This window comes from Microvirga sp. P4_G7 (genome assembly GCF_056401005.1).
Genome location: NZ_JBFUKD010000003.1, coordinates 1 through 42795, shown reverse-complemented (window position 1 = coordinate 42795; position 42795 = coordinate 1). Strand labels below are relative to the sequence as shown.

The 42795-nt window shown below is 61.5% G+C and carries 42 protein-coding genes; 7 read left to right on the top strand and 35 right to left on the bottom strand.

Annotation, left to right across the window (positions count from 1 at the left end):
- From AC1DT3_RS00845 to pobA, 5 genes are all read right to left on the bottom strand, one after another.
- Positions 1-439 (bottom strand): ABC transporter permease (locus tag AC1DT3_RS00845; protein WP_477463325.1); only part of this gene is annotated, 439 nt, incomplete at its 3' end.
- Between the two features lie 33 nt (positions 440-472).
- Positions 473-1531 (bottom strand): sulfate ABC transporter substrate-binding protein, encoded by a 1059-nt coding sequence (locus tag AC1DT3_RS00840; protein ID WP_477463324.1) that lies wholly within the window; start codon positions 1529-1531, stop codon positions 473-475.
- Positions 1532-1572: 41 nt separating this feature from the next.
- A complete protein-coding gene (locus AC1DT3_RS00835) occupies positions 1573-2892 on the bottom strand; it encodes an MFS transporter (RefSeq protein ID WP_477463323.1) in 1320 nt (439 codons plus the stop codon).
- Positions 2893-3090: 198 nt separating this feature from the next.
- The gene (locus tag AC1DT3_RS00830; RefSeq protein WP_477463322.1) at positions 3091-4116 is read right to left on the bottom strand and encodes a DmpA family aminopeptidase; all 1026 of its coding nucleotides are present in this window, start codon (positions 4114-4116) and stop codon (positions 3091-3093) included.
- 85 nt (positions 4117-4201) lie between these two features.
- Positions 4202-5371 (bottom strand): 4-hydroxybenzoate 3-monooxygenase, encoded by a 1170-nt coding sequence (gene pobA, locus AC1DT3_RS00825; protein ID WP_477463321.1) that lies wholly within the window; start codon positions 5369-5371, stop codon positions 4202-4204.
- A gap of 129 nt (positions 5372-5500) precedes the next feature.
- Here pobA and AC1DT3_RS00820 point away from each other — a divergent pair, with 129 nt between their 5' ends.
- Positions 5501-6385 carry a helix-turn-helix domain-containing protein gene (locus tag AC1DT3_RS00820; RefSeq protein WP_477463320.1) on the top strand — a complete coding sequence of 295 codons (885 nt, stop codon included), beginning with the start codon at positions 5501-5503 and terminating at the stop codon, positions 6383-6385.
- Here the strand turns inward: AC1DT3_RS00820 and AC1DT3_RS00815 are convergent.
- From AC1DT3_RS00815 to AC1DT3_RS00755, 13 genes are all read right to left on the bottom strand, one after another.
- Entirely contained in the window at positions 6382-7449 is a 1068-nt protein-coding gene (locus tag AC1DT3_RS00815) for a 3-carboxy-cis,cis-muconate cycloisomerase (RefSeq protein WP_477463319.1), read from the bottom strand. The genes AC1DT3_RS00820 and AC1DT3_RS00815 overlap by 4 nt on opposite strands.
- A gap of 8 nt (positions 7450-7457) precedes the next feature.
- Positions 7458-8663 carry a 3-oxoadipyl-CoA thiolase gene (gene pcaF / locus AC1DT3_RS00810; RefSeq protein ID WP_477463318.1) on the bottom strand — a complete coding sequence of 402 codons (1206 nt, stop codon included), beginning with the start codon at positions 8661-8663 and terminating at the stop codon, positions 7458-7460.
- A 1-nt stretch (position 8664) separates the two neighbouring features.
- Complete coding sequence (locus tag AC1DT3_RS00805) at positions 8665-9444, bottom strand: CoA-transferase subunit beta (protein WP_477463317.1); 780 nt, start codon at positions 9442-9444, stop codon at positions 8665-8667.
- A 6-nt stretch (positions 9445-9450) separates the two neighbouring features.
- Positions 9451-10296, bottom strand: coding sequence for a CoA transferase subunit A (locus AC1DT3_RS00800; RefSeq protein ID WP_477463316.1), 846 nt, complete (start codon positions 10294-10296; stop codon positions 9451-9453).
- 20 nt (positions 10297-10316) lie between these two features.
- Positions 10317-10943 carry a protocatechuate 3,4-dioxygenase subunit alpha gene (gene pcaG / locus AC1DT3_RS00795; protein WP_477463315.1) on the bottom strand — a complete coding sequence of 209 codons (627 nt, stop codon included), beginning with the start codon at positions 10941-10943 and terminating at the stop codon, positions 10317-10319.
- The gene (pcaH, locus tag AC1DT3_RS00790; protein ID WP_477463314.1) at positions 10943-11668 is read right to left on the bottom strand and encodes a protocatechuate 3,4-dioxygenase subunit beta; all 726 of its coding nucleotides are present in this window, start codon (positions 11666-11668) and stop codon (positions 10943-10945) included. The genes pcaG and pcaH overlap by 1 nt, the downstream gene beginning before the upstream one ends.
- Before the next feature lie 58 nt (positions 11669-11726).
- Positions 11727-12134, bottom strand: a complete 408-nt coding sequence (gene pcaC / locus AC1DT3_RS00785; protein WP_477463313.1) for a 4-carboxymuconolactone decarboxylase — start codon at positions 12132-12134, stop codon at positions 11727-11729.
- A complete protein-coding gene (pcaD, locus tag AC1DT3_RS00780; protein ID WP_477463312.1) occupies positions 12127-12921 on the bottom strand; it encodes a 3-oxoadipate enol-lactonase in 795 nt (264 codons plus the stop codon). The genes pcaC and pcaD overlap by 8 nt, the downstream gene beginning before the upstream one ends.
- Before the next feature lie 8 nt (positions 12922-12929).
- The gene (locus AC1DT3_RS00775; protein ID WP_477463311.1) at positions 12930-13646 is read right to left on the bottom strand and encodes an ABC transporter ATP-binding protein; all 717 of its coding nucleotides are present in this window, start codon (positions 13644-13646) and stop codon (positions 12930-12932) included.
- Positions 13627-14391, bottom strand: a complete 765-nt coding sequence (locus AC1DT3_RS00770) for an ABC transporter ATP-binding protein (protein WP_477463310.1) — start codon at positions 14389-14391, stop codon at positions 13627-13629. Before AC1DT3_RS00770 ends, AC1DT3_RS00775 begins: the two co-directional genes overlap by 20 nt.
- On the bottom strand, positions 14388-15365 hold the full coding sequence (locus tag AC1DT3_RS00765; protein ID WP_477463309.1) for a branched-chain amino acid ABC transporter permease: 978 nt from the start codon (positions 15363-15365) through the stop codon (positions 14388-14390). Before AC1DT3_RS00765 ends, AC1DT3_RS00770 begins: the two co-directional genes overlap by 4 nt.
- A 27-nt stretch (positions 15366-15392) precedes the next feature.
- Complete coding sequence (locus AC1DT3_RS00760; protein ID WP_477463308.1) at positions 15393-16256, bottom strand: branched-chain amino acid ABC transporter permease; 864 nt, start codon at positions 16254-16256, stop codon at positions 15393-15395.
- Positions 16257-16368: 112 nt separating this feature from the next.
- Positions 16369-17553 carry an ABC transporter substrate-binding protein gene (locus AC1DT3_RS00755; RefSeq protein ID WP_477463307.1) on the bottom strand — a complete coding sequence of 395 codons (1185 nt, stop codon included), beginning with the start codon at positions 17551-17553 and terminating at the stop codon, positions 16369-16371.
- Between the two features lie 180 nt (positions 17554-17733).
- Between AC1DT3_RS00755 and AC1DT3_RS00750 the strand changes: the two genes are divergently transcribed.
- Positions 17734-18525, top strand: coding sequence for an IclR family transcriptional regulator (locus tag AC1DT3_RS00750; protein WP_477463306.1), 792 nt, complete (start codon positions 17734-17736; stop codon positions 18523-18525).
- Positions 18526-18533: 8 nt separating this feature from the next.
- Here the strand turns inward: AC1DT3_RS00750 and cls are convergent, their stop codons facing one another.
- Together cls and AC1DT3_RS00740 are read right to left on the bottom strand one after the other, a co-directional pair.
- On the bottom strand, positions 18534-19967 hold the full coding sequence (gene cls / locus AC1DT3_RS00745; protein WP_477463305.1) for a cardiolipin synthase: 1434 nt from the start codon (positions 19965-19967) through the stop codon (positions 18534-18536).
- 75 nt (positions 19968-20042) lie between these two features.
- Positions 20043-22436: a transketolase gene (locus AC1DT3_RS00740; RefSeq protein ID WP_477463304.1), complete on the bottom strand. Its 2394-nt coding sequence runs from the start codon at positions 22434-22436 to the stop codon at positions 20043-20045.
- A 168-nt stretch (positions 22437-22604) separates the two neighbouring features.
- Here AC1DT3_RS00740 and AC1DT3_RS00735 point away from each other — a divergent pair, with 168 nt between their 5' ends.
- From AC1DT3_RS00735 to AC1DT3_RS00720, 4 genes are all read left to right on the top strand, one after another.
- Positions 22605-23282 (top strand): tetratricopeptide repeat protein, encoded by a 678-nt coding sequence (locus AC1DT3_RS00735; RefSeq protein WP_477463303.1) that lies wholly within the window; start codon positions 22605-22607, stop codon positions 23280-23282.
- A 54-nt stretch (positions 23283-23336) separates the two neighbouring features.
- Complete coding sequence (locus tag AC1DT3_RS00730) at positions 23337-23768, top strand: DoxX family protein (protein ID WP_477463302.1); 432 nt, start codon at positions 23337-23339, stop codon at positions 23766-23768.
- A gap of 98 nt (positions 23769-23866) precedes the next feature.
- Positions 23867-24403: an RNA polymerase sigma factor gene (locus AC1DT3_RS00725; protein WP_477463326.1), complete on the top strand. Its 537-nt coding sequence runs from the start codon at positions 23867-23869 to the stop codon at positions 24401-24403.
- Positions 24400-25227, top strand: a complete 828-nt coding sequence (locus tag AC1DT3_RS00720; RefSeq protein WP_477463301.1) for an anti-sigma factor family protein — start codon at positions 24400-24402, stop codon at positions 25225-25227. The genes AC1DT3_RS00725 and AC1DT3_RS00720 overlap by 4 nt, the downstream gene beginning before the upstream one ends.
- Before the next feature lie 9 nt (positions 25228-25236).
- On the opposite strand, the gene AC1DT3_RS00715 is transcribed toward AC1DT3_RS00720, so the two are convergent.
- From AC1DT3_RS00715 to AC1DT3_RS00705, 3 genes are all read right to left on the bottom strand, one after another.
- Positions 25237-25725: an isoprenylcysteine carboxyl methyltransferase family protein gene (locus AC1DT3_RS00715; RefSeq protein WP_477463300.1), complete on the bottom strand. Its 489-nt coding sequence runs from the start codon at positions 25723-25725 to the stop codon at positions 25237-25239.
- Positions 25722-26774 carry a type III polyketide synthase gene (locus AC1DT3_RS00710; RefSeq protein WP_477463299.1) on the bottom strand — a complete coding sequence of 351 codons (1053 nt, stop codon included), beginning with the start codon at positions 26772-26774 and terminating at the stop codon, positions 25722-25724. The genes AC1DT3_RS00715 and AC1DT3_RS00710 overlap by 4 nt, the downstream gene beginning before the upstream one ends.
- Before the next feature lie 95 nt (positions 26775-26869).
- On the bottom strand, positions 26870-28570 hold the full coding sequence (locus AC1DT3_RS00705) for an adenylate/guanylate cyclase domain-containing protein (RefSeq protein ID WP_477463298.1): 1701 nt from the start codon (positions 28568-28570) through the stop codon (positions 26870-26872).
- A 225-nt stretch (positions 28571-28795) separates the two neighbouring features.
- On the opposite strand from AC1DT3_RS00705, the gene AC1DT3_RS00700 reads away from it, so the two are divergent.
- Positions 28796-29110: a YciI family protein gene (locus tag AC1DT3_RS00700; protein ID WP_477463297.1), complete on the top strand. Its 315-nt coding sequence runs from the start codon at positions 28796-28798 to the stop codon at positions 29108-29110.
- A gap of 13 nt (positions 29111-29123) precedes the next feature.
- Here AC1DT3_RS00700 and AC1DT3_RS00695 read toward each other — a convergent pair whose 3' ends face one another.
- The 12 genes from AC1DT3_RS00695 to AC1DT3_RS00640 form a co-directional block, all read right to left on the bottom strand.
- On the bottom strand, positions 29124-29801 hold the full coding sequence (locus AC1DT3_RS00695; protein WP_477463296.1) for a nucleotide-binding protein: 678 nt from the start codon (positions 29799-29801) through the stop codon (positions 29124-29126).
- Positions 29802-29904: 103 nt separating this feature from the next.
- Positions 29905-30645: an SDR family NAD(P)-dependent oxidoreductase gene (locus AC1DT3_RS00690; RefSeq protein WP_477463295.1), complete on the bottom strand. Its 741-nt coding sequence runs from the start codon at positions 30643-30645 to the stop codon at positions 29905-29907.
- 28 nt (positions 30646-30673) lie between these two features.
- Positions 30674-32119 (bottom strand): aldehyde dehydrogenase family protein, encoded by a 1446-nt coding sequence (locus AC1DT3_RS00685; protein WP_477463294.1) that lies wholly within the window; start codon positions 32117-32119, stop codon positions 30674-30676.
- The gene (locus AC1DT3_RS00680; protein ID WP_477463293.1) at positions 32116-33315 is read right to left on the bottom strand and encodes a fumarylacetoacetate hydrolase family protein; all 1200 of its coding nucleotides are present in this window, start codon (positions 33313-33315) and stop codon (positions 32116-32118) included. Before AC1DT3_RS00680 ends, AC1DT3_RS00685 begins: the two co-directional genes overlap by 4 nt.
- A gap of 114 nt (positions 33316-33429) precedes the next feature.
- Positions 33430-34044, bottom strand: coding sequence for a nucleotidyltransferase family protein (locus tag AC1DT3_RS00675; protein ID WP_477463292.1), 615 nt, complete (start codon positions 34042-34044; stop codon positions 33430-33432).
- 9 nt (positions 34045-34053) lie between these two features.
- Positions 34054-35064, bottom strand: coding sequence for an XdhC family protein (locus tag AC1DT3_RS00670; protein ID WP_477463291.1), 1011 nt, complete (start codon positions 35062-35064; stop codon positions 34054-34056).
- Between the two features lie 11 nt (positions 35065-35075).
- Complete coding sequence (locus AC1DT3_RS00665; RefSeq protein WP_477463290.1) at positions 35076-37364, bottom strand: xanthine dehydrogenase family protein molybdopterin-binding subunit; 2289 nt, start codon at positions 37362-37364, stop codon at positions 35076-35078.
- A gap of 2 nt (positions 37365-37366) precedes the next feature.
- Positions 37367-38380 (bottom strand): FAD binding domain-containing protein, encoded by a 1014-nt coding sequence (locus AC1DT3_RS00660; protein WP_477463289.1) that lies wholly within the window; start codon positions 38378-38380, stop codon positions 37367-37369.
- The gene (locus tag AC1DT3_RS00655) at positions 38377-38925 is read right to left on the bottom strand and encodes a (2Fe-2S)-binding protein (RefSeq protein ID WP_477463288.1); all 549 of its coding nucleotides are present in this window, start codon (positions 38923-38925) and stop codon (positions 38377-38379) included. The genes AC1DT3_RS00660 and AC1DT3_RS00655 overlap by 4 nt, the downstream gene beginning before the upstream one ends.
- Positions 38926-39077: 152 nt before the next feature.
- Positions 39078-39380 (bottom strand): plasmid stabilization protein, encoded by a 303-nt coding sequence (locus AC1DT3_RS00650; protein ID WP_477463287.1) that lies wholly within the window; start codon positions 39378-39380, stop codon positions 39078-39080.
- Positions 39381-39469: 89 nt separating this feature from the next.
- Complete coding sequence (ppc, locus tag AC1DT3_RS00645) at positions 39470-42238, bottom strand: phosphoenolpyruvate carboxylase (protein ID WP_477463286.1); 2769 nt, start codon at positions 42236-42238, stop codon at positions 39470-39472.
- Between the two features lie 117 nt (positions 42239-42355).
- The coding region (locus tag AC1DT3_RS00640) for an Hsp70 family protein (RefSeq protein WP_477463285.1) at positions 42356-42795 on the bottom strand (440 nt) is incomplete at its 5' end.

The window sequence follows — 42795 nt, the reverse complement described above, 5'->3', positions numbered from 1 at the left end:
GTGTATAGGCGACCTTGATGCCAAACGGCGCAAGGAGCGCCCCAAGCCATCCATTCGGTGCATAAAGCGCGACAAGGGCAATGCCGGCGACGGCCGTCGGCAACGCGAAAGGCAGATCCACCATCGCATCCATGAGGCCACGTCCGACGAAGTCGTAACGCGTCAGCACCCACGCCACCAGAAGACCGAAGAACGCCGCGACGAGCGCCGCGACGAACGAGACGCCGAAACTGATTTTAAGGGCGGCGATGACACGCGGTTCCGTTGCCGTCGCGATCACTCCGTCCATCCCGACGCTCGACGCGCGCAAGATTAGGGCGCCAAGTGGCAAAAGCACAATCAATGCCAGATAGAGCAGCGTGTAGCCGAAGGTGATCCCGAAGCCCGGGATCACGCTCTGTCGTCGGAAGCGAAACTTTGATTCCAGAGCGTGCGCCATGAGTTACCGCTTACAAGATGTCACCACTGACCGTTATCGCCTGCTGATCTGATCGAAGATCCCACCACTATCGAAATTTTTCTTCTGGATGTCATCCCAATTTCCCTGAAGGGATTCGATCGTGAAAAGCTTCAATTGGGGCAGAAGCGCAAGATCCTCCTTCGCTACCGCATCGGCCTTGCTCGGACGATAGCGGTGCTTCGCGAAGATGGACTGTGCCTTGTCAGTGTAGAGAAACTGAAGATACGCCTCAGCCGCTTTGCGTGTTCCCTTCTTGTCGACGTTCCCTGCGACGAGAGCAACCGGGGGCTCCGCCAAGATCGACATGCTGGGCACGATGATCTCGAACTTGTCACGGCCGAACTCCTCGAGAATGAGAAACGCTTCATTTTCCCAGGCAGGAAGAACGTCACCGAGACCCCGCTGTGCGAAGGTGACGGTCGACCCGCGCGCGCCTGTGTCGAGCACGGGGACCTTCTTGTAGATGGCGGTGACGAATTCCCTCGCCTTCTCGGCACTGCCTTCCTTCTCCTGTGCGTAGCCCCAGGCGGCGAGGAAATTCCAGCGACCGCCGGCGGATGTCTTTGGATTGGGAGTGATGACCTGAACATCGGGTTTTGCGAGATCGTCCCAGTCCTTGATCCCCTTAGGGTTTCCCTTTCGGACGATGAAGACGACAGTCGAGGTGTAGGGCATCGCATTGTTCGGCAAGCGACTGCGCCAATCGGCAGGTATCTTGCCTGTCAGCTTCGCGATGGCATCGATATCGGACGGAATGCCGAGTGTCACCACATCGGCGTCAATGCCGTCGATCACCGTACGAGCCTGAGCTCCGGAGCCACCATGAGAGGCACGGACCACGATCGATTCGCCGGTCTGCTTTTTCCATTCGTCCGAGAACGCTTGGTTGATTTCCCGGTAGAGCTCCCGCGTGGGGTCGTAAGACACGTTGAGCAGGGCCGTCTGAGCCGATCCCGCTCCGGGACCGCCCAGAATGGCCGCCAGCGCCAGAAGGGCGATGGCGCAAATGCGCCAAACGCCGTTGAGAGGCCGTTCGGTCGATGAAACCAGATTGAAGACTCGATGCAACATACGAAATCCTCCTTCTTGCGTGATCGACCGGTCAGCCAGCCTCAATCCTCCTCGATGAGGCTGTGCTGTCTCGTATCGCGCATACGAATGTACACGATGAGCGACAGACCGATCATGATCGTGACGTACCAGAAGAACCCGCTCTCCATGCCTTGCTGTTTGAACCAAAGCGCCACGTACTCTGCGGTTCCACCGAAGATCGTGTTGGCGAGCGCATAGGGTAGAGCCACACCTAGGGCGCGAATGTGCGCCGGGAAGAGCTCGGCCTTCACCACCGCATTGATCGACGTGTAGCCGGTCACGATCAAAAGGGCCGCCATCACCAGCGCGAAGGCCACATAGGGATCCTGCGCCCCGGAGAGCGCAGTGAAGATCGGATAGGTGAAAATGACGCCGAGAACGCCGAAACCGACCATCAGGGGCTTGCGTCCAACACGGTCGGACAGGCCACCCGCCACAGGCTGGATGATCATGAAAATGAACAACGCCGCCGTCATGATCTGGCTTGCCGTTTCGCGGCTGAAGCCCGACGTGTTGACGAGGAACTTCTGGAGGTAGGTGCTATAGGCGTAGAAGGCCAGTGTGCCCCCCGCCGTCAGGGCGAGCACGGTAAAGGCTTCGCGGGGATACTTGACGAACAGCGTCCAACCGCTCGAACGCTGCTTGGCTTGCGCCGATTGCGCATTCTTGAAGGATTGGGTCTCCGCCAACCCTCGCCGGATGTAATACACCACGATCGCGAGAACGCCGCCGATGGCGAAGGGAATACGCCAACCCCATTGCTCGAGATCCTGGGGTGACAGCGTCGCCTGAAGAATGAGCAGGACCGCGAGGGCGAGGAGCTGCCCGGAAATCAGGGTGACGTACTGAAAACTCGAAAAGAAGCCACGCCTATTTTTTCCGGCCATCTCACTCAGATACGTTGCACTGGCACCATATTCGCCACCGACGCTAATTCCCTGAAGCAATCGTGCAAAGACGAGAACCATGGGGGCGAAATACCCAATCTTGTCGTACCCGGGTGTCACCGCGATCATCATGGATCCAAGACACATGAGGGTCACGGAAAGCGTCAGGCCCGCTTTGCGACCTTTCCGGTCGGCATAGATTCCCATGATCCACGCCCCGATAGGCCGCATGACGAAGCCGACTGCAAAAATCGCTGCCGCATCAAGAAGTTGCGCCGTCTGATCGGCTTTCGGGAAAAAGATGGGCGCGAAGTAGAGCGTGAAGGCCGAATAGACATACCAATCATACCATTCGACCATATTGCCGGCCGATCCACCGAGGATCGATTTCAATCGATTTGTCGGAACATCGGCGCTTTGACTCATGGTCGGCACAGCGGCGCTTGTATTCATTGGTGCGTGTCCTCTCGCGTCTGAACGATCCGCAACGCAAATCCCCGCATGATCCGGATGATTGCGGCCATTGCGCACCGATGTTTGCAATTCAAGGGATCGAAATAGCACCTTCTGGGAGGGATACAGTGCAGCTATGGCAATGGCTGGGTTGCGTCATATGCAACCTTTGGGAGCGCAGACAAGGATCGCGGCGCACTAGCCGACGGCCAGCCAATCCCCTAGGGACGGCCGGCCATGCCCCGATCGTCCCACCATTGCAGCAGCCGCGCACATGGCGTTGAGAACGGCCTCCTGCGTCGCGTCGGTCGTGGCGCGAAACAGATCGTCGATCCGGTCCTCGTTCAGGCTCTGCATCGCGACGATATCGCGCCCCGCATCGTGATCGATCGGCGAGGCGGTGGAAAACGCGAGCCCGATGTCACCACTGCCGTGGCCCCAGAACGCCCCAAGGCGAGCGAATCCAGCGCCGCAACGTCTGGCGACGCGTCGGAGCTGCCGGTACTCCAATGGAATATCCGTCGCGATGATGGCGATCACCGAGCCCTTCTCCGTCTGCGGTGGTGCGACCGGAACCGGTCTGCGGCCATCGGGAAGAATGAGATCGCCCGCTTTGCCGAAATTCGCCAGCACGAGAACACCAAGATGATGGTCTCGCTCATCGAGCACCAGGCGGCGCGACGCCGTCCCGATGCCGCCCTTGAAACCGAAACAGCTCATTCCAGTGCCGGCCCCAACGGCGCCTTGGCCGACCGGTCCGCCAGCGGCGCAATCCAGCGCGGCAAACGCCGCTTCCTCCGTTACGGCCATCGCTTGAATATCATTCAGCCAGCCGTCGTTGCATTCGCACACGACGGGATTGACCGTCGCGGTCGTACGCCCAATGTCGGGATTGGCCGCTATGGCACGGCGGATCAGAGCGTTCGCACACGTTCCGACGCTCAACGTGTTGGTGAGCAGGAGAGGCGTTTCGAGCGCACCGAGTTCGTCGACTTGAACCAATCCGACGCTCTTTCCAAATCCGTTAATGACGTCGGCCGCAGCGCGAACTTTCGCACGATAGAGATTGCTCTCTGACGGGACGATGGCTGTCACGCCGGTTCGCAGCTCACCCTCGATGATCGTCGCGTGACCGACTCGAACGCCAGGTACGTCGGTAATGCCGTTGTTGGGGCCTGTGGGCAGGTCTCCAAATGTCAAACCAAAATCACGCGCCAATTTCATCAGGAATCACTCGTCGGAGAGGCAAGTCTCAGGTCTAGGTCTCCCGGCGGGTGATCGCAAGCGGAGGCTGGCATGCCGTGTTCGACTAGATCGGGAGCCCAGTATAATTCTCAGCCAGCGCGCGCGCCGCGGCTTGCGAAGCGACCAGGTAGTCAAATTCGGCCCTCTGAATCCGTCGACCAAACGAATCGGTGTCGGGAAAGGTATGCAGGATCGAGGTCATCCACCAGGAGAAGCGCTCCGCTTTCCAAACGCGCCCGAGGACGCGCGCCGAGTAATGCTCGATTCCGGCGGACGAGCGCTCGGCATAGAACTCTGTCAGGGCCTGGGCGAGGCACCACACGTCGCTCGCTGCAAGGTTGAGGCCTTTGGCCCCTGTCGGTGGGACGATGTGGGCCGCATCGCCCGCCAAGAACAATGAGCCGAAGCGGAGTGGCTCGGCAACGAAACTTCGCAACGGCGCAATCGATTTTTCAATCGACGGGCCGGCCTTGATACCGGCCGCAGTCTCCTCGTCGAGCCTTCGACGCAACTCATCCCAGAACCGTTGATCGGACCACGCCTCGATCTTCTCATCCGAGGCGACCTGCAGGTAGTACCGGCTGCGCGTCGCCGATCGCATCGAACAGAGCGCGAAGCCGCGCTGGTGATGGGCGTAGATCAACTCGTCTGCGACCGGGGGCTGGTCCACGAGCACGCCAAGCCAGCCGAAAGGATAAACCCGCTCGAACATCCGCAGGGCCTCTTGTGGGACGCTCGCGCGCGAGACACCGTGAAAGCCGTCACATCCAGCGATGAAGTCGCATGCGATCTCGACGGAGGCGCCGTCTTTGACGTATCGAACCGTAGGCCTGTCGGTGTCGAAATCGTGAAGCGAGACGTCCTGGGCCTCGTAGACAGTCACGGCACCCGATGCGGCGCGCGCATGCATCAAGTCGCGCGTCACCTCGGTCTGTCCGTAGACCGTGACAGTACGATCGATCAATTCGCGAAAATCGAAGCGATGGCGATCGCCATCGAAGCAGAATTCGACACCGTCGTGGACAAGACCCTCGGCATGCATGCGCTCGCTGACGCCCGCATGCTCAAGGATCTCCACCGTGCCCTGTTCCAGAACTCCCGCACGAATGCGGCCTAAGACATAAGCTTCGCTTCGTCTTTCGAGAATGATCGTCTCGATGCCCTGGTTCTCCAGCAAGCGGCCCAACAGAAGTCCGGCGGGACCCGCGCCGATGATCGCGACCTTCGTCCTCATGCCGGCCTCCTCCACGGCGGCTCCAGGCCGCTTCTGGATTGAAAATGCGCTCGACACCGCCGATCGCCAATGGACAAAGCGGGCATAGAATAGGACAATTCGAACATCACCGGCAGCTGGCACACATCCATGTCGCGCATTCCGACCTATGCCCTTTACGGCGAATTTAATGACGATCTGAGCGCTGATTGGATTCACTGCGAGACGATCCAGTCGCGAAGCCGCTTGCACAATTACCGGATCGAGCCCCATCGCCACGAGCGGCTGTTCCAAATCCTTCACATCACATCCGGCGCTGCGGATATTCTCGTCGACAACAGGGCTGTGACGCTGGTCGCGCCGTGCATCGTCACCCTGCCCCCAATGGTGGTGCACGGCTACACGTTCTCGCGCGACATCGTCGGATCGGTCCTGACATTATTTGAAAATCGCCTGGACCCAATCCTGCGCGGTATGATCGGCGACATGCAGACGCGGTTTCAAGAAGCGCAATTGGTCTCCCTCGCCCCGCATCCTGCAATCGCGCGTACAATCGCGATGGACCTCGGTATCGTTGGAGCCGAGTTCGAAGGTCGCGCTCCTGGTCGACTCGGCGCCATCGAAGCACGGCTCGCCTTGGTGATGATCGCTCTCGATCGCATCCAAGGCTCGGCGGTTCACCCACGCGGGCCCCATGCACGGGCGCTCGACCACGCGATGCGCTTTCGCCAGATGGTCGATCACGACTATCGCGACCACGTTTCAATTGCGACTTACGCTCAACGCCTCGGGCTCACACCGACACACCTGAACCGCATCTGCAACGAACATCTGGGCGCTTCGGCGCTTGGGATCGTCCACAAACGCCTTGTCCTCGAAGCGAAGCGCTACCTTACGTTCACATCGCTGAGTGCGAAAGAGATCGCTCTGTCACTCTCCTTCGAGGATCCGGCCTACTTCACACGGTTCTTCAAGCGCGAGACTGGTATGTCACCGATTGCGTTTCGAACGCGGCAGAGAAGTACGGTCCTTTAGCGGTTTTCATCCACTGGCGAAAACCGCATCGAATCCACGAGCGTCTGAGCATGAGCCAGACCAGATGCTGCGGTGACGACCACCTGTGGAAGCGTCATCCATTCGAGCGTCCAGGCTGCTCCAGAACGCTCGTTCTCGTGAACGAGAGCCTGGTGCAGCGTGCCGAGCAGACCCGCGTTGAAACGTGCCAACGCGACTAAAATCTCTGCGGCCACCGGGTTCGATTTGTGCGGCATCGCAGATGAGCCGCCACCACGCGACAGCTGCAGCGCACCAACCTCGTTCTGTGCCAACAGAGCGATGTCTTGTCCGATCTTGCCGAGCGTGCCTGATAGGTTAGCGAACCACGCGGCGATTTCACCGATCCGATCGCGTTGCGAATGCCAAGGAGCCGCGTCGACCAAACCAAGGCGCTTGGCCATACTCGCTGCAACGGCATCTCCTCTCCCCTCGAACTCACGGCGCGTCCCGATCGGTCCGCCGAGTTGCACGGCCATCAGTTCCGGCAAGCGCGTGCGAAGGATGTGGTGGTGGCGTCGTAAAGGCGCGATCCAGGTGGCAATTTTGTCGTTCACGGTGAAGGGAAGCGCCACCTGCATGCGTGTGTGAGCCGCTATGACTACGGCACCGTCGCGCGCGCGAACCGCCTCAAGGTTGTCGATGTGTGCTTCGAGCCGTCGCGAGAAAATCGCCGTCGCCGCGTTCAGCCTGATCATGAGGGCGGTGTCGATGATGTCCTGACTCGTCGCCCCCTTGTGGACGGCAGTCGTATAAGGCTCCCCGACCTCGCTCCGCAATTGCTTGATGAGTTCGGGGACGACCACCCCGTCCTGGGCAAGCCCGCGACGAAGACTGTCCCAGTCCGGCTGAAAATTTCCACATACATCGACAATCCGCCTGGCAGCGGCATTCTCGATCAGACCGGCTTCGGCCCCCGCCTCGGCAAGGGCCGCCTCGGCTTCCAGAAGGGAATTTAACTCGCACCGATCGGAGAAAAGCGTCTCTACCTCCTGGTCGCCGACAAGAGCTTGCAGCAATGAGGTGTTGAGGCTTTTCGATGTCATGCTTGAGCTTAAACCGCCTCGAGCGCGATTGAAATGCCCTGCCCGACGCCGATGCACATCGTCGCGAGCGCCCTCTTCTTGCCGCGGAGGTGGAGTTCGAGCGCCGCCGTCCCCGTGATCCGCGCACCGGACATGCCGAGCGGATGGCCGAGCGCAATCGCGCCACCATTCGGATTCACGTGCTCCGCATCTTCGGCGATACCAAGTTCACGCAGGACGGCAATGCCTTGGCTCGCGAAGGCTTCATTGAGTTCGACAACATCGAAATCCGTGGGCTTCAGACCGAGGCGCGCGCAGAGCTTGCGCGTCGCATGGGTCGGTCCGATACCCATGATGCGAGGCGGAACGCCTGCAGTCGCGCCACCGACAATGCGGGCGATGGGCTCGAGACCATACTTCTTCATTGCGGCTTCGGATGCGATGATCACCGCAGCCGCACCGTCATTGACGCCGGATGCGTTGCCCGCGGTCACGGTGCCGTTCTTGCGAAACGGGGTCGTGAGCTTCGCCAGCGCCTCGAGTGTCGTATCGGCGCGCGGGTGCTCGTCCTTGTCGACGACGACGGGATCTCCCTTCCGCTGCGGGAGCGAAATGGGGACGATTTCCCGAGCCAAGCGGCCGTTGTCCTGGGCCGCCACTGCCTTCTGTTGCGAACGAAGCGCGAAAGCGTCCTGATCGGCGCGGGAGACCTTGAAGTCTTCGGCGACGTTCTCGCCGGTCTCCGGCATGGAATCGACACCGTACTGCGCCTTCATCAGCGGATTGATGAAGCGCCAACCAATCGTCGTGTCGTGGATCTCGTTGCTGCGCGCGAACGCTGTCTGCGCTTTCGGAAGGACGAACGGAGCCCGCGACATGGATTCGACACCGCCCGCGATCATCAACTCTGCCTCGCCGGCCTTCACGGCGCGCGCTGCGGTGATGATCGCGTCCATGCCGGAGCCGCACAGACGGTTGATGGTCGTTCCTGAAACGGTGTCCGGCAAGCCCGCGAGCAAGAGCGCCATGCGCGCGACGTTGCGATTATCCTCACCCGCCTGGTTGGCGCAACCGTAAATCACATCGTCGACCGCCGCGAAATCGACCTTGGGATTTCGATCCATGAGAGCTTTCAATGGAATGGCGCCAAGGTCGTCGGTGCGCACACCAGACAAAACGCCGCCGTAGCGACCGATCGGTGTTCGTACATAAGCGCAAAGGTAAGCGTCCCGCATCCTAAAGCCCTTTCTTTCCGCCGTGGGCACGTTCCGTCCGTGCTTGTAGATCGCGCAGCGTCGACAATTCAAGCGCGTTCGGAGAGGGTGTTTCGGCAATGTCTTCCGCGAAACGCACTTTCCACCCGCATGTTTCCTGCACCTGATCGCGCGTGACTCCGGGATGGATGGAAACGACTGTGAATTCCTTTGTCTCCGGATCCGGTCGCCACAGAGCGAGATCGGTAATGAGAAGGGACGGCCCCTTCGTCTCGATGCCAATTCGCCGGCGATGATCGCCGCCGTCGCCATGCCCGAACGAGGTGAAGAAGTCAATTTTCTCCACCATTCCGCGCGTCGTCTGCTTCATGGTGATATACACCTCTTTGCAGGACGTGGCGATCTCCGGTGCGCCGCCACCTCCGGGTAGGCGCACTTTGGGGTGGTGGTAGTTGCCGATCACAGTGGTGTTGATATTGCCGAACCGGTCGAGCTGAGCGGCGCCCAGAAAGCCGATCGAAATGCGGCCGCCTTGCAGCCAATAGCGGAACATCTCAGGCACCGACACTGTCGTCAGCGCCGTCTCGCACAACTCGCCGTCCCCGATCGACAGTGGCAGAACATTCGGCGCAGTTCCAATGGTTCCGCTCTCGTAGATGAGAGTAATGTCGGGCGCGTGCGTCAACCGGGCGACGTTGCAGGCTGCCGAAGGGGCGCCGATACCGACAAAACAGACATCGTCGTTGGACAACGCACGCGCGGCGGCGATGGTCATCATTTCCGTGGGAGTGAAATCGGACATCGTTCCTCACAAGCCCCGCACGCGGTCGGCAAACACTTCCGGACCGACGTCAAACACGTTCGCCTTCATCCATTGAGTAAAGAGGTCGCGATCGGCGGAAATCTTATCCCAAGCGAGGTAGGCGGCGTTGTCGCGGTCATAATAGCCGTGCGTATAGGAAGGGTGGGCGCCTCCAGGAACATGCACGACGGAGGCGATCGTCCAATGTGGAAGGACGCACAGATTGGGGTGCAGGTCTTCGAAATCATCGACAATTTCTTCGACCGTTACGACAGCGCGCTTGGCAGCCAGAACAGCTTCCTTCTGCACGCCGATAATCCCCTCGACGAGAATGTCGCCGCGCTTGTTGGCGCGCTGCGCGTGTACGAAGGACACATCCGGCCGATGAGCGGGAACGGCAGCGAGCTCTTCGCCCGTGAAGGGGCACGTAACGCTTTTGATCGCGGGGTTGACGTCCTTCAGGCCAGCTCCCCGATAGCCGCGGAAGATTGCACAAGGCAGACCTGATGCACCCGCCTCGTAGGCGTTTGCCATCGCCGCATGGCTGTGCTCGACAGTTTCGATGCCCCGTGGCCAGCTGTTCTCGATGGCGTCGCGCATGCGCCGCAGCAGCCCCACACCCGGATTTCCCGCGTACGAGAAGATCACTTTTTTCGCCAGCCCCATACCGATCATCTGGTCGTAGACGATATCGGGCGTCATGCGGATCAAGGTGAGGTCCTTGATACCTTGACGGATCACTTCATGAGCGGCCGCGTGCGGGATCAGATGCGTGAAACCCTCGAAGGCGACTGTGTCGCCGTCGCGCAGGTTGTCCGCGACGGCCTCTTTGAGGCTCTGAAATTTAGCCATGGATACGCTTTCGAATAACGTCAGATGTCGAAGAACACAGTCTCGTGTTCGCCCTGCAAGTGAATATCGAAGGTGTAGGTCGGCAAATCGCCTCCCTGAGACCGGACTGCAACCAGCGTCGATACACGGTCTCGATGCTCGATCCGCGCAAGTACCGGACATGCGGCATTGGCCGCGTCTTCGTCGCCGAAATACAAGCGCGTGTGGAGACCCATATTGATACCGCGCGCGACAATCCAGAACGTGATGTGCGGTGCCATCGGTCGCCCGTCGATGTAGGGCACGGACCCGGGCTTGATCGTCTCGAACCGATACTCACCCGTTGCGCCGTTGAGCGGCTGCCGCCCCCATCCGATAAAGTTCGGATCGGCCCGTCCGCGTTTCTCCTGGGGTGAGTTGTAAAGTCCCTCTGCATCGGCCTGCCAGATTTCGATCAGCGCGTCCTTTATGGGCGCGCCGCTCCCATCATAGACGTGGCCTCTTATGATGATGCGCTCACCCTTCGTTTCCGAATTGATCAGAACGAGACCGAGATCCTGATCCCATACCCCAGTGATCTCCACCCAGTTGGGAGTCGTGCCGATATGCACGTACGGCCCCGCCGTCTGGGACGGCGATTCTTTCAGATACTCGAGCTTCTGAGCCATCAGTTGCCCTCCATCCGGTTTTCAAACATCGTGGAACGTCGGCCGCGCAGCACGATATCGAACTTGTAGGCAAGCGCGTCCATCGGCAGCGTGTTGTTGCGATCGAGCGCAGCGACGAGCTGTTCGACCGCTGCCTTGTCGGGAATCGTCGCGACGATCGGGCATTGCCAAATCATCGGATCGCCTTCGAAATACATCTGTGTGACCAGGCGCTGTGCAAAGGCGTGTCCGAAGACCGAGAAGTGGATATGCGCTGGCCGCCAATCGTTGACCCCATTCGGCCAAGGATAGGCGCCGGGCTTGATCGTGCGAAACCAATAGCGCCCTTCTTCGTCTGTTAGCGTACGACCGCAGCCACCGAAATTGGGGTCAATCGCCGCGAGATAACCTTCCTTCTTGTGACGGTATCGACCGCCCGCATTGGCTTGCCAGAATTCGAGCAGGGCGTTCGGTACCGGTCGCGCATTCTCATCGAGAACGCGGCCGTGAACGATGATCCGCTGCCCGATCGGCTCGCCGGTCTTCACGTAGTTGAGAATGAGATCGTTGTCGCGCTCGCCGAGGATCGAATGCCCGAAGACGGGACCGGTCATTTCCGAAATCGTATTGCCGACGGAAAGCAGAGCGCGTTGCGGCGCACGCAGTACCGATGTCTTGTACGTGGGCGTGTAAGCCGGCGGGTGCCAGTTCCGGTCACGCTGAAAATAGGATCCAGGCTCCGACATATTTGCTCTCCTCTCGCGCACCACACTAGCGGTGAGGCGGCGCATGATCCCAGGCGCTTTAGGTTTGCGACTCCGTTGCCATTTCCGCCAAAGTCTTCTTCGCGATCTTGATGGCGTGATTTGCAGCCGGCACGCCCGCATAGACTGCGACGTGCAGAAGCGCCTCCCGAATGTCGTCTGCAGTTGCGCCGGTGTTGCGGGTCGCGCGCACATGCATCGCCACTTCGTCGTCTTGCCCCAAGGCGGCGAGGAGCGCGATGGTCACGATCGAGCGCTCACGCTTCGTGAAATGCGGACGCGACCACACCGAACCCCAGGCGCCCTCGGTGATGAATGTCTGAAAATCCGCATCGAATGGCGTGATCTGTGCGGTGGCCCGATCGACGTGAGCATCGCCGAGCACCTGGCGACGGGTTGCCAGACCGCGCTCGTAGAGCTCGCTCAGCTTCTTTGTTTCGTCAGCCATGGCCCACCTCTCTCAAATGCGTGTCGATCATTACGCTCAGGACGGCTGGTTGCTCGATGCACGGCAAATGCCCAGCGGAAGCGACGACCTTGAAGCGCGCGTCGGGAATTCTATTGGCCGTTTCGCGGACGAGATCGGGTGGTGTCGAACCATCCTGGTCGCCGACGAGGCACAACGTTGGAGCGGAAATCCTTGCCGCATCTGCCGTCAGATCCGCGTCTCTCACGGTAGCGCAAGTTCCGACGTACCCGGGCGTGGGCGTGCGAATGAGCATGTTACGCCAGCCGCGGTATTCGGCAACGCGTGTCTCGCGGAAAGCGGGTGTAAACCAACGCTCCAGAATAGCATCGGCGATCGAGGCAATGCCGTCCGCCTTAATTGCGGCGATGCGTTGATTCCACATATCGAGGTTTCCGATCTTCGCCGCCGTATCGCAAAGGACGAGCGCGCGAACGCGCGCCGGCGCACGCACGGCAAGGCGCTGAGCGATCATCCCGCCGACCGACAACCCGACAATCGCCGCTTGCGCAATTCTGAGCAGGTCGAGGAGACCGATCAGATCATCGGCATGGTCGTCGATCGAGTACGGGCCGTCGGGCGCATCGGAGAGGCCGTGGCCGCGCTTGTCATAAAGGATGACACGGTAGCGATCGAGAAAGGAGGGGATCACCTCCTGCCAGATCCGCTGGTCGCTGCCCAACGAATTTGAGAAGACGAGCACGGGCGCGTCGGCGCGTCCGAGGACGGTGTAGTGCAGAACGATGTCGCCGATGCGTGCAAAAGCCATGCTATGTCTCAATGAAGGGAGCCGACGCCGATATAGTGCTCGACGAGCGCCTGATCGGCCCGCAGCGCCTCGCTCGTCCCCCGCCAGACGATCTTCCCGCGTTCCAGGATCATCACGCCGTCGGCAAAGTCGAGTGCGCTTTCGAGACGTTGCTCGACAAGAAGTACGGTCATCTCGCCCGTCGCGGCGAGGCGCGTCAGGGCAGCCATCAGCTCGTCGCAGATCACGGGTGCCAGCCCTTCGAGCGGCTCGTCGAGCAAAAGAATTGAGGGTTTGCCGAGGATCGTGCGCGCAGTCGACAGCATTTGCTGCTCACCGCCGGACAGTTGCCAGCCAAGATTGCGGCGCCGTTCGAGAAGGCGAGGAAACATGTCGTATGCTTCCTGGATTGCTTCTTTGGGGCGATCTTTAAGTCCGACGAGGAGGTTCTCCTCGACCGTCAGCGACCGGAAGATGTCGCGCGTCTGCGGTACCAAGCCGATGCCGCGCCGGGAGCGCTCCGAGCTTTTGAGGCTTGCGACGTCGGACCCGTCGACAAGGATCTCACCGCCATAGCGACGATTCAATCCCATCAGACTTGAGAGCAGCGTCGTCTTTCCCATACCGTTGCGGCCGAGAATGGTCAGCCGCGCACCGGCCGGTACGGCGAAGGAGAGGTTCTCCAACACCAATGTCGGGCCGTAGCCCGCGCTCAGTCCTCTGACTTCAAGCAACGCTGCGGGCATGTGCATAGCTTCCCAGATAGGCTTCGCGCACTTTGTCGTTCGCGGCGACTTCGGAGGGCAACCCTTCGAAAATAATCTCGCCTGCAGAGAGCACGACCACCCGTTTGGCAAAACGAAAAACGAGGTCCATGTCGTGTTCGATCATCAGCACGGCGAGGCTCGGGGGCAGGCGCTCTAGCGCCTGCTCGATCCGCGGCGTTTCACTCGAGGGAACACCGGCGGCCGGTTCGTCGAGAAGGAGAACCTTGGGCTTCAGCGCGAGCGCGATGGCGATCTCGAGCAAGCGTTGCTGGCCATAAGCAATCTCAGCCACCGGCCGGCGTGCGATCTCCAAGAGTCCAAGCGTCGACAAAATCCCGGCAACCTCGCCAGCGACCTCGGAACTTCCGGTGAACCGACCGAGAATGCGCGAAGCGCGGCCCTCGCGCTGCAAGATCGTGAGTGTGACATGCTCTTCGGGCGTCATCTCGGAGAAAAGACGCGTGACCTGAAAGGTACGCACCAGTCCTTTACGGACGCGGCTCACCGAGCCGAGCCGGGTGGCGTCCTCGCCCGCGAGAAACACGCGGCCGGCACTCGGTGCAATCAGTCCCGTGACGAGATTGACGAAGGTGGTCTTGCCGGCACCGTTGGGGCCGATCAGCGCCATTCGCTCTCCGGCGGCCATGCTGAGTGAGATATTTCGGCTGACGGCCAAGCCGCCAAACGACTTGATGAGGCCCTCGACCCGAAGAAGCTCGGTCATGGCCGTTCCTCCCGACCCTTGAGGAGCGTCTTGAACACGCCGGAAAGGCCACGAGGTGCCGCGATTACCACCGCGATTAAGAGCGCACCGACAAGCGTCATCCAATGGAACGGATTGATGGCGGAGACGATGTGCTCGAAGCCCATGAAGATCACCGTGCCGACCAGCGCGCCGTAGAGCGTCCCGATGCCGCCGAGAACCAGCATCACGAGCGTGTTCGCAGACAATTCGAAGCTCAGGCTGTCCAATCCGACAACCTGCGTCGAGATCGCGCCGAGGGCACCGCCGACACCGGCAACCGCGCCAGAGATGACGAACATTTTAAGGAGCACTGGGAAAACGAAGGCTCCCATGGCCCGAATGCGGATGGGATCTTCCTTGATCCCTCGGCACAGCATGCCGAAGGGCGACGACACCACGATTTTCAGGAGAACGAAGATGACGACCAGTAGAGCGAGGCCGAATAGATATGCGGTGCGCCCCCACAGATCGAAAGCAAAGAGGCCGAACAAGGGACTGGGATTTAAACCCGCCAAGCCGTCGCTACCGCCAGTATAGGCCGACGCCTTGTTGGCGCCCTCGTGGAACAGCTGAACGATGGCAATGGAGAGAACGAGCTGGGCGAGGCCATGTGCGCGAAGCATGATCGCGCCCATCACGAGCCCGGAAATCGCGCCGGCCACGGCGCCGATGGCGATCAGCGCGAACGGATCGGTCCATCCGTTGACGCAGGCAATGCCCGCGCTGTACGCCCCGGCCCCGTACATCGCGGCCTGGCCGAGAGACGCGACGCCGCAATATCCGACGATCAGATCGAGCGACAGGGCCAGCAACGCAATCGAGACTACGCGCGTGAGCAAGGCGAGATTGTCGGGAAACAGCCAATATCCCGCAAGACCGACGACGATGATCGCGACCAATCCGACCGCGTCGCGCGCGATCCGGCCGCGCGCATAGGGCGCTGCTGTTGCCATGGCCTGAGATCCGGCGACGCTGTGCACCTATTGGGCCCTTCCGAAAAAGCCGCGCGGAAACACGCAGACGATGGCGATCACGGCAGCGTAGAAAAAGAAGTTTCCGAAATCCGGCATCAGGTAGCGCCCCGTGGTGTCGACAGCGCCGAGCACGAGGCAAGCGACCACAGCGCCGGGAATTGAGCCGGCACCGCCGACGGAGACGACGACCAGGAAGGTCACCATGTAGCGCAGGGCGTAATAGGGCTCTATCGGAAGAAACTCGGCACCCACCACTCCGCCGAAGGCCGCGAGACCCATGGCGATGGCGAAGCTCACCGCATAGACGACTTCCGTCCGCACGCCGAGTGCGCTCGCCATGGCGGCGTTGTCGACGGCAGCGCGCAGCCGGATGCCGAACGATGTCCTCTCGATGAGAAACCACAATCCGCCGGCGACGACCACGCCGCACGCCATGACGAACAGGCGCTGCGCCGCGACAGTGCGGAATCCGATGTCGACCGGTTTGGCGAGTTCCGGTGGCAGCGGGATCGTCTTGAGCGTCGGGCCGAAGAAATAGTTCGTGATGCCGATGACGCAGAAGGTGATGCCGATGGTCATCAACACCTGCGTCAGCTGCGGACTTCCGTAGATGCGACGAAAAAGGAGCCGTTCGATCGGGATCGAGATCGCGATCGTACCGATAATCGCCAACAGGATCGCGGCGACATAGCCGACGCCGAGATCACGGGCCGCATAGGAGGCGATGTAGCCACCGATCATGGCGAACGCGCCGTGGGCAAGGTTCACCACCCGCATGAGACCCATGGTGAGCGACAGGCCGATGCAGATGATGAACAGCGCCATGCCGTAAGCAAAGGCATCGACGGCGATACTGATGATGGTCTGCATACGAGGTCTCGATCGGCTTTCGTTCGAAATCCCAGCGGAAAGGCATTCATTTGGCGGAGGAGCGCGATTGCAAACCATCGCGCTCCGTTAAGTCATCACATTCGGAACAGCGTTATTGGGACGCTGGAGCGAGTCCAGGATCCTTCTGGTTCGGGAAGGTCTGGATTTCCTTGTTGTAGGTCTTTCCGTCGGCGCCCTTCGTCACTTCACGCAGGTAGATGTTTTCCGTGATGTGACGGGTGTCCTTGTCGATGCTGACCGGTCCCCGTGGGCTCGTCCAGGCGAGGCCCTTCACCGCGTCGACCGCCTTCTGCGCATCCTGCTTGCCGTCGGTCGCATCGATCATCTTGTAGATGACGTGCATGCCGTCATAGGCGCCGACCGACGGGAAGGAGAGCTGGTCGGCCGAGCCGATCGCCTTCGTCGCCGCTTCGACGAACTTCTTGTTTTCTGGCGAGTCGTGAGCGACGGCATAGTGGAACGTCGTCAACAATCCCAATGCACCGTCACCCAGCGCAGGAAGATCGGATTCCTGCGTCAGGTCGCCCGGAGCGAAGAACTTGATGCCCGCTTGTTTCAATCCGGTGTCGTTGTACGCCTTCACAAAGCCGAGCGTCGTGGGTCCGGATGGGAGAAAGGCGAAGACGGCATCGGCGCCGGAATCACGCACGCGCTGCATGATCGGACTGAAATCGTTGGTGTTGAGCGGCATACGAACCGATTCGACGACCTTTCCGCCCGCACCCTCGAAAGCCTTCTTGAAGGCCACTTCGGCATCGACGCCGGGACCGTAATCACTGACGGCGGTGATGACCTTCTTGACCCCACGATCAACGGCGATCTTGCCGAGCGGCGTCGTGGTCTGGGCCGTCGTGAAGGACGTGCGCACGACGAGAGGCGACTGCGTCATGATCGCTGAAGTCGCGGCGTTGAAGATCACCAGCGGCGTATTCGCTTGCGCAAGGAGTGGTGTGATCGCCAGCGCATCGGGCGTGAAGTAGACGCCACCGAGGTATTGCACCTTGTCCTTGACGATCAGCTCCTGCGCCAAGGCGCGCGATTGCTGCGGGTTTGCAGCCGGAAGGTCGCGGTAGATCACTTCGATCGTGTGGCCATCCACGGTCTTGCCGTTCGTCGCCATGTAGGCCTCGACGCCGGCCTGGAAATTCTTGCCCTGTAGAGCAAAGGGGCCAGAGAAGGGACCGATGATGCCGACTTTGATCGTGTCGGCTGACGCGGCTACGGTTCCAGCGAGCACAGCGCCGAGGGCCGTGAGTAACAGCTTCTTCCCAAGCATGACGTTTCCTCCCTGCCGTTTCGACGGCAGCGTGTCCTTTTATGACGAAACGGCTTCCGAGGGTACCGTGTCCGCCTTTCGGTTTTATGTTCGCATTGCGCACATTGAAAACCTTAGCGAACATGAGTACAAAGAGGGAGGATCATGTCAAGGCTACAAAAGTCAGTTCGGGGAACGCTCATGGACGCCGCAACCGAGAATACCGAACCCGCTGCTCGTGATGATTCGCGCGATTTCGTAGCGAGCTTGGAGAAGGGCTTGGCGGTCATCGAAGCCTTTGGTGCCGACCGGCCACGGTTGACGTTGTCGGACGTCGCGAAGGCAACGGGCATCACGCGCGCAGCAGCTCGCCGCTATCTGAAAACACTGACGAAGCTGCATTACGCAGATTTCGACGGCCGGTTCTTCAACCTGAGCCCGCGCATCCTGCGGCTCGGTTACGCCTACCTGTCCTCGACTCCGCTCGCCGCCCGGATGCAGCCGGTTCTTGAACGGATTTCGGAGGAGACGGGGGAATCGAGTTCGGCCGCGGTTCTCGACGGCGACGAGATCGTCTATATCGCGCGCTCAGCAACCCGCCGCATCATGTCGATTGGGCTTGGTGTCGGCAGCCGCCTTCCCGCGCATTGCACCTCGCTCGGACGCGCCATTCTCGCCTATCAGCCGCCGGACGAAATCGACGCCTTCGTGCGACGCGTGCGTCTGGAGCCGCGAACGCCCAAGACCATCACGAAGAAACCGGATCTGCGCACGGCGCTCGATGCGGTTCGCGCGAAAGGCTTTGCGATGATCGACGAAGAACTGGAATTCGGTCTCCGCTCGATCGCCGTTCCGCTCGTCCAGAAGAACGGTCAGGTCTCGATCGCAATCAACATCAGCGCACAGACGGCTCGAGTCCCATTGACCGAAATGGAAGCTCGCTTCCTCCCTGCGCTCAAATCGGCCGCAGAGGCACTTCGGTACACATTCTGATCGGAAGGCTACAGAAGCGGACTGATCAGACGAGCGATGTTCTCGACGAGCTTGATTGGAGCCGGCCGCCGACGCCAATCCGACAGCGTCAACGCGTCACTCTGTGTAAAGTAACGCTGCTCCTCCGCAAACAGGGCTAAGGTCGTGTTCCGATCGTAGGCGATCAGGCTCACTTCGGAGTTCAACACGAAGGAACGGATATCGATGTTGCTCGAACCGACGACCCCGATGTCTTCGTCGAAGGTGAAATGCTTGGCGTGCAGAAGCTTGTCGCGGAACAGATGAATGTGGACCCCGGCGCGCAGCAGCTCATCGTAATAGGAGCGCTGCGCCAAGTTCACGAGCCGGTGGTCGGGGATACGCGAGACGATGATGTGCACATCGACTCCGCGCTGCGCCGCTGTCTCCAACGCCTTGAGAAGTGATGCGTCCGGGATGAAATACGGTGTCGTCATCACGATGCGCTTGCGTGCGCCGTAGATGAGCGTGACGATGAGGCTCTCGATGCCGGATTCCGAATAGTCCGGGCCGCTCGGCAGCACCTGCGCGTCGACGGAACCGACGCTTGTCTCGTCCACGAGAATCGCGGCGTCAAGAATTTCCTGCGTCTCCAGGAACCAATCAGCCGCAAATACGGTCTGCAACTGCATCACGATTGGACCGCGAACGCGCGCGACAAGTTCCTGATTGACGATTCCGGGCTTGAAGTTCGAATCGACGATGTTCTGGGAACCGACATAGCCTACACGGCCGTCGATCACCGCGATCTTGCGATGGTTGCGGAGATCGGCGCGCGCCGGATGCCACCTGAGCTTGATCGGCAGAACCAACCGTGCCGCAACGCCGGCTTCGGACATTTGATCGATGACGTTGCGCGCCCACGGGCGCGACCCGACCGCGTCGATCATCACGCGACAGGCCACGCCTCGTTTCACGGCTCGCGCCAGTGCCGCCATCACCTTCTGGCCGGTGCGATCATCGGAAAATATGAAATAGAGGAGGTGAACATGGTGCTGTGCACCGTCGATGTCGCCGACGAGCGCGTCGATGGACGCATCGTACTCCGGCAACAGGTCGACGGTGTTGCCCGAGACGGCGGGGAAGCGGCCAAATTTCTGGACAAGAGCACGCGTCTCCAGAAACTCGGTACGTCCGTTCCGCGTCGACACCTCCGACGATGCCATTCGCGCAACGGAATTCTGGATCAAGGGTGGCAGGCGTTGAGCACGCTCCTGGCGCCAACTCGGATAGGCGGGCCGGCCTATGAGCCAATAGAGAACGAGAGCGGGCCACGGGAGGAAGAAGGCCAGGAGGAGCCATCCCTTCGCGGCCTCGGGCGAGCGCCGCACGGGGACGACGATCAACATCGCGAGCCTGATGACCCATTCGGACAACAGGTACAGTAGGGCCCACGTGCTGCCCTGATAGTACGGCAATTCCATCTCGCCCCCGCGACTGCGATACGCTCCCCTGCGCGTCGGCTATCTATGGAGGGAAATGCGGGCTCCGCAACTCTTTTAGCCAAGCGCCCGCAAGTGACGGATGGGGCGGCCAGGCGCAATCATCTCCGCCGCAGCGATAATTCCCTGCGCATCGATGCCAAAATGGCGATAGAGATCCTGTACCGTTCCGGTCTGGCCGAAATGCTCGACGCCGAGCGAGCGGGTCCGGTGGCCCATGACGGATCCGAGCCATGCGAGCGTCGCAGGGTGCCCGTCAATGACGGTGACGAGACCGCAATGGGACGGGATATCGGCCAGGAGACGCTCGATATGCGAGCGCGCGTGGACGAGGCCGCGCTCACGGGCACGCTGTGCCGCCGTCCAGCCCGCATTCAAACGGTCGGCCGACGTGATGGCGAGCAAGCCGATGTCCCGCCGGTCTTCCGCCATCAGGCCGACAGCTTTGATCGCCTCTGGCGCCATTACGCCCGTATAAGCGATGACGACCTGCGCATTCGGTCCAGGCTTGCGCATCCAATACGCCCCATCCACGATCTCTTCCGTCATTTCGGGCGACAGGGTGCGCTGGGGCTGCTCGAGCGCCAGGGTCGAGAGGCGGAGATAGACGGAGCCGCCAGTTTCGTCGCGAAGCCAGGACCGTTCGCTCGGCTCGCCCTCCCCGTCGCGCTGAAGGTAGTCGAACGCCCATCGCAAAATGACGGAAAGCTCGTCGACGAAGGCCGGCTCGAAGCTGGCCAAGCCGTCCTGCGCGAGCCCGATCAGCGGCGTTCCGATGGATTGGTGCGCCCCACCCTCCGGCGCCAGCGTCACACCCGACGGCGTCGCCGTCACGATGAAGCGCGCATCCTGGTAACAGGCATAGTTCAACGCATCGAGTCCGCGGGCGATGAAGGGATCATAGAGCGTCCCAATCGGCAGAAGCCTTTCACCGAACAGCGAATGCGACAAGCCGAGCGCCGACAGGAGGATGAACAGGTTCATTTCCGCGATGCCGAGCTCGATATGCTGTCCCTTCGGCCCGAAATCCCACGTGAAGGTCGAGGGAATGCGCTCCGATTTGAACAGGTCCTTCATCTCGTTGCGTGCGAACAACCCGCGACGATTCACCCAAGCGCCCAGATTGGTTGAAACCGTGACGTCGGGCGCCGTCGTCACGATACGGTCCGCCAGCGCTTCATCCGAGCGCGCCAATTCGTGAAGGATGAGACCGAAGCCTTGCTGCGTCGACATGCTCGGCTGACGCGGCGTTATCAATTCCAATGGAACGGTTACCCGTTTTGCACTCTCGCGCCGCATGCCCTTTGCATTGAACGGAACCTTGGCAAGGAATTGTTCGAGATCCTTCGCGGAGAGATCCAGACCTTCGAACTTGTCCCACTCGTGACCGGAACGAACATTGGCCGCTTCTTGAAAAGTTGCCATCTGTGACGGAGTCAGAAGCCCGGCATGGTTGTCCTTGTGGCCAGCGAGCGGAAGACCGAATCCCTTGATCGTGTAGGCGATGAAGACCGTCGGCCGGTCGTGGTCGATCGATTCGAAAGCTTGCAGCAGACTCGGCAGATCGTGGCCGCCGAGATTGCTCATGAGGCGCGCCAGCTCCTCGTCTGTGCGCGTCTCGATCAACCGCGTCACGGGTCCCTGATCGCCGAGATCGTCGAGGAGGCGCTTACGCCAAGCGGCACCGCCCTGAAACGTCAGCGCCGAGTAGAGCTGGTTCGGACACGTATCGATCCAGGTTTTGAGCTTTTCACCACCCGGCTCCTTGAACGCCGCCTGCATCAAGGATCCGTGCTTGAGCACGACCACATCCCAGCCGAAGGAACGGAACAGCGCCTCGAAGCGGGAATAAAGACCCTCTCGCACCACCGCATCGAGGCTCTGTCTGTTGTAGTCGATGATCCACCACGTGTTGCGTAGCCCCTGTTTCCAGCCCTCGAGCAACGACTCGAAGATGTTGCCCTCGTCCATCTCCGCGTCGCCGACAAGAGCGATCATCCGCCCCTCGCGGCGATCCTTGGCCCAGTCATGGGACTTCACGTAGTCCTGCACGAGGCTGGCGAAGAGCGTCTGAGCAACGCCGAGCCCAACCGAGCCGGTCGAGAAATCGACGTCGTCCACATCCTTGGTTCGCGACGGATAGGATTGGGCTCCCTTGTAAGCGCGAAAGTTCTCCAGTTTCTGCCGGGTCTGGTGGCCGAGGAGGTATTGGATCGCGTGGAAGACGGGGCTCGCATGCGGCTTGACCGCGACACGATCCTCGGGCCTCAGCACGCCGAGATAGAGCGCGGTCATGATTGTCGAAAGCGAGGCTGACGAGGCTTGATGTCCGCCGATTTTCACTCCCCCGTCCTGGGCGCGCAAATGGTTCGCGTTGTGGATCGTCCAGCTCGAAAGCCACAAGATCTTACGCTCGAGGGCGGCGAGAAAGGGCAAGCGCGGATCGGCCATTTCGATATCTCCAGAGGTCCACGCCGGTGCATGGACTCCCGCGATACTGGCCCGTGCCGGCATGTGGTGGCAAGCCGGCTTCAGTGCCGTCTTTGTGATGGCCCAAGCAGAATAAAGCCCGAGGCACTGGTGTTTTCCGGTCAGATCTTTTCACACCGGAGAAACGCCATGCCGACGGATCACGTTCAAAGCAGTCGTATTACTCCCTCGATTTTCGCTCTTTGCTTCGGCGCCGCGCTCGCCTTGTCGCCAGCTTGGGGCGCGGGCGGCGGTGGTGACACGGGTGGTGGTAGCAGCGGCGGCGCCAGTGGCGGTGGCAGCTCCGGAGGAAGTGCGGGCGGCGGCAGCGCTGGAGGCGGCGGAAGCGCCGGCAGCGGCGAAGGCGGCAATAGCGACGGCGGCAAGCCCGTCAACATGACGACGTGCCGCCGAGGTGAGGTGTTCGACCGAAGCACGCGCCGATGCCTCAAGGCGCGCAGCGGGATTCTCGCCGACGACGCGCTGGTCGACTACGCCTACGCTCTTGCCAAGGCGAAACGCTATTCGGAAGCGCTGAGCATGCTCGATCTCGTGCAAAACCCCGATACGCCGAAGGCCCTGAACTATCGGGGCTACGCAACGCGTAAGCTCGGAAAGACAGAGGAAGGAATCGGGTATTACCTCAAATCCGTTGCGCTGGATCCGCAATACGCGCAGGTGCGAGAATATCTCGGAGAAGCCTATGTTACGCAAGGCAAGATCAATCTTGCCAAGGAGCAACTAAAAGCGATCGAAGCGCTCTGCGGAACAGGTTGTGAGGAATATCGCGATCTCGAGGAAGCGATCGCCAAGACGCCGATGAGGTAACCGGAACGCCCCTGCGGACAAGGTGCGAATTGAATTTTCGACGCTGGTGATACGATGACAAACCTGCAAAGCCCGCTCGTCCTCCTTGGACGGCTCATGCTCGCTCTGATCTTCGTCGTGGAGGGGTGGGGCAAGCTAACGCATTATGCGGAGACGGCCCAATACATGGCGAATTTCGGCGTCTCGCGAGCACTGTTGCCCTTTGTGATCCTGGTGGAGTTTGGCGGGGGCATTCTCGTCGCCATCGGCTTTCTCACCCGTGGCGCTGCGCTCGCGCTTGCGGCCTTCTGTTTGCTGACCGCCTTCATCTTTCATACGCAGTTCGCCGACCCGGATCAGCTTGTCCAATTCTACAAGAACGTCGCGATTGCCGGCGGTTTTCTGACGCTCGCTGCCTTCGGCGCAGGGTCATTGTCGATCGATGCCTGGCAGGGCCGAGGGAGGACCGTCGCGCCCCACAATCCGTCGATGGAGCGACGGACATGAGCGCGCTCGTTCGCTATGAGCTTACCGAGATTCATTGTGCCAAAGCACCAATTCTGCTACCTCAGAACGAGGTTTGGCACGGCTCATCTCGACGCGACATGATCAGAAACGGTCAGGAGGAGGTGCGAGCGGCCTTGGCCGGGCAATTGCTGCGGCTGTGGCGGTACAGTCTCGTCCTCGCCGGCCGCAGAGACGTTGCGGAAGATCTTGTTCAGGCCACCTGCCTACGAGCCCTCGAGCGCGCACATCAATATGAGGCGGGCACCCGCCTCGACCATTGGCTCTTCGCCATCCTCCGTTCAATCTGGCAAAACGAGATCCGCGCGCGGCGTATTCGCCAAGGTGAGGGTGTCATCGATGCCGAGACGGCGCTCAGCTTCGATGGCGAGAGGCTTGCCGAGATGAATGTCCTCGCCGGTCAGGTTCTGAAGGAAGTGCGCGCTCTTCCGGAGGCGCAACGTGAGGCCGTTTTCCTGGTCTATGTGGAAGGGTTTGCGTATCGCGAGGCAGCGGAGGTTCTCGCTGTCCCGATCGGTACCATCATGAGCCGATTGGCGGCCGCCCGCACGCGGCTCGCGAAGCTGCAGGTCGAGCATCTCGGCGCTCACTCATCGGTGGAGGTGAAGAAGCAATGACGGACGTGGATGACGTCCTGCATCCAGAAGACGCGGAGCTGACAGCGTTCCTCGACGGCGAGTTGAGCGCGGAAGCCCATGCCGACGTTCTTCGCCGTCTGTCCGCCAATCCGGCATTGCAGAGGCGCGTGTTTCTCTTGTCCGCCGGCAATAGGCCGTTCCGAAAGGCTTTCGACGCGTTGTTGGACGATGCTCCAAAACAGCGATTGAACGACATGCTCGTCGGATTGTTGAATGCAACGGATCCCGCTCAGAGCCGCCCCTTGGGAAGAGGGAAGCGCAAGGCAACGGCTGCCGCCGCGGCCGTCATGTTGTTCGTCGCGGGCCTTGCCGCCGGGCATTGGGGGCCGACGCTCGCCGAGCGTCTCACGCAGATCGTCGCGAGCAGCGACCAAAGCGATGAAGACTGGCGCAGGGAAGTCGCGGAGTATCTGTCGTTCGAAACCAGCGACACGTTGTCGAGCATTCCCGACGATCCGCTCTTCCGTCAACGTAGCCTCGTCAATATCGGGGACAAGATCGGGGTGCCCTTGTCGTCCGAGACGGTCGCCATACCGGGCCTCGCGTTCAAGCGGGCTCAGCTCTTCGACTACGATGACAAGCTGATGGCGCATATGACTTACCTGGAGCCAGAGCACGGACCTGTCGTTCTGTGCATCGTGACCAAAGGCGGCCACGAGCAAGCGCCGCAGACCGAGCAGCACGGTGCATTCAATGCGGTTTACTGGACGAAGCGCGGACGCAACTTCATGCTGATCGGCAAAGTCCCTCCACCGCGTCTCGACGGAATGGTCGCGCAAATCACCGAGCAGCTTGACGGATAGAGGCGAGGTTCAATCCACCGGCAGAGCGGCGTTTTCGGTCCTGATGCGAATGGACAGGACAAGTGCATTCAGGATCGAGAAAAGCAGCGCATACCAGAAGAGTCCAAACGCGAGCGGAAGTACTGCAATCTCACCAATGACGACCACATAATTGGGATGCGAAACGAAACGATAAGGGCCGGATCGCACAAGCGTTTCGCGCGGCACGACGATGATGCGTGTCGTCCAGCGATCACCCAGCGTCAGAAGAACCCATACGCGACCGGCTTGCAAAAGAGCGAAAACGATGAGCCACGCGATATTGATCGGACGGTCCCACGCGAAGAGCCACAATCCAGCGAGCCACGCGGTGTGAAGCACGACGATCAAGGGATAGTGGTCACGCCCATGCTCGACCGCCCCGCGCGACAACAGACGATCCGTATTGCGGCGCGCCAGCCAAAGTTCGGCGAGTCTCTCGAGCGTAACAAGGGCGAGGACGACAAGAGAGATCGTCATGCCGCCCGCTTCAGCGCAACGCAACTCGCCGTGAAGCCGGGCCCCAACGCACTGAGAAGAGAGCGTCGTGGCAGGCCCGCCTGGATCACTCGTTCCAGGACGAACAGCACCGTCGGGGCGGACATGTTGCCATAGTCGGACAAGACGCCTCGCTCATGATCGAGGCTCCCTTGCTGGAGTGATAATGCGCGCTCCAAGGCGGCGATGACTTTCCGTCCTCCGGGATGACAGACGAACCGATCGATATCGTCTGGTTTGAGACCAGACCGCCCCAGAATCCCCGTTACGGCGGGGCCCATATTCGCCTCTGCGAAAGGCGGAATGGCGCGCGCGAAGACGACGCCGAAGCCCTGAGGATCGACGTTCCATCCCATGATGTCGAGCGTATCCGGCCAAGTGTGTTCGCCAGACGCCTCGACCGCCGCGAGCCCCTCCTTGCCCGCCCGCAGGACGCAGGCTGCCGCACCGTCCCCGAACAGAGCGGTCGCGACGATATTGGCCTTTGTCAGTTCGTCGAGACGGAACGACAGCGTACAGAGCTCGACGGCGATGAACAGGACGTTGGTCTCGGGTCGCGCCTGAGCGAGTTTGGCGGCAACGGCGAGACCGGTCACGCCGCCGGCGCAGCCCAGCCCGAAGATGGGGACCCGGTGTGCATCGTCGCGGAATCCCATTTCGGCGAATGCTCGTGCTTCCAGGCTTGGCGTAGCGATCCCCGTCGATGAGACGGTGACGATGGTGTCGACTTCGGTAGCCTTGAGGCCCGCCGCCGCGAGCGCCTTTCTCGATGCATCGACGAAAAGGCGGAGTGCGCCTTCGAGATAGGCTGCCGTGCGCTCGGGCCAACCATGGGGTTCGAAGAACCAATCAAGCGGCCTGACCGCGTGGCGCTTGTGGATACCAGCCGTGTCGAAGACCCGAGAAAGGCGCTCGAAATCGGTATAGCGACGGGAAAAGATCGACGCCGCCGCAGCAGCAACGTCACGCTGCAGAAGGACGTGATCTGGAACCGCGGTAGCGAGCGAAAGGAGATGCGCAGAGTGAGCCACATTCTTCTCCTGGCGCGACAGCCATAAGGAATCGAAGGCAGCAAAAGGCTGTCTGCGCAAGACAAACACCTCAGGCACCTAAAGCAACAGGTCGCTCACGGGGTGTTGATCGCACCCGGGCGCATATCGTCGCCCGCTTCCGGCGACGAAAACTCGCTCGCTCGCAGCACGATCCACGCATCGATCGGTGCGGCCCGGCCTCTGACGGCCACGGTTTGACGGTCGTGCCCGGACAGATCGAGGCCCGCCCGATCGGCCAGCTCCGCCGAAATCACGATGTCCGCGTCGAATTCCTTGGCGAGCCCCTCGAGGCGGCTCGCGGCATTGATCGTATCGCCGACCGCCGTCAAACCCATGGCCTGGCCGTAGCCCATCTCACCGACGATAGCGGGCCCAGCGTGAAGCCCGACAACCACTTGAAGCGGCTGGTCGAGCTCGCTCGCGTAGGTCTCGCTGAGATGCCTGACGCCCTCCGCGATCCGCAAGGCCGCGGTGAAGGCCGCTCGTGCGGCTGGCTCGGGCGCCGTACTCAACCCGAAAAGGGCGAGAGCACCGTCCCCGATGAACTTGTCGATATGGCCGCCGGCATCTTCAATGGCCCGGCCCACGACCTCGAAGTAGCGATTGAGAATGAAGACAGTATCGAAGGGAAGGCGACGCTCGGTGAGGCGCGTGAAGCCGCGCAGGTCGCAGAATAAGACTGCGATCTCGCGCTCGCGTCCGCGTCCCGCTCGGCTTTCACCGGCGGGCAGAATGATCCCGCTTCGCGAGGCGGAGAGGACGGGAACGACGGACAGATCGTGCGTCGGTTTCAACTGACAGGCCAGTCTGACATCGGGAGCGGCATGAATTCTCGTCAATGTCGCGCGCTCTTGCAGTGACGCCTCCGGCTGGGCCTCCAGCCCTTCGAGAACCCGCACCCGGCAGGTGGAGCAGCGCCCTCGACCACCGCAGGCGGAAAGATGGGGAAGGCCGGCGATGCGGCTCCCCTCGAGGATACTCATGCCGCGTGGAATGGTGATCACGCGGTGGCCGGGATAGGTGATCCTCACCCGCGTGGCCATTGTTCGATAGGAACGAAAAGCCCGCGCCGCCAGGACGAGGCCGATCAGCGATGCAATCCCCCAATAGAGACCCGTGCGGACGTCGGATACGATGTCCCCGTCATCGGTCTGGGGGACGTAGGTAAACCGATCGGGATCGGCCGCGATCGCCTTGCCCGCTTCGGCGAAGCCCAGCAAAGCGAGGACGGGGACGAGAAGACCGGCCGCGAACAGAAGAAGCGCGTATCGGGGAAACCAGACCTTCGCGCGAAGCCAGAAGTAGATCCCGAGACAGCCGTGGAGCCAGGCCACCAAAAGAGCGATCGCCTGTCTCACGCCGTTCTCGGGAGCCGTGATCCACAAACCGCGGATGACGTCGGGATAGCCGACTTCCCGCCCCGTCAGCGAGAATTCGATCCGGGTTCCCGCCACGTGCGCGATCAAGAGGAACGGGAGGGCCAGTCCTAGGATCAACTGGGCTGCTTCTCGTAACGGCATGCGCAACGTGCGTCGTCGGAACAGCGCCACGAGAGCCAAGACGAAATGAATCAGGAGCGCACCATACAAGAGAGCGGTTCCGATCGGGTTGCGCCAAACCGCGCTGAACCACCCTCGCCCCGCCTCCATCGCGTCGACCGAGACAAGGCCGAGGGCGTGGTTGCCAAAGTGGCTGAGGAGGAAAGCCGCCAGCACCAGACCCGAAATCAGACGGACTTCGCGGAGGCCGAAGGACCAGTTCGTTTCGGCCGTCATATGCCTGTCCGAACTGGTCATGTCCGCACTGTCGTCGAGCGACGGATGCTTTCATTGTCGTTTTTTCGGCACCTCTGACGGCTTTTGCTCACGCCACTTCTCCCATCCGGAATGTGTAGGCGATTCTCGTTTTCGGAGAAGGTCACGATTGCGTGTCGCGGCCGTTGTGGCCGCCGCTTTGACGTGTCTAGATGAGGTGAAGGGCGGTGCAGCGCAGGTGCGGTGATGGCGTATTTTCTATGCAGGCTCGACCCTCCCCGAGCAACATTTCCGACCGATATGTCGGAGGAGGACAGCCGCATGATGCAAGTCCATGCCGTCTATTGGCGAGGTCTCGCCGCGCAAGGCGTCGCTATCGCCGTTGGGCCCGTACTCGATCCGAAGGGCGCTTGGGGCGTAGCAATCCTCGATATCGACAATCGGGAGGCCGCCCAAGGCGTCCTCGCCCACGACCCGGCCATTGAAAGCGGCCTCGGATTCTCGTGGGTTATCCATCCCATGCCGAATGTCATTGTGGGGGCCCACGCCACCACCTTCTGACGATCGGCAGTTGTTAGGCCGCGGCCCGGCTGCCCCGCGCATTCTTGTAAGCACCGTTGATTGCCTTGACGGACCGCTCGATCGCGTTCCAGAGCAACCTCACCTCTTCGGCCGCCGGCGACCCCGGATCGAATTCCTTCGCGGCTTCCCCATAGGCAAGTGCGAGGGAGAAGTCCGCCCGGTTGGTGATCTGGCCCGACCAGACGGGGACGCGCAATTGCGCGAGCGCTCCGCGCGCATCGGCGACGCTCGCGACATCAGTATCGTTCCGTTTCGCCGGCGCCCCGTTGAGGACCACCGCATAGGGTTTACGCTGTTCTCGGGAGATTTCGATCGTATCCTGCACCGCGGCGATGTCGAAGACACTCGGCCGGCTCGGTATCACCACCAGGGTCGCACAGCTGATCGCCTCGACGATCGCGGCGGATTTCGTGGGCGACGTGTCGATGAAAACCCACTCGTAGCCATCTTTCTCGGCCGCCTTCACGATCTCGCTTATTCCGCGACCTCCGCGCTTGATTGCCGGATTTTCCTCCCCGCGCAGCTGATGCCAGAGGGTCAATGAGCCCTGCGGATCGGCGTCGATCAGAAGTGTCGGACGCGAGGGCTTTGCCGCGTGCGCCGCGAGATGGGCCGTCAGCGTGCTCTTGCCGGAACCGCCCTTGCGTGAAGCGAAGACCAAGACGTTCATGCCTGCTCCCGATAGATTTCCTAGAAAATCCTCACTTTTCGAGGATTTACCTTTCCTTAATAACCTTTTGCCGCGCAATAATATACTGGCTGAAAGCCGTTACTCACCACGGAGTCCGGTGGAAAATGGCGCTGGGGAGCGCCTTGGCAAGTAACAAGATCCATCTCCAGAACCCGGGTGTATAGAGGACATCCCGGCGGCGATCGATCCCGCGCACGATCATTTCCGCTACGGCATCTGGCGTGGCCCATAAGGGCCCGCCTTGTCGCAGATGAGCTGTCATCTTGGTCGAGACGAAGCCCGGCCGGATGTCCAGAACCCTGATGTTCGACGCGTGAAGGCGATGTCGCAGGCCCTCTAGAAAGCGTTGGAGACCGCCTTTCGCCGCGCCATAGGCGTAGTTGCTGCGCCGGCCCCGGTCGCCTGCGACGGAGGTGATGACGGCGATCATTCCCGTCCCTTGGGCCTGAAACTTCTCCGCCAGGCGATCGCATAGGATGGCCGGGCTCGTGAAATTCATCAGGATGGTGTCGTGAAGGACCCCGGGCTCTCGCTCAGCCTCGCTTTGCCGCGGGAGAGACCCGTATGCGACAAACGCGACGTCGAGGCCCCCGAACACCCGCCAAGCCCGGTCGACGACCTCTGGCAACACATCGAGCGCCGCCAGATCGGCGGCGACGATGTCCGCAACGGCGCCGGCGAGGGTCAGCCGATCCTGGAGGGCGACAAGAGCGGCCTCGTCGCGCCCGACAAGCACCAGTCGGCCCTTCCGCGATGCCCAAATCTGCGCCGTCGCCTCGGCAATACCGGAGGTCGCGCCGAAGATCGCAATACGCTGGGCCATCCCTTACGCCCCCGGATCAGCCTTCTGCTCAGGCATTGCCGTCGAACGTATAGGCCGTCTTCACCGTCGTATAGAATTCGGCCGCGTAGCGCCCCTGCTCGCGCGGGCCGTAAGAGGAACCTTTGCGGCCACCGAACGGGACGTGATAGTCGACGCCGGCGGTCGGCAGATTGACCATCACCATGCCGGCTTCGGAATTGCGTTTGAAATGCGAAGCATATTTCAGGCTCGTGGTGCAGATACCGGATGAAAGCCCGAACGGCGTGTCGTTGGCGATCTCCAGCGCTTCCTCGTATCCCTTGGCACGGGTGACTGTCGCCACTGGCCCGAAGATCTCCTCACGGGCGATGCGCATAGTATTGTCGACATCAGTGAACAGAGCGGGCGAAAGATAGAAGCCTGGCGTGTCGCGGTTGAGCAATTCGCCGCCGAGCGCGAGCTTCGCCCCCTCCTCACGACCGAGCCGGATATAGGACAGGTCCTGGTCGAGTTGGTTCTGATCGACGACAGGGCCGATCTGGGTGCCTGGCTTCAGTGCATCATCGACGACGATAGCCCTCAGCCGCTCCGCGACGGCATCCACGAAGCGATCGTGAATGCCCTCGGTCACGATCAAGCGCGAGGAGGCTGTGCAGCGTTGCCCGGTGGAGAAAAAGGCGCCGTTGACCGCGCACTCGACCGCGACCTTCAGATCGGCGTCATCGAGGACGACCATCGGATTCTTGCCGCCCATCTCGAGTTGCATCTTCTTCATGGGATCGGATTCGATGCACGCCTGCGCGATCTTGCGGCCGGTCGCCACCGAGCCGGTGAATGAGATCGCCGCGATCTTGCGGCTCCGCAACAGTGCCTCCCCGACGACGGAGCCCTTGCCCATGACGAGATTGAACACCCCCGCCGGCACCCCCGCGCGGGCGATGATCTCGGAAAGGGCGTGGGCGGAACCCGGCACCAGCTCCGCCGGCTTGAACACGACGCAATTACCATAGGCGAGCGCCGGCGCGATCTTCCAGGCCGGAATCGCGATCGGGAAATTCCACGGCGTGATGAGGCCGACGACACCGATCGGCTCGCGCGTGATCTCCACGTCAATGTTGGGGCGCACCGAAGGCACCTTGTCCCCGGCCAGTCTGAGGCATTCACCTGCGAAAAACTGGAAGATCTGTCCAGCGCGCATCACTTCGCCGACGCCTTCCGGGAGGGTCTTCCCCTCCTCGCGCGACAACAGGCGGCCCAGCTCGTCCTTACGGGCGATGATTTCGTCGCCGACGCGTTTCAGGATGTCGTGGCGCAGTTGGATACCTGACCGGGACCAGGCCGGAAACGCCGCGTGCGCCGCGGCGATCGCCGCCTCCGCTTCCGCTGCGCTGGCGCGCGCGAATTCGCCGACAACGTCGTTCGTATTGGACGGATTGATGTCCGCGGCTGCGGCGGCACCCGAGACCCATTCGCCCGCTATGTAATTCTTGGTCATGCCGAAACTTTCTGATTGAGGAGACCGCGCTGAGCGAGGTTCGTCATGAAGGCGCTCAGGCCGAACGTCCAGCGCTCACATTGGTCGCTCGTGCGCATGCGATTGACGAGCGCCCCCAAAGGCGGCGCCGCGATGGTGACGATATCGCCGGGCTTGTGAGTGAAGCCCATGCCCTTCTCGTCGCGATCCTGTGTGGGCGCAAACATGGTGCCCAGGAATAAGACGAAGCCGTCCGGATATTGATGGTTGTCGCCGATGGTCTGCGCGACGAGGTCCTCTGGATCTCGACTGATCCGAGAGATCGAAGACGATCCTTCGAGGGTAAATCCATCCTCGCCTTCGACCGTGAGCGTCACGGTCGTGCGCCGCACGTCGTCGAGACTGAAGGTGTCATCGAAGAATCGGATGAAAGGCCCGATGGAACAGGACGCGTTATTGTCCTTGGCCTTCGACAAAAGAAGTGCGGATCGTCCTTCGAAATCGCGCAGATTGACATCGTTACCGAGCGCGGCGCCGACGATCTCGCCCTTCCCCGATACCACCATCACCACCTCAGGCTCCGGGTTGTTCCAGGTCGATTTCGGATGGTAGCCGGCGTCCATGAAGGCGCCGATGGCGGACAGGGTCGGCGCCTTGGTGAAGACTTCCGCATCTGGGCCGATTCCGACCTCGAGATACTGGCTCCAGGCGCCCTGCGCCATCAGTACGGCCTTCAGATCCATCGCCGCCGGGGAACCGGGCTTCAACCGGCTGAGATCGTCACCCACAAGCCGAGTGACCTCGGTGCGGATCGCCGCCGCCGCGGTGGCATCGCCCCGCGCGCGCTCCTCGATGACCCGTTCGAGCATGGAGACGGCGAATGTCACGCCGGCTGCCTTGATGACTTGCAGATCGACCGGTGCAAGAAGCCACGGCTTCGATGGGTCGCGCCCATCAGGATCGGCATTGGCGAGAATGGCCTCGAAGGCTCCCAGTCGCTCACCCGCGGCGCTCCTGATGATCCTCGACCGCTCGGACCGTGCGGCGAGTTCGCTCATGGTCGCAACCGTCGAGGAGATGTCGACGACCCCATCCGGGCGGATCGCCACGACGGAGGGTCCAATGCCCGGCCGCCAGACGCGGCCCGCCAGAGATCCTTCAAACCCGTCCGCCGGAAGAACGGATGCGAGCCGTTCCTGCGAAGAAAATCGATTCATGTGGTTTTTGTCCCGCGCCATGGCACCTTCGTGCCCGAAGCCTCTCCGTTGATCCGCAAGACCATATAGCCTCCGGGCGCGCGACAGGACAGGAAAAGAAACAGACTGCAGCGCTCAGGCGCTCCAGGGGCTTGGCTCGCCGCGAAACAGATCCGAGGGCCGGTCGACGTCGAACAGTGCGCCGTGTTCGTCGGTCGGAATGAGAACCAGACCGGGGCCTAGCGCCTCGAGCACATGCTTGGCGCCAACGTCGCCCCGCAAGGCGCGCACCCTTGGGAACAGCGAGCGAGAAATGAGAACGGGATGCCCGCGCTGCCCCTGGCACAGCGGCGCCACGGCCAGCGCCCCGGCTCTCAGGATCTGCGCCATTTCGACAGGAAGGTAGGCCGGCACCCGAGGCATGTCGCCGAGGAAGATGAACACGCCTTCGGCCGTGCGCGGGAGGGCCGCAATACCGGTCCGCAGGGAAGCGGCGATCCCCTCCGCATGATCGGCGACTGGAACCACCCTTAACCGGGCCTCCCCATTCCGTTGCGCCCATTGAAGGGATGCCCCCGCGACCTCATCGCCGTTGCCCCCGGACATGACGAGAATACTGTCCACCGGCGCGCGGCACGCGGCATTGAGGGCTCCATGAAGCAGCAAGGCCCCTTGCCATTCGGCGAGAAGCTTGCCACCTCCAAAGCGCTTGCCGGAACCGGCTGCAAGGACGATCGCGTGCAATGTCATAGGCCGGGTCTAGGCTGCATTGACGGCACGAATAGGGCGCAGCCGACGGTATCGCGAACCGTTCAGCACCTGCCGCGCCTCGGCCAGGATGCCGATGGCGACATCCCAAGGCGTATTGCCATCAAGGGAGACCCCGATCGGGGCCTTGAGACGTGAAAGCGCCTCGGGCGACAAACCGGCTGCCAGAAGACGGTTGCGCTTTCCAGGCAACCGTCGCCGGCTCCCGAGAAGGCCGACATAACCGGCAGATGCAGGGAGCGCCGCTATCAAAGCGTCGTGATCGTCGTCGTCCTGATGCGTCGCAACGGCGACCGCCGTCCACGGATCAAGACCGATCGCGGCAAAGGCGATTGCAGGCGTCGTCCGCCAATAGACGATCCCGTCGACCGGCGGCGGTGTTGTCGGTCCCTTCGGTCGAATCAGGTGCACCTCGATACCGGACTGGATTGCCATCGAGGCGAGCGCCAGCGCCACCGGATCATGGCCCACGACGGCGAGACGCTGTCTTGGCTCGTAACTCAGCGCAATCCGAATTTGCTGGATACCGCACACGAATGGATCGAGCTGATTGTCGGGGGTGCAGGATCTCGTAATGCCGTCGCTCGTCCAACGGGCGGGTTGGCGCGCTCTCGTATGGGCGAGAAGATCCGCCACGACCTCGTCGTGAGGCAACAAGCGTTCGAGCAAGATCTCGATCCGCCCCCCGCACGGCAACTGAATGTCGATCGGTCCGCCTTTGCCATAAACGAGCCACCGGGGAACGCCATCGCTCAAGACCGTGCGGGCGTTGCGGACGACGTCGGCCTCGACGCACCCTCCGGACAGGTATCCGCTTGCCGATGACGACGTCACGACCATCTGCGCGCCAACGCCACGCGGCGCACCTCCGCTCGCTGCGTACAACGTCGCCAGCACACACGCCCGTTGCTCCGCTTTTTCCCGCGCGAGTACGGGGCGCGGATCGACCACGAGGCCGAAAAGCGGCCAATCCGTTTGCACCAAAGGATCCCCGTTCGGCATCCCGGCATCGTTCACAGCAGGTTCTCCATCCGAATGGGCAGGTCGCGGATACGTCGGCCGGTGGCGTGGTATACGGCGTTCGCGATCGCCGCATTGGTGCCGACATTGCCGAGCTCGCCGAGGCCCTTGATACCCAGCGCGTTGACCTTCGTGTCCTCCTCCGGAACGAAGATGACGTCGACCTCACCGATATCGGCGTTCACCGGTATGAGGTACTCGGCCAGATCGGCATTCATGTATCGTGCCGCGCGAGGATCGATGTCCGTCGCCTCGTGCAGGGCCGAGCCGATTCCCCAGATCATGCCGCCGAGAAGCTGACTGCGTGCCGTCGTCGGACTGACGATGCGGCCGGCGGCGAACGCCCCGACGATACGCGGAACGCGGATTTCCCGCGTGCGCCGATGAATGCGCACTTCGACGAATTCGGCGCCGAACGCATACTGGATATGGTCTCCGGCGTTCGTGCCCGCTGTCATGACGGGAATACCCTTCCCCAGCAAGGCGTGTCCCGTCAGCTTGATCGCTGTGGGCGCGACGTCGGGCGTGTATTTCGTCGTCGTCTCGACGGGCCCGAACGAGAGCCGTGCCAAGGCCACCTTGAGCGACTCGCTTATGCCATCCGGCGCAGACAGCCGACCGTCTCGCATCCGCATCGCAGCAGGATCCATTCCCGTCAATGGACCGTCTGACTTGGATGCCGCCTCGGCCATTCGTCCCAGCAGCTCCTGGCAAGCGAGAGCCACTGCGTTGCAGATGCTCGCCGTCGCATTCGAGCCTCCAGCGACGGGGGACGGAGGCAGCGTGCTGTCTCCGAGCTCCACATTGACGTCCTCGACGGGAACACCGAGCCCTTCCGCCGCCGTCAGGGCGATAGCCGTATACGCGCCCGTACCGATGTCATGCCCAGCGGTCTGGACCCGCACCGTGCCGTTTGGCGCCAGAGTGACCCGCACCGCCGCGGGAGCGACGTTCGTCGGGTAGCAGCAGGTCGCGCACCCCCAGCCGACGAGCCAATCCCCATTGGTCATCGACCCCGGAGCGGACTTGCGACGCGACCAGCCAAAGGATGCAGCGGCGCGGTCGTAGCATGTCATCAGTGAACGACTCGAATACGGCTTGCCATCGATCGGGCTGACGGCGGTATCGTTGATGCGCCGCAGTTCGACCGGGTCCATTCCCAGCGAAACCGCCAATTCATCCATCGCGCTTTCGAGGGCGAACATGTACGGCACTTCGGGCGGCGAGCGCATGAACCCGGGCGTATTCCGGTCGGCGTGGACGAGATGGACCTTTGTCGCGATGTTCGGGCACGCATACATGAGCGCCGTCGTCTCGGTGCCGGCGACCTTGTACTCGTCGGAGCGCGAGGTCACCTCCCATCCTTCGTGGGTGAGCGACGTCAGTGTGCCGTTCGAATCTGCTGAAATACGGATCCGATGCTGTGTCTCCGCCCGATGGCTCGACACCGTGTAGCCTTGGTCGCGCGTCGCCACCAATTTGACGGGACGATTGAGGCGCTTCGCCGCCAGCGCGATCAAGGACGTGCGTGGCGTCACCGCCGCTTTTCCCCCAAACGCGCCTCCGACGAACGGCGAGACGACCCGCACCTTGTCGGCTTTGAGGCCGAGTTGCGAGGCGACGCCGTTCTTGAGGCCGTGCACGTATTGGCTCGGCTCATAGATCGTCAATTGATCGCCGGACCAGACGCAAGTCGTGGTGTAGAGTTCGATCGGGTTGTGATGCTGGATCGGCGTCGAATACGCAGCGTCTACCTTCACCGATGCGTCGTCGAATGCCTTCTGCGGATCGCCGACTTTGACGTCGTCGCCGGTCAGCGACCATGAACTCGGCCGCGGATGGCGCGGGTCGAATGTCGCGACCGCCTTTCGCTCAACATAGTCGAAACGGATCTTGTGAGCAGCCTCTCGCGCCGCCTCGAAGGTCTCGGCGATGACGACGGCGATGATCTGCCCGGCATGCCATATTTTGGACGAGTCCAGGGGGACCACGCTTGTTGCCGTATAACCGCCCTTCGAGAAGAAGCGTGCCTTGCGGATCTTGCCGTGCATGTTTTCATGGGTGAGAATGTCCAGCATCCCCTCCACCGCCTTTGCCTCATCGAGATGGACGGCTTTGATGCGCCCCCGCGCGATCGTGCTCGTCACGAGGAAGGCGTAGGCACTGTCGGCGACGGCCACATCGGATGGATAGCGGGCGGCGCCCGTGACCTTCAGTCTCCCATCGATCCGGGGAATGGCCTTTCCGATCGTGCCGCTTTCGATTGGCGTCGGCGCGTCCATGTTCAGACCTCCATCTGCGCGGCCTGCATGAGCGCGCGCACGAGGGTTCTGCGGCCCAATTCCGGCTTGTATTGATTGTCGCCCCGAATTTCGGCCATTGCGAAAGCGGCCTCCGCCGCCCGTCGCGCGTTCGCTTCGTCGAGCAGACCACCGCGCAAGATCACTTCAGCCTCACGAGCACGCCACGGGACGGTGGCAACGCCGCCGAGAGCGATACGCACATCCGCGACCCGACCGTCCTGAAGATCGAGCGCCACAGCGGCCGAGGTCACGGCGAACTCATAGGATTCACGGTCTCGCACCTTGACATAGAGTGAACGCCTGGCGACGCGACTTGCAGGAATCCGGAACCCAGAAATGATTTCGCCGGCGGATAGGACCGTTTCCACGTGCGGCGTATCGCCAGGCAGTCGATGCAGCGCGTGGAAAGAAATGTCGCGCTGTCCAGTCGGTCCATTGAGATGAACAATCGCATCGAGCGCGATGAGCGCTTGCGCAAAGTCTCCCGGATAGGTGGCAATACAGTGATCGCTCACGCCGAGCACCGCGTGCATTCTATTGCAGCCGTCCAAGGCGGCGCAGCCGCTACCGGGGTCTCTCTTGTTGCATGCCTTCCAGGATACATCCCTAAAATAGGCGCAACGCGTGCGCTGGAGAACATTGCCTCCCAGCGTCGCCATGTTGCGGAGTTGCGCGCTCGCGGCAAGTTTGAGCGTTTGAGAGACGACGGGATAGCCGCGCTCGATTTCGGGATGGTGGGCGACGTCGCTCATGCGCGCCAATGCCCCGAGCGATGCACCGTCTTCATCGATGCGGATTTCTGACAGGGATGGAGACAGCGGATTGATGTCGACTATGCCCTCGGGCACCATCACATCGAGCTTCATGAGATCGAGAAGCGTCGTTCCGCCAGCTAGATAATGAATCGGTGCATCGAGAGACGGACGATTCGCGGGTCCTGCCGCTGCGATTGCGGAGGTGAGATCTTTCGCGCGCTCGTAAGCGAAGGGTCTCATGACCGGTGCTCCTTCGCCGAATCAAGCACCGCGTCACGCGCGTGTTTGATCGCCTCGACGATGTTCGGATAGGCCGCGCACCGGCACAAATTGCCGCTCATGTACTCACGAATGTCATCATCCGTGTCCGCGTGGCCTTCGGTGACGCAGGCGACGGCCGACATGATCTGTCCAGGTGTGCAGTACCCACATTGCAAGGCATCGTGTTCGAGAAACGCTTGTTGCATGGGGTGGAGGAGACCGTCCTCCTGAGACAGGCCCTCGATGGTTGTGATCGCTTTGCCCGCGGCGCTCGCCGCCAACGTCAGGCAGGACAACACGCGTTTACCGTCGAGATGAACGGTGCAAGCGCCACATTGCCCGTGATCGCAACCCTTCTTCGAGCCGGTGAGGCCGACATGCTCGCGCAACGCGTCAAGCAGGGTCACGCGGGAATCGAGATCGAGGTGGTAATCGCGACTGTTGATCGAGAGGACGATATCGATCGTCGTCGCTTTGCGACGCCGCAATTCGGGCGAAGTCTTCACAGGCGAGAATGTGTCCATCCCTTGTCTCCGTCGGCTGGAGCAATGAGGGATGGTTGCGATAAACCAGCGGGAGCCGGCGACATGTTGAACGGTGTCCACCCTCGAATGGTTATAACCATGAGGGCGAAAGCCGGTTCCCGCCGTGAGAGCAGATACTCGAGCTGTCTCGATCAGCTGGCCTTACGTTTGCGTGTGGCCGCTGCTCTCTTCGCCGAAGCGGAACGTTCCGTGGCGGGTCTTGCCGCAGACGCCGCCCCGCCGCGACGGCCGCCTTTCTTCGAAGACACTTTGGTGTCCTTCTTGCCGCGGCCTGAACCGCTTTTGTTGCCGCCACCCGATTCCTTGTTTACGGTCGCCCACGCACGGCGTTCCGCTTCTTCCCCCGGGACGCCGCGGTCCTCGTAGGAATCCTCGATGTGCTCCGCTTTGCGCTTCTGCTTGTCCGTATAGGACGACTTGTCTCCACGAGACATGCCTGTCTCCTCTTCGTGTCGAAACGTGGATCAACTCCGCGAAATCAACCGTCGGGGGCCAGGCGGGTTCCGTCCCGCTGCGCAGGATATCAGCCGCTGTTGCGAAGGCCGGCTGCAATCCCGTTGATGGTCAGGTGAATGCCCTGCACGACCTGCTCGTCGGCATCGCCGCTGCGGTGGCGTTTGAGCAATTCGATCTGCAGATGGTTCAAGGGATCCAGATACGGGAAGCGGTTGCGGATCGAACGGGCCAGAAGCTGGTTGCCGTCGAGCAGCCCTTCCTGTTCGGTAATCAGAAGCAACTTCTTGATTGTTTCTTCCCATTCCTTACGGATGCGAGGGAAGATCGCGTCGCGCAAAGCGACGTCCTCGACGAGCGTCGCGTAACGTGAAGCAATCGCGATATTGCTCTTGGCGAGCACCATGTCCATGTTCGACAGAAGCGACTGGAAGAACGGCCACTCGCAGTTCATTTCCTGCAACAGGGCCATCCCGTTGTCGGGGTGGGCTTTGAGAAAGGCCGTGACTGCGGCGCCGAAACCATACCAGCCCGGCAGCATGAGCCGGCATTGCGCCCATCCGAACACCCATGGGATCGCGCGGAGATCCTCGATCCTGCGCGAGTTGGTGCGCGACGCCGGCCGGCTTCCGATGTTGAGATTGGCGATTTCGCCGATGACGGTCGATTCCCAGAAATAGCGCTCGAAGCCTTCGGTCTCGTAGACGAGATCGCGATAGGCGCGGTAAGCGCTGTCCGACAATTCCTCCATCGCTTCGAGATATTCCGGACGCGGTGCCGGCTGTCCGGTGTGGAGGAGCGACGCCTCCATTGTCGCCGCCGCGAGGATCTCCAGGTTTCTGCGGCCGAGCTCCGGATTCGAATACTTGCCGGCGATCACCTCGCCCTGTTCCGTGATGCGGATTGCGCCCTGCACGGCTCCGCCAGGCTGGGCCAGGATAGCTTGGTAGCTCGGACCGCCGCCGCGGCCCACCGAACCGCCACGACCGTGGAACAGGCGCAGAGCGACACCGTGGCGCTTGAACGTATCCACCAGCTCGATTTCGGCCTTGTAGAGCTCCCATCCCGAGGTCAGGAAGCCGCCGTCCTTGTTGCTGTCCGAATAGCCCAGCATGACCTCCTGAGCTTTCCCACGGCTCTCCACAAGTCTCATGTAATCGGCCAGGCCAAAGAGGGCGTCCATGACGCCGCTGCAGCTCTGCAGATCGGAAATGGTTTCGAAGAGCGGGATGATGTTGATGTCCATCTCGCCGTCGGTCGGACGCAGGAGTCCCGCTTCCTTCAACAGAAGGGCGACTTCGAGCACGTCGGAAGGATCGCTCGCCTTAGAGATGACGTAGTTCGGGACAGCGGCCTTTCCATAGCGGCGATGGGCCGATGCGGCTTCGCGGGCAATGGCCAACTCCGACATCGTCTCGGCGGAGTACTCGAGGTAGGGCGACGTCAGCAGGCGCGGTGTGCGCAACTCTTCCAGCAGGAGCTTGACGCGGGCTTCTTCGTCGAGACGACCGTAGCCGGTGCCCGGGGCCGCCTTCTCGAACATTTCCGCGACGACGCGTTCATGCACGTCGGAGTTCTGGCGAAGATCGATGCTGGCGAGATGAAAACCGAACACGTCCACCGCCCGCCGCAGGCGCCGCAGACGGCCTCGTGCGAGGGCCCCCGACCCGTTCGCGACCAGCGAGCGATGCAAGGTCGCTAGATCGGCGGAGAACTCCTCCACGGTCGCGTAAGCCGGCGCGTCTCCGACCGGGTGGCGCACCACGTCATCGTATCCAAGATCGAGCGCCGAGGTGGCGAGGCGTGCATAAATACCGGTGATCGCGCGGCGATAGGGTTCGTCCTGGCGGTGGGGGGAATGATCCGGCGAGATTTTCGCCAACGCCTGGACTTGCTCGGAGACGGTCACATAGCGCCCATCGAGAGACAACTCACCGCCTAAAAGATGCAACTCGTCGAGGTAGAAACCGATGGCGCGTCGGCTCTGCAGCAGCAACGCCTGGCGCAGGGTTTCAGCGGTCACGAATGGATTGCCGTCCCGATCGCCGCCGATCCAACTTCCCATGCGGAGGAACGACGGCAGTTCCACGTTGTCCCAAGCCGGATCGCCTGCGCTCAGTTGATCTTCGAGAGAGGCATAAAGGCGCGGCAGCTCCTTGAGGAAGGTGTAGTCGTAATAGGACAGGCCATTCATGACCTCGTCGATCACCTTGAGGCGGGTGCGCCGCAGGATGCTCGTTTGCCAAAGGGTAAGAACGGCCCGACGCAAGGCCTCTTCGCTCGCCGTCTCCTCCTCGGGAATCTGGCGCTGCCGGTCGCGCTCCGTCAAAAGCTGCGCCACCTCCATCTCGCGGTCGATGGTACTCTTGCGGCGGACCTCGGTCGGATGGGCGGTCAGAACCGGAAAGACCGAAGCGGAGGCAAAGAAGGCTTGAAGTTCGGATTGCGACACGCCCGCTTCGCTCAGAAGCTTGAGCGCCCGCGCCAGGGTTCCCTCGCGAGGGGCAGATGCCGCCAGGGCATGCGCACGTGACCGACGCACGTGATGCTGGTCTTCGGCGATATTGGAGAGGTGCGAGAAATAGCTGAACGCCCGAATGATCTGGTTGCTGCGTCCGCGCGAGAGGCTGTCCAGCGTCGCCTCAAGTTCCTGTCGCGCGATCTGATCTTCGTCGCGATGGAAACGGATCGACGTCTGGCGGATGCGCTCGACGATATCGAACACCGCCTCGCCTTCCTGGTTTCGGATCGTGTCTCCCAAGATGCGTCCGAGAAGGCGAATATCGTCGCGAAGAGGCAGATCCTTCGCCGGAATGTCGGTGGATTGAATGACGGACACGAAACTTCAGCTTTCATGGAATGCAGAATGGAGCCGGCTGCGAATAAACCCCCTGCCCGCCTCCACGGCAAGTCCGATATTGCAGCGCAGCAATAAGCACCGCCTCCGCGAGCGTTCCTAGGCGACGGCCCAATGCTCCGGATCTTCGCTCTGACCGATCAGGGCCAATCCATAGGCGATCGATTCGAATTGATCGGCCGAGGTAAGCCTGTCCTCTCCGAATCGATCCAGGAACAGGCGCCTGATGGCCGGAACGAACGACGTCCCGCCCGTGAGGAAGACCCGCTCGATCGCGTCCGGTCTGACATTGGCCTTCTTCAGCGACTCGTCGATGGTGTCGGCGATCCGCGCCACATCGGGCGCGATCCAGCTTTCGAAGTCCCGACGGGAGATCTGGCCCTTGATGTCAACGCCTTCGCTGTGAAAGTGGAATTCCGTCTCGTCCGCACCCGAAAGAGCGACTTTCGCACCCGAAACGGCTCGGTAAAGGGCGAAGCCGAGATCGTATTCGATGATATCGATGAATTGCTCCAAGGGGTGCGGGTCGATGGCAAACC

What these genes read in the sequence shown, in the direction of transcription:
- AC1DT3_RS00840 (WP_477463324.1), bottom strand. Translation starts at nt 1,531, where the DNA reads ATGTTGCATCGAGTCTTCAATCTGGTTTCATCGACCGAACGGCCTCTC.
- AC1DT3_RS00835 (WP_477463323.1), bottom strand. Translation starts at nt 2,892, where the DNA reads ATGAATACAAGCGCCGCTGTGCCGACCATGAGTCAAAGCGCCGATGTT.
- AC1DT3_RS00830 (WP_477463322.1), bottom strand. Translation starts at nt 4,116, where the DNA reads ATGAAATTGGCGCGTGATTTTGGTTTGACATTTGGAGACCTGCCCACA.
- pobA (WP_477463321.1), bottom strand. Translation starts at nt 5,371, where the DNA reads ATGAGGACGAAGGTCGCGATCATCGGCGCGGGTCCCGCCGGACTTCTG.
- AC1DT3_RS00820 (WP_477463320.1), top strand. Translation starts at nt 5,501, where the DNA reads ATGTCGCGCATTCCGACCTATGCCCTTTACGGCGAATTTAATGACGAT.
- AC1DT3_RS00815 (WP_477463319.1), bottom strand. Translation starts at nt 7,449, where the DNA reads ATGACATCGAAAAGCCTCAACACCTCATTGCTGCAAGCTCTTGTCGGC.
- pcaF (WP_477463318.1), bottom strand. Translation starts at nt 8,663, where the DNA reads ATGCGGGACGCTTACCTTTGCGCTTATGTACGAACACCGATCGGTCGC.
- AC1DT3_RS00805 (WP_477463317.1), bottom strand. Translation starts at nt 9,444, where the DNA reads ATGTCCGATTTCACTCCCACGGAAATGATGACCATCGCCGCCGCGCGT.
- AC1DT3_RS00800 (WP_477463316.1), bottom strand. Translation starts at nt 10,296, where the DNA reads ATGGCTAAATTTCAGAGCCTCAAAGAGGCCGTCGCGGACAACCTGCGC.
- pcaG (WP_477463315.1), bottom strand. Translation starts at nt 10,943, where the DNA reads ATGGCTCAGAAGCTCGAGTATCTGAAAGAATCGCCGTCCCAGACGGCG.
- pcaH (WP_477463314.1), bottom strand. Translation starts at nt 11,668, where the DNA reads ATGTCGGAGCCTGGATCCTATTTTCAGCGTGACCGGAACTGGCACCCG.
- pcaC (WP_477463313.1), bottom strand. Translation starts at nt 12,134, where the DNA reads ATGGCTGACGAAACAAAGAAGCTGAGCGAGCTCTACGAGCGCGGTCTG.
- pcaD (WP_477463312.1), bottom strand. Translation starts at nt 12,921, where the DNA reads ATGGCTTTTGCACGCATCGGCGACATCGTTCTGCACTACACCGTCCTC.
- AC1DT3_RS00775 (WP_477463311.1), bottom strand. Translation starts at nt 13,646, where the DNA reads ATGCCCGCAGCGTTGCTTGAAGTCAGAGGACTGAGCGCGGGCTACGGC.
- AC1DT3_RS00770 (WP_477463310.1), bottom strand. Translation starts at nt 14,391, where the DNA reads ATGACCGAGCTTCTTCGGGTCGAGGGCCTCATCAAGTCGTTTGGCGGC.
- AC1DT3_RS00765 (WP_477463309.1), bottom strand. Translation starts at nt 15,365, where the DNA reads ATGGCAACAGCAGCGCCCTATGCGCGCGGCCGGATCGCGCGCGACGCG.
- AC1DT3_RS00760 (WP_477463308.1), bottom strand. Translation starts at nt 16,256, where the DNA reads ATGCAGACCATCATCAGTATCGCCGTCGATGCCTTTGCTTACGGCATG.
- AC1DT3_RS00755 (WP_477463307.1), bottom strand. Translation starts at nt 17,553, where the DNA reads ATGCTTGGGAAGAAGCTGTTACTCACGGCCCTCGGCGCTGTGCTCGCT.
- AC1DT3_RS00750 (WP_477463306.1), top strand. Translation starts at nt 17,734, where the DNA reads ATGGACGCCGCAACCGAGAATACCGAACCCGCTGCTCGTGATGATTCG.
- cls (WP_477463305.1), bottom strand. Translation starts at nt 19,967, where the DNA reads ATGGAATTGCCGTACTATCAGGGCAGCACGTGGGCCCTACTGTACCTG.
- AC1DT3_RS00740 (WP_477463304.1), bottom strand. Translation starts at nt 22,436, where the DNA reads ATGGCCGATCCGCGCTTGCCCTTTCTCGCCGCCCTCGAGCGTAAGATC.
- AC1DT3_RS00735 (WP_477463303.1), top strand. Translation starts at nt 22,605, where the DNA reads ATGCCGACGGATCACGTTCAAAGCAGTCGTATTACTCCCTCGATTTTC.
- AC1DT3_RS00730 (WP_477463302.1), top strand. Translation starts at nt 23,337, where the DNA reads ATGACAAACCTGCAAAGCCCGCTCGTCCTCCTTGGACGGCTCATGCTC.
- AC1DT3_RS00725 (WP_477463326.1), top strand. Translation starts at nt 23,867, where the DNA reads ATGATCAGAAACGGTCAGGAGGAGGTGCGAGCGGCCTTGGCCGGGCAA.
- AC1DT3_RS00720 (WP_477463301.1), top strand. Translation starts at nt 24,400, where the DNA reads ATGACGGACGTGGATGACGTCCTGCATCCAGAAGACGCGGAGCTGACA.
- AC1DT3_RS00715 (WP_477463300.1), bottom strand. Translation starts at nt 25,725, where the DNA reads ATGACGATCTCTCTTGTCGTCCTCGCCCTTGTTACGCTCGAGAGACTC.
- AC1DT3_RS00705 (WP_477463298.1), bottom strand. Translation starts at nt 28,570, where the DNA reads ATGACGGCCGAAACGAACTGGTCCTTCGGCCTCCGCGAAGTCCGTCTG.
- AC1DT3_RS00700 (WP_477463297.1), top strand. Translation starts at nt 28,796, where the DNA reads ATGGCGTATTTTCTATGCAGGCTCGACCCTCCCCGAGCAACATTTCCG.
- AC1DT3_RS00695 (WP_477463296.1), bottom strand. Translation starts at nt 29,801, where the DNA reads ATGAACGTCTTGGTCTTCGCTTCACGCAAGGGCGGTTCCGGCAAGAGC.
- AC1DT3_RS00690 (WP_477463295.1), bottom strand. Translation starts at nt 30,645, where the DNA reads ATGGCCCAGCGTATTGCGATCTTCGGCGCGACCTCCGGTATTGCCGAG.
- AC1DT3_RS00685 (WP_477463294.1), bottom strand. Translation starts at nt 32,119, where the DNA reads ATGACCAAGAATTACATAGCGGGCGAATGGGTCTCGGGTGCCGCCGCA.
- AC1DT3_RS00680 (WP_477463293.1), bottom strand. Translation starts at nt 33,315, where the DNA reads ATGAATCGATTTTCTTCGCAGGAACGGCTCGCATCCGTTCTTCCGGCG.
- AC1DT3_RS00675 (WP_477463292.1), bottom strand. Translation starts at nt 34,044, where the DNA reads ATGACATTGCACGCGATCGTCCTTGCAGCCGGTTCCGGCAAGCGCTTT.
- AC1DT3_RS00670 (WP_477463291.1), bottom strand. Translation starts at nt 35,064, where the DNA reads ATGCCGAACGGGGATCCTTTGGTGCAAACGGATTGGCCGCTTTTCGGC.
- AC1DT3_RS00665 (WP_477463290.1), bottom strand. Translation starts at nt 37,364, where the DNA reads ATGGACGCGCCGACGCCAATCGAAAGCGGCACGATCGGAAAGGCCATT.
- AC1DT3_RS00660 (WP_477463289.1), bottom strand. Translation starts at nt 38,380, where the DNA reads ATGAGACCCTTCGCTTACGAGCGCGCGAAAGATCTCACCTCCGCAATC.
- AC1DT3_RS00655 (WP_477463288.1), bottom strand. Translation starts at nt 38,925, where the DNA reads ATGGACACATTCTCGCCTGTGAAGACTTCGCCCGAATTGCGGCGTCGC.
- AC1DT3_RS00650 (WP_477463287.1), bottom strand. Translation starts at nt 39,380, where the DNA reads ATGTCTCGTGGAGACAAGTCGTCCTATACGGACAAGCAGAAGCGCAAA.